Genomic DNA, 40,684 nt, shown 5'->3' on the forward strand with positions numbered 1-40,684 from the left:
ATCGACTGGCTCACCGGACACGGCGTGCCCTTCGAAGCGTCGCTGTGCCCCTACAAGACCTCCTACCCCAACGACAGCTACTACCTGTACCACTCGGGCAGCGAGGTCTCCGGCTACGGACGCGAAGTCGCCGAACCGTTCCAGCGCGGTCACCGCGTCAAGGGGCGCGGCACCTCCGGCAAGAAACTCACCGGCCCCCTGTCGGCCTCGGCCGCCGCGCACGGCGTGCGCGTGGAAACCCTCACCCGCGTCACCGGACTCGTCACCGACGACAACGGCGCGGTCATCGGCCTGGAATGCCTGTCGCTGCGCGACGCCCCCGGACGCGTGCGCGACCGCTTCGCCCGCATGGCGAAGATCGCCGCCAAACCCGGCATCTACTACCCGCCGCTGCGCCGGGCGCTACAGAAACGGCTCGACGCGCTGGAGCGCCGCTACGGCCGCACCCTGCGGGTCTTCGCCCGTCGCGGCGTCGTCCTCACCGCGGGCGGTTTCATCGCCAACCGCGACATGGTGCGCGAATACGGTCCGCAATACCGCGACGGACTGCCGCTGTCCTCCCCGGGCGACGACGGCAGCGGCATCAGGATGGCCGAGAGCGTCGGCGCGGTCACCGACCACATGGGCAACATCTCGGCCTGGCGGTTCCTGCTGCCGCCGAGCTCCTTCACCGGATGTGTCCTGGTCGACGCGCAGGGGCAGCGCGTCATCGATGAGACCCGCTACGGCGCGGCGGTCGGCCACGCGCTGGTCAACCACCACGGCGGCAAAGGCTGGGTCCTCGCCGACGCGCGCCTGATGAAAACCGCGCTCTCGCAGATCCACAAGCAGGGCGCGTGGTTCCAGCGCGGCCAGTTCGAGGCCATGCGGCGCACCGCCGTGCGCGGTCGCACCCTCGAGGAAGTCGCTGCCAAGGCGGGCGTCGACCCGGCCGGACTGCGCGCCACCGTCGAAGCCCACAACACCGCCATCGAGACCGGCGCCCCCGACCCGGTCGGCAAGCCCGCCGAATTCACCGAACCGGTCCGCGACGCCCCGTTCTGGCTGTTGGATGTGAGCATCAGACCCAGCGTCATCAACCCCTGCCCGATGCTCACCCTCGGCGGCGTCGTCGTGGACGAGCAGACCGGCGCGGTCGTCGACGAGCGCGGCGCGGCCATCCCCGGCCTGTTCGCCGCGGGCCGCACCGCCGTCGGGATCTGCTCCAACTCCTACGTCAGTGGCCTGTCGCTGTCGGACGCCGTCTTCTCCGGACGACGCGCGGGACTCAACGCCGCCGCCGAAGCGGGCCGAACCACCACCGCGCTCACCGACGCGCGATAACCCAGCGGAAGGAATCCCCAGCGTGCTGTCCGATGCGGTACGAACCGAACTCGCCGACGAACTCGCCCGCGCCGAACTCGACCGGGTCGCCGTCGACAAACTGGTCGACCGACACCCCGACATCGACGTGGTCGACGCCTACGAGATCCAACTCCTCAACATCCGCCGCCGGATCGCCGACGGCGCCACCGTCATCGGGCACAAGGTCGGCCTGTCGTCCAAGGCGATGCAGCAGATGATGGGCGTCGACGAACCCGACTACGGTCACCTGCTCGGCGACATGGAGGTCTTCGAGGAAGTCCCCGTCGACACCTCCCGCTACCTGCTGCCCCGCGTGGAAGTCGAGGTCGGATTCGTCCTCGGCGCCGACCTGCCCGGAGCGGACTGCACCGAAGCCGACGTGCTCGCCGCCACCGTCGCCTACGCGCCCGCCATCGAACTGATCGACTCCAGGATCAAGGACTGGAACATCGGTCTGTGCGACACCATCTCCGACAACGCCTCCTCCGCGGGGTGGGTGCTCGGCCGCGAACGCGTCGCACCCGCCGACATCGACATCAAGGGCATCGACGCCGTCCTGACCCGCAACGGCGAAGTCGTCGCCGAAGGGCGCAGCGACGCCGTCCTCGGCGACCCCGTCATCGCGGTGGCCTGGCTGGCCCGCAAGGTCGCTTCCTTCGGTGTGCGGTTGAAAGCGGGCGACATCGTGCTGCCCGGATCCTGCACCCGCGCCATCGACGCCCGACCGGGCGACAACTTCCACGCCGAGTTCGCCGGACTCGGTTCCGTCCGTCTGCAATTCACCTGAGCTCCAGCCATCCTCGAGGAGGCCCCACCGTGTCCAACGGGACCGTCACCGCCGCGATCGTCGGATCCGGCAACATCAGCACCGATCTGCTCTACAAACTGCTGCGCTCGGAAACCATCACGCCGCGCTGGATGATCGGCATCGATCCCCAGAGCGAAGGCTTGCGCCGCGCCCGCGACCTCGGACTGGAGACCTCGCACGAAGGCGTCGACTGGCTGCTCGCCCAGCCCGAACTGCCCGACCTGATCTTCGAGGCCACCTCCGCCTACGTCCACCGGGCCGCCGCACCCCGATACGCCGAGAAGGGCATCCGCTCGGTCGACCTCACCCCCGCCGCCGTCGGGCCCGCCGTCGTGCCGCCGGTCAACCTCGGCGACAACATCGACGCCGAGAACGTCAACATGATCACCTGCGGCGGACAGGCCACCATCCCGATCGTCGCCGCCGTCTCCCGCGTCGTGCCCGTCCCCTACGCCGAGATCGTCGCCTCGGTCGCCTCGGTGTCGGCCGGACCCGGAACCCGCGCCAACATCGACGAATTCACCAAGACCACCTCGCGCGGCGTGGAAACCATCGGCGGCGCCGAACGCGGCAAGGCGATCATCATCCTCAACCCCGCCGACCCGCCGATGATCATGCGCGACACCATCTTCTGCGCCATCCCCGAGGACGCCGACACCGACGCCATCGCCGAATCCGTGCACCGCATGGTCGCCGACATCCAGCAGTACGTGCCCGGCTACCGACTGCTCAACGACCCGCAGTTCGACCCGCCCTCGGTCATCTCCGGCGGCATGGCGAAGGTCTCGGTCTTCGTCGAGGTCGAAGGCGCGGGCGACTTCCTGCCGCCCTACGCGGGCAACCTCGACATCATGACCGCCGCCGCCACCAGGGTCGGCGAAGTCATGGCACAGCACATCGTCACCGCCCGGGTGTGAGGAGCGCCGACATGACCATCAGCACCGAATTCGACATCCGCGTCACCGACACCTCGCTGCGCGACGGATCCCACCACAAGCGCCACCAGTTCACCGGCGAGGACGTGCGCGATATCGTCGCCGCCCTCGACAACGCGGGCGTCCCCGTCATCGAGGTCACCCACGGCGACGGACTCGGCGGGTCCTCGTTCAACTACGGGTTCTCCAAGACCCCCGAACAGGAACTGGTCAAGATCGCGGCCGAGACCGCGAAACAGGCCAAGATCGCCGTACTCATGCTGCCCGGCGTCGGCGTCAAGGAAGACATCAAGATCTCCCAGGACAACGGCGCCTCGATCTGCCGCATCGCCACCCACTGCACCGAAGCCGACGTCTCCATCCAGCACTTCGGCCTCGCCCGCGAACTCGGGTTGGAAACCGTCGGCTTCCTGATGATGTCGCACACCCAACCGCCCGAAGCCCTCGCCAAGCAGGCCCGCATCATGGCCGACGCGGGCTGCCAGTGCGTCTACGTGGTCGACTCCGCGGGCGCGCTGGTCCTCGACGAGGTCTCCGACCGGGTTGCCGCCCTTGTGGCCGAACTCGGCGAAGACGCCCAGGTCGGCTTCCACGGCCACGAGAACCTCGACCTCGCCGTCGCCAACTCCGTCTACGCCGTGCGCGCGGGCGCCAAGCAGATCGACGGCAGCGCACGACGTTTCGGAGCGGGCGCGGGCAACACCCCCGTCGAAGCCTTCGTCGGCGTCTGCGACAAGATCGGCGTCAAGACCGGCATCGACTTCTTCGCCATCGCCGACGCCGCCGAAGACGTCGTGCGCCCCGTCATGCCCCAGGAATGCCTGCTGGACCGCCAAGCCCTCATGATGGGCTACGCGGGCGTCTACTCCAGCTTCCTCAAGCACGCCGAACGCCAAGCCGAACGCTACAACGTCTCCGCCGCCGAAATGCTCGTCCGCGCGGGCCGCCGCAAACTCGTCGGCGGCCAAGAAGACCAGCTCATCGACATCGCCCTCGAACTCCAACGAGAACAATCCGCCTGACCGAAGGGCCGCGCTCGCGCGGCCCTTCCCCGTCCCGGCTCAGTCGGCCGTCGGCTTGTCGGCGTGCCCGACCAAGCGGTCCCGCCCCATCTCGACCACCGCACAGGTCTCGAGCAGCATCTTCCTGGCCGTCATCAGGAATTGTCCTGGTATCGGTCGCGGTGGGGCGGGGGATGCGGTATTCCGTAGCTGTGAGGACGAACTGTGGGGGTGGTGAGGGGTGATCTGCCCGCACTGTGCGCAGAATGTGCTGCGCAGGGAGCGCACCGGGAGGCGGTGCGGGAAATGTCGTCAGGCGTTCGCGTTGGAGCCGAAGGAGACGGTGCTCGGGCTGCACGACATGCGGGTGCGCAGGTTGGCGGACAAGCTCGGGGGCGGTCGGGGGCTGCGGTACACGCTGCCGCAGTTGTATTACGCGGCGGCGCGGCGCAAGGTGCCGGATCTGCGGGTCCGGTTCCTGGGGCGACGGTTCCTGGTGTCGGTGCCGATCGCGGTGGTGACGTTCTTCACGGCGATCAGCGGTGTCATCCCGCCGGCGATCACGCTGGTGGTGGGCGCGGGCGCGTTGATCCTGGTGAATCTGGGGATGACGGCGATCAAGCCGTGGTTCCTGCGCACGTCGCCGGTCCGGTTGCCGGTGACCTACGACCGGTTCGTCCAGGACACGTTCAACCGTTGGATCTCGGTGTACGGCGCGCCGCCGCACGGGTCGGTGGCCGATTTCGTCACCCCGCCGCCGGTTCCGGAGTTCCCTCGGGTGGCGTTGCTGTGCGAGGACCGTTCGGTGTGGGCCTGTCTGGCGGCCAACGGCGCGGTGGAGAACTGGCAGATGGTGTTCGCGAATCGGGTGGATCGGTTGCCGCCCCGGGTTCCGGTGCTGATCCTGCACGACGCGAGTGTGGCGGGTCTGCTGTTCGCGGGTGCGGCGCTGGCCGCGTTGGGGCCGCGCGGGGTGCCGGTCGGTATCGCGCCGCGGTCGCTGCTGGGGAAGCCGAAAGCGTTGCGTTTGCGCGATGCTCAGCCGTCGAAGGCGGATCTGGACCGGGTGCGTCCGCTGGTGTCGCCGCAGGAGTTCGAGTGGCTGGCGCAGGGCTGGTTCTCGCCGGTTTCGGCGGTGCCGCCCGCGAAGTTGATCGCGGCGGTGGACGGTGCGCTGAACCGGGCGGAGGACGCCACCGATCCGGATCGGCGTGCCGCCCGGGCGATCGGCTTCCTGACCTGGCCGGCCGCGTGAGCGCGGGCGGGGGTGTTCGTGCGGCGGCCCGTGGGCGGTTCTCGGCTCGCCGGTCGGCGCGCCTTGGCGATAGGTTTGCCCGGTGGTCTCCAGGGTGAAGGCGCGGTTACTGGGCCGTGCGTTGCGCGTGGCGGCGGGGCGAGCGGCCGCGCCGGGCGATCTGCGTTTCACCGAGGGCCAGCTCTACTACGAACTGTGCCGCACGCTGACGCCGCTGCCGCGCGGTCTGCGGCCGGGGTTCACGGTGGCCGCGCCGGTGTCGTTCGCGGAGTTCCGTGCCGCGTTGGACGAGCACGGTCCGGTGCCGGGCCTGCTGCTCCCCGAACCCGCACGACCTCGGCCGGCGGGCGCGCACACGTCCGAACCGGACCTGTTCGACTACGGCCTGCCGCGTCTGCTGGTGTGCGAATCCGACGCGGTCGCGCAGATGTTGCGCGCCAACGGCATTCCGATGGAGTCGGCGTGTCCGGTGTTCGGCGCGGGTGAGCTCCCGCTGGACCCGCGCGTGGCGCGCATGCTCACACTGACCGAACGCCCGACGGTGTTCGTCCTGCACGACGCGACCCCGGCCGGGCTGGAGTTCCCGATGGCGCTGCCGGATCTGGCCGGCCTGCCCGACGGTGTGCGCGTCGCTCCGCTGGGGTTGCGGCCTCGGCAAGCGTTCGCGCTGCACCTGACCCATCGCGGCGGGCCGGGGTCGGAGCCGAGCGCGGACCTGGACCCCGCCGAGCGGGCGTGGTTGCGGCGCGGCCGGTTCGCCGAGGTCGAGGCGGTGCGTCCGGCGTCGCTGCTGCGCACCGTGCATCGACTCGTGCGCGAGGTCCGTCCGCGCGTCACCGTCCCGTTGCGCCACCTGCGCGCCGCGGGTTTCCTCACTTGGCCCAGCGCATGAAAGGGACCGACCATGTCGGTGCGACGGCAGATCACCTACACCGATGAGTTGCTCGCCGACGGCACGGTGCACCGCCGGTATTCCGACGGCCGCCAGGAGTGGCGCACCCGCGGCCCGAACGCGGTGTATTGGCGTGACAATCACGGAGACACGGGCACCGACGAACCGCTGGGCCGCAAACTCGTCAAGCGCACCTACGCCAACGGCGCGGTCCGTTACGCGCGGGAGTCCGGTTACGGCCGCACCCTGTGGGGCGACGGCACCCTCACCGTGAACCGTTCTTCCTTCGGCGGCCGGTTGGGCCTGTTGCTCGGTTCGGTGGCGGTGGGCGCGCTGGCGTGGAATCTGGTGATGCCGCCGGAGTCGTTGACCCCGCTGGAGGAGGAGGAACTGCGCAGGCAGGCGGAGGCCGCCGCGCAGTCGAGCGGTTCCTCCGACTACGGCTCGTGGGACGACTATTCCGACGACGACGGCGATTTCGGATAGGAGCGACGGTGGGGCGATGGTGCGCGGCGCTGACCGCCGACCCGGCCGCGACGGTCCGCGCGGTCGGGTTCGAGCCCGCGGCGGGGGCGCGCGGATTCGGCGCGGACGAGGTGTTCACCGCGGGGGAGTTGCGCGCGGTCGGGACGGTCACCCTGTTCGACGCCGACCGTCTGCGCGCGAGTCTCGGCGCGGATCTGCCGCCCGACTGTCGTGACGGCGACCTGCTCCTGCACGCCTACGCCCGGTTCGGCCTGGACGGAATCGCCAGGGCCGAAGGGATGTTCGCGTTGGCGATCGCCGAAGGGCCGGATCTGCTGCTGATCCGCGACCACGTCGGCGCCCGCACCTTGTTCTACGCGAAGTCGAGAAGCGAATGGCTGGTGTCGGATTCGCTGCGCCCGTTGACGCGCTGGCCCGCACTGCGGACCGGCCTGCACCTGCCCGCGGTGCGCGCGTTCCTCACCTTCGCCTACCTCCCGGGTCGGGAGACGCTGCTGCGCGGCGTCTTCGAAGCCCTGCCCGGCCGCTGCCTGCGCCTGCGTCCCGACGGCACCAGCGACGAGCGGGTGTTCTGGGAGCCGACCGAGATCGAGGACGACCGACCCGCCGCCGAACACGCCCTGGCCCTGCGCGCCCTGCTCGAGGAGGCGACGCGCAGGCGACTGCCCACGGGCGAACCGGTGGGGGTGCTGTTGTCCGGGGGGATCGATTCCAGCCTGGTCACCGCGCTGGCGGCGAAGAACCACGACCAGACGGTTTGCTCGTATTCGATCGCCTTCACCGGGACCACCCCGAACGAACTGGCCTACTCCGGTCTGGTCGCCGCGCACTGCCACACCGCGCACCGCGTGCTGACCGTGCCGGGGGAGACGGTGGCCGCCCGCCTCGCCGACACCGTCGCCCTGCTGGACTGTCCGGTCGGCGACCCGCTGACCGTGCCGAACCTGATGCTCGCCGAAGCCGCCGCCGCCGACGGGGTGCGCGCGGTGCTCAACGGCGAGGGCGGCGACCCGGTGTTCGGCGGCCCGAAGAACCTGCCGATGCTGATCTTCGAGTTGACCCGCACCGATCCGAGCCCCGCGGCCCGCGCCATGGCCTACCTGGACAGTTACCGCAAGTGCTATTCGGACCTTCCGGTCCTGCTGAGTCCCGACGTCCTCGCGGAACTGATCGATGCCCCGCCGCTCACCGACCAGGTCGCGCCCTACCTGGGCCCCGGTCACATGACGAGCCTGCTGAACCGTCTCCTGCACACCAACCTGCGCACCAAAGGCGCGCACCACATCCTCACCAAGGTCGAACGGTTGACCGCCGCCGCGGGCGTGCAGGGCCGGTCGCCGCTGTTCGACCGGGCGGTCATCGACCACGCCTTCCGTGTTCCGCCCCGGCAGAAACTCGCGGGCGCCACCGAGAAATGGATCCTCAAGGAGGCCGTGCGCGATCTGCTGCCCGCCACCATCGTCGACCGCCCCAAGAGCGGGATGCGGGTGCCGGTGCAGCAATGGCTGTCCGGTCCGCTGCGCGAACTCGGCCACGACCTGCTGCTCGGACGCTCCGCGCGGGCCCGCGGCCTGTTCCGCGAGGACACCCTGCGCGCGTGGATGCGCGGGGAGGGCGCGCTGCTGCCGCGGCAGGGCGGCAAGCTGTGGTTGGTGCTGTCGCTGGAGTTGTGGTTGCGCGCGTTCGAGGTGTGACCGCGGTGACGGCACGGAGAGGAGTCACCGCCGGATGAGCCGGATCAAACAGGTCGCCGACGACGAGAACGAGGTCCACCGGGTGGCCGACTTCGTCGACGCGGGCAGCAACGCCGTCACCCCGGTGGCCACCTTCCCTCCCGAGGTGGCGCTCGCGGTCGTGCAGGCGTTCGCGGGCATCGTGCGGACGGCGAAGTCCGCGCCCGCCGCCACCACACCCGACGCCGACGGGGTCGTGCGTTCGCAGACCTTCGAGGAAGGCGACGTCTACCTGATCGAGAAACCGTTCGACGGATTCTTCGCCGACCGCTACCTGATGGACTTCTACGACGTGACCGAACGCGGCATCTGCTCGCGCATGCACCTGCACACCGGACTGCGGTTCGTGCGGATGATGACCGGGCCCGACACCCGCATCCGCGTCGGGTCGCTGTCCCCGTTCGAGGTCACCCACGTCGCGGGCGTCACCCCGTTCACGCCCGAACAGTTCGTCGACGACCTGCCCGACACCCCGCCGGGCGTGCACCGCGTCCGGCACAACCTGATCGTGCCGCCGTGTTCGTTCGTGGACATGCAGATCCCGCGCGGGGTCAGTCACCAGTTCAACGCGATCGGGCCGCACGCGGTGATCGATTCGGTGCACCCGGAGGAATCCATCGAGGTGTTCCGCGAGCGTATGTCCGGGTTGCGGATGATGGCGCAGACGGTGTTCCTCGCCGACGAACTCGCGGACGCGTCGACCTGTGCGGAGTCGGTCGGCGAGGTGCGCTGAGGCGGATACGCCGCGGCGAGGGGGCTGGGGACGGTTGTGGACGAATCCGCACGTCAGCCCTCGGGGCGCGGCCTCAGGTGACTTGCGGCCGAACGGTGTTCGGGTAACAGGTCGTGGTTCAGGGGCAGACCGGGCGGTGTCCAGCCTCCTATACTCGAGATGCGCCCGGTCGGGCGAGACGAGCTCGCTCGGCGTTCCACGGACCACCCATCCGCGGTCGCCCACCCGCGCGGCGGCCCCCTCCCGGAGGGAGCGCAGCATGACCGATCCCGCGTCCGTCAAAGCCTGCCTGACCTGCCGTGACTATCCCCATCCCGTGCTGGCCGCCTTCCTGGCGCCCGAACCCCTGATCCGCGGCCACTGCATCCTGCACCTGCTCGAGCAGACCCCGTTGCGCGCCGGGCTCACCGTGCCGCGCCCCGACCTGATCACGCTGATCCAGGCGCACGCCGATCCCTCCGCGATCCACGTCGACTTCCACGCCCTGACCGCCCCCGCGCCCGACCCGGACCCCGCCCGCGAGATCCTGCACGATCACGCCATCACCAGCCCCGCGGGCCTCGACCTCGCCGACCCCGACGACATGGCCCGCCTGTCCCTGCTCCCCGAGCACCCCATCGGCCCCCGCCGCGTCGACGATTTCCAGGACGACGCCGTCCGCGAAGCCATGCTCGCCGTCTACACCCACTTCTCCATAGACAGCCGCATCCCCCTGCTCTACCACGGCTACGCCGACCCCACCACCGGCTGGTTCGCCCTCCCCACCGCCCCCGCCTAATCGCCTCTGGCCTGGTGCGATTGCCATCGACGATGAGAGTTGCCGTCAGAAATATAGCATCAACGCTATGGGATGGGGTATCGTCGAGCTCGAGCCAGAGGTGCGTGCATGGTTGGAAGAACTCGACACGGATGATTTCGCGAGGGCGGCGTTCTACATCGATCTGTTGGCGGCCGAAGGTCCGCTGCTGAGCGAGCCCTACACGCGTCAACTCGATGGCAAACTACGCGAACTGCGATTCCACCTCGACGGTCGATCGGTGCGGATCACGTACTGGATCGCGCCAGGTAGGCGGATCATCCTCATGACGGTATTCGTGAAGGCGCGGATGCGGGAGCGCGGCGAGATCGAGCGGGCGCGTGAGGCTATGCGGCGTTGCTTGCGGGAGCGGCACTCTGTGGAGGAGGACGGCGATGGGTGAACGGGACGAGTGGGCGGCGCTGCGGGAGCGGCGGTTGCGGGAGCCCGGAGCGCGGGAAGCCTATGACGCGGCGCGGCTGGCTTATGAGCTCGGGCGCACGATTCGCGCGATGCGCGAGGATCGCGGGTGGAGTCAGAGCACGCTGGCCGACGCGGCGGCAATGACCCAATCCGCGGTGGCGCGGTTCGAGGCGGGCGGCACGGTGCCGAGTCTCCCGGTCTTGGAAAGGCTGGCGGCCGCACTCGACGCCGAATTGGTGGTCGAGGTGCGGCCGCGCGTGGCGTGAACGGGGTTCAGAGCCAGGTGTCGAGGGTGGTGGTGGTGAGGAAGTGGTCGAGGTCGGCGCGCCAGGGGGCCGGGGTGGTCTTCTCCGGTTCGATGGCGGTGTACTGGCCTCGGTAGAACAACAGGGGCCTGCCGGAGTCGGTGGACTCCGACAGGGCCTGTACGCGGCCGATCACGATGTGGTGATCGCCGCCGTCGACGACGCTGTCCACTGTGCACTGGATCGTGGCCAGCGCGTCGTCCAGGAGCGGGAGCTCCAGGTCCGAAGTGCGCCAGGGGATTCCGGCGAACTTGTCGGGTTCGCGGGAGCCGAAGCGCGCGCAGGTGGGTTGCTGTTCCTCGGCGAGCACGTTGACGCAGAAACGCCCGGATGCCTCGATCGCCGCCCAGGACCGTGAGGTCTTGGCGGGGCAGAACAGCACCAGCGGCGGTTCCAGCGACAGCGCCGCGAACGATTGGCAGGCGAACCCGATGGGGGCCGCGTCGGCGTCGAAGGCGGTGATGACGGTGATGCCGGTGCAGAACTGTCCCAACACGTTACGGAACCGGCGGGGGTCGATCTCCGGTTCGGTGACGGATTCGGCGGCCCCGTCGGTCATTGCGGCCGCCCGCCGACGCTGAAGTCGTGACCCCACAGGCTGACGGCGGTGGATTCGCGCGCGATCCACGACTCGTCTTCGACTTCGAGTCCCTCGCACCCGAATTCGACGTCGAAGCCGCCGGGGGTCTTCATGTAGAACGAGAGCATCTTGTCGTTGACGTGCCTGCCGAGGGTGGCCGACATCGGTACTTTGCGCCGCAGCGCGCGGTCCAGGGCGAGGCCGACGTCGTCGGCGTTCTCGACTTCCATCATCAGGTGCACGATGCCGCTGGGGGTGGGCATCGGCAGGAACGCCAGCGAGTGGTGACGCGGGTTGCAGCCGAAGAACCGCAGCCAGGCGGGTTCGCCGTCGGCGGGGCGTCCGAGCATCTGCGGGGGCAGACGCATGGAGTCGCGCAGTCGGAAGCCGAGGACGTCGCGGTAGAAGGTGAGCGCGGCGGCGTCGTCGCTGGTGCTGAGCACGACGTGCCCGAGTCCTTGTTCCTCGGTGACGAACCGGTGCCCGTAGGGGGAGACCAGTCGCCGATGTTCCAGCGCCACACCGTGGAACGCCTCGAGGGTGTTGCCGGAGGGGTCCTCGAACCGGATCAACTCGACGACGCGCCGGTCCTGGAGTTCGGCCTTGGTACCTTCCTTGAAGGGCACGCCGGCGGCGTCGAGTCGGTCACGGATGTCCTGGAGTTCACCGGCGTTGGCGGTTTCCCAGCCGGAAACCAGCAGGCGGTCCGCTTCGCCCGGCACGATGACCAGTCGGGCGGGGAATTCGTCCATGCGCAGGTACAGCGAGTCGGGGTCGCCGCCTTTGCCTTCCACCATGCCGAGCACCTTGAGCGCGTAGTCGCGCCAGGCCGCCAGGTCGGTGGCCTGGATGCGCAGGTAGCCCAGCGATCGGATCCCCATCACCCCTCCTTGCGTCCACCGGACAGGAAGTCGGTGGCCAGCTTGTTGAACTCGTCGAATTTCTCGAGCTGCGCCCAGTGTCCGCAGCCGCCGAAGACGTGCAGTTGGACGCGCGGGATCATCTTGGTGGCGACGATCGCGCCGTCGAGCGGGTTGACCCGGTCCTCGCGTCCCCAGATGAGCAGTACGGGCTGGCGCAGTTTGTAGGCTTCGCGCCAGAGCATGCCCTTCTCGAAGTCGGCTCCGGAGAACGACTTTCCCATGGCGCGGGTGGCGGCCAGGGATTCGGGCTGACTGGCCGAGGCGAAGCGTTCCTCGATGAGTTCCTCGGTGATCAGTTTCTGGTCGAAGACCATGATCCGCAGGAACGCCTCGAGGTTGGCCCGGGTGGGTTCGTAGTTGAACTTGCCGAGGTTCTTGACGCCTTCGGTGGGGTCGGGCGCGAACACGTTGACGCTGAGTCCGCCCGGTCCCATGAGCACGAGTTTGCCCGCGCGGTCGGGGTAGTCCAGGGCGAAGCGCACCGCCGCGCCGCCGCCGAGCGAGTTGCCCAGCAGGTGTACGCGTCCGGTGATTTCGAGGTGGTCGAGCAGGTCGTTGAGCGCGGCGGCGCTGTGCACGAAGTACTGCGGATGCTCGACCGGTTTGTCCGAGAGCCCGAAGCCGGGCTGGTCGACGGCCAGGACGTGGAAGTCCTTCGCCAGCACCGGGATGTTGCGCGAGAAGTTGGACCAGGAGGACGCGCCGGGTCCGCCGCCGTGCAGCAGCACGATCGTCGGCCCGTTCCCGACGCCCGCCTCGTGGTAGTGCAGGCGCAGGTCGGGACGCACCTGGGCGTACCGGGAGGTGGATTCGTGGGTGATTTCCACGGTGGAGGTCACGGAATCTCCTCCTACACCATCGTGTCGGTGATCGGCAGGCCGAATTCGCCCGAGCCGAAGACCGTGTAGGCGCGTTCGGGATCGTTGGCGGCGTGCACCCGGCCCGCGTGCGCGTCACGCCAGAAGCGCTGCAGCGGTGTGCCGTTGGCCAGCGCGGTGGCGCCGGAGCTCTCGAAGAGCTTGTCGATGGAGGCGATGGCCCGCCCGGTGGCGCGGACCTGGTCGCGGCGGGCGCGCAGGCGCAACTCGAAGGGCACGTCCTCACCCGCGACGAGGTGGGCGTATTCCTCGGCGACGTTGCCCGAGAGCTGACGCCAGGCGGCGTCGATGTCGCTGGCGGCTTCGGCGATGCGGACCTTGGCGAACGGGTCGTCCTTGGCCTTCTCGCCCGCGTAGGCGGCGCGCACGCGCTTGCCCTGGTGTTCGACGTGCGCGGCGTAGGCGCCGTAGGCCATGCCGACGATCGGGGTGGAGATGGTCGTGGGATGGATGGTGCCCCAAGGCATTTTGTAGACCGGATCGGTGTTCTGTTCCAGACCGGGGGATTTCAGGTCGCTCATCGCACGGAAGCTGAGGAAGCGGTGCCGCGGGACGAACACGTTCTCGACCACGACGGTGTTGGAGCCGGTGCCGCGCAGGCCCACCACGTTCCACACGTCGTCGATGCGGTAGTCGCTGCGCGGGATGAGGAAGCTGCCGAAGTCGACCGGTTTGCCGTCCTTGATGACGGGGCCGCCGACGACGACCCAGTCGGCGTGGTCGGACCCGGACGACCAGGCCCACGAGCCGTTGACGGTGTAGCCGTCGCCGGTGACGACGCCCGCGCCCATGGGGGCGTAGGAGGAGGAGATGCGGACTTCGGTGTCCTCGCCCCAGACGTCTTCCTGGGCCTGCTGGTCGAACAGCGCCAGGTGCCAGTTGTGCACGCCGATGATGCCCGCGACCCATCCGGTGGAGCCGCAGGCGCTCGCGATGGTGCGGACGGTGTCGTAGAAGGTGACCGGGTCGGCCGCGTAGCCGCCCCACTGCTTGGGCTGGAGCAGTCGGAAGAAACCGGTCTCCTGGAGGGACTTCATCGTCTCGTCGGGGATGCGCCGCAGGTCCTCGGCCTCCTGCGCCTTCTCGCGCAGCGTCGGCAACAGCGCTTCGACCCGTTCGGTCACTTCTTGCGTCATCTCGGGACCTGCTCCTGCCTGGTCGGATTGGTAACCGGTACTCATTTGCCTCTGAGACTAGAACAGGTTCTTATCTGTGTCGAGAACAGGTGCCTATTGGGGGCGAAAGTCATGCTTTCGCTGGAAGTAGCCGGAATCGCTGGCGTCGAACGGGACATTTTTGTAACGTGTTCTAGTACAGAAGGAGGAGGATTCGCGATGGCGGTGACCCCACAGGGGAGCGGTGCGAAGGTCAGGGAGCTCGATGTGGGCTCCGCACCCACCCGGTATGCGCGGGGATGGCATTGCATCGGCCTGGCCAAGACGTTCCGGGACGGCAAGCCACACGCGGTGAACGTGTTCGGCACCAAACTCGTCGTCTGGGCCGACGGCGACGGTGAACTGCGGGTACTCGACGCCTACTGCCGCCACATGGGCGGCGATCTGAGCATGGGCGAGGTCAAGGGCGACGACATCGCCTGCCCCTTCCACGACTGGCGCTGGTCGGGGACGACCGGCAAATGCTCGGCGATCCCGTACGCGCGGCGCGTGCCGCCACTGGCCCGCACCCGCAAGTGGACCACGCTCGAACGCAACGGCCAGCTCTTCGTCTGGCACGACCACGAGGGCAACCCGCCGCCGCCGGAGGTGACCATCCCGCACATCGTCGGCCCCTACACCGACGCCGCGGGCAACGCCACCGAGCAACTCGACAGCGGCTGGACCGACTGGACGTGGAACTCGATGCTCATCGAGGGCGCCAACTGCCGCGAGATCATCGACAACGTGGTCGACATGGCGCACTTCTTCTACATCCACTTCGCGTTCCCCACGTACTTCAAGAACGTGTTCGAAGGTCATATCGCCACCCAGTTCCTCGAGACCAAGGGTCGGCCCGACATCGGCATGGCCTCCAAGTACTCCGGTGACACGCTGCTCAAGTCGGAGGCGTCCTACTTCGGGCCCTCCTACATGATCAACCCGCTGGTCAATGTCTACAGCGGTTACGAGGTCAAAAGCGTCCTGATCAACTGCCACTACCCGGTCAGCCAGGATTCCTTCGTGCTCCAGTGGGGCATCACCCTGGAGAAGCCGCAGGGTGTGGAAGGCGAGATGGCCGACAAGCTGGCGGCGAAGATGACCGACGGCATCAGTGTCGGCTTCCTGCAGGACGTCGAGATCTGGAAGCACAAGTCCAAGGTCGAGAACCCGCTGCTGTGCGAGGAGGACGGCCCGGTCTACCAGCTGCGTCGCTGGTACGACCAGTTCTACGTCGACGTAGCCGACGTCACCGAGAAGATGACCCAGCGCTTCGAGTTCGAGGTCGACACGACCAAGGCCAACGAGGCGTGGGAGGCCGAGGTCGCGGAGAACCTGCGCCGCAAGGCCGAGACCGAATCGGCCGCCGCGTCCGAAGCCGAGAAGCAAGCGGAGGCGAGTGTCTGATGGCCGCGACCTGGGCCAAGGCACCCGACTTCGCCGATCAGCCCGAACGGCTGGCCGCGGTGCGGGCCCAGACCGTCGTGGACCGGCAGCGCTACCTGGAGGAAGGGCTGACGCCGCTGCGGTGTCAGTCCTGCCACAGTCAGGTGCTGGTCCGCAAGGCCAGCTCGCACCAGACCTCGGTGCAGTGGACGGGCAATCCGGCCGACCACTGCCCGGTGTTCGCCGAACTCGCCTCGCGCGGCAACGCGCCCGGCAGGCCCGACACCTGCGCCCAGTTGGAGAAGACCATCAAATGGGCGGTCGACGAGGGCGTGCTGGAGATCGCCGAATGATCAGCTGAACGGCGTCTTCGGGCGCTCCTCGAGCGTGCCGTCGACGTAGATGTCGACCTTCTCGTTGTAGAAGCACGCCAGTCCGGCGACCTTCTGGCTCTCCGGCAGCGGCGTGCGGTAGATCCACACCAGATCGTGGTGGTCGGTCTCCCCGATGCGCACCGTCCAGTAGTCCGCCGTGCCCTTGTACGGGCAGCTCGTGTGCGTGTCGGAGGGGATCAGCAGGTCGGTGCGCACGTCGACCAGCGGCAGGTAGTAGCGCGGCGGCAGTCCGGTCTCGAACAGGATGTGCGGACTGTGCGAGTCCGCGACCGTCACCCCGTCGATCTCGACGCGGATGTGACGGGAACTGGCCAGGATGTCGACCCGCGAATACGGATTCCGCGGGTGCACGTAGACCGGTTCGTCCTCCTCGAACCACTCGCCCATCGCCTCCCAGTCGAGGCGGACCAGTCCGTTCAGTTCCGGAATCGGCGAATCCAGGTAGCGCAGCGCCGCGCCGTAGGCGGTGTGGCCGGGCACGACCACGTCGTAGCCGGTGGCCTCACCGCGGCTGGGGGAGTGGCGGGTGCTGCCGTTGGGTTCCAGTTCCGCCGTCACGTCGGCGGCGGGCAGATAGTAGGCGGGATAGTGCGGGTTCTCCCAGACCAGCACCGGCGCGGACGAATCCGCGACCTGGTGACCGGCCAGGTGGACCCGGACCCGCTTGCGACTCGTCTCCACCCTGACCCGACCGCGCTGCGCATCGCCCATACCGCCGACGGTACTCCGCGTGCGCGTCCCGGGGCCGCCCTCGACGCGGTCCCGGGATTTCGCGCTCAGTCGCCGACGGTGATCGCCCGCGCCTCGTCCACGCTGTGCGGGGCGGGTTCGTGCTCGTCGATGTGGGCAAGCGCCGCGCGTCCGGTGAACAGCACCAGCACCGCCGCCGCCGTGCACGCCGCGCCGACCCAGAACGGCAGGCCGATGTTGTGTTCACCGAGCTTGCCCGCCAAGTACGGGGCCGCCGCGCCGCCCGCGAACCGCACGAAGCTGTAGGCGGCCGAGGCGGTGGAGCGCTCGACCGGCGCCGAGATCATCACGGCCTCGGTGATCAGCGTGTTGTTCACACCCAGGAACAGGCCCGCCAGCACGGTGCCGACGATCAGCACCGGCTTGTGCTCGGCGAACATCGCCATCACGGCCAGGTCCAGCGCGAACAGACCCAGTGCCAGCGCCATCATCGGCAGGGTGCCGAAGCGCCGTTGCAGGTGCGGGGCGAAGAACACCGAGGCCACCGCGAGCAGGATGCCCCAGCCGCAGAAGATGAAGCCGATCGCGTAGGTGCCCATGTCCAGCGGGAACGGGGTGTAGGCGAGCAGGGTGAAGAAGCCGAAGTTGTAGAGCAGCGCGGTCAGGCTGACGGTGAGCAGGCTGCGGTGGCGCAGCGCGCGGAACGGCGCGGCCAGTGACGTGCGGTGGGTGGGTTTGGGCCCCTCCGGCAGCAACACCACCAGCGCGACCAGCGCGATCGCCATCAGCACCGACACGCCGAAGAACGGTCCGCGCCAACTGATGCCGCCCAGCACGCCGCCGACCAGCGGACCGGTCGCGATGCCGATGCCCAGCGCGGCCTCGTAGAGGATGATGGCGCGGGCGACGCCGCCGGTGGACGCGCCGACGATGGTGGCCAGCGCGGTCGCGATGAACAGCGCGTTGCCCAGCCCCCAGCCCGCGCGGAACCCGACGATCTGCGCGACGGTGTCGGACATCCCCGCCAGCGCGGCGAACACGATGATGATGGTCAGGCCCGTGAGCAGCGTCTTCTTCGCACCGAAACGGCTGGACACGACGCCGGTCACCAGCATGGCCACACCCGTCACCAGCATGTAACTGGTGAACAGCAGCGAGACCTGCGAGGGCGTCGCGTGCAGTTGTTCGCCGATCGGCTTCAGGATCGGGTCGACGAGACCGATGCCCATGAAAGCGATGACGCTGGCGAACGCGACCGCCCACACCGCTTTGGGCTGGTGCAGTATCGATGTCGTCGTCCCCGTCGTCCCTGTCGCCTCCGGGGCGGGCGCGGTTGTGGTCATGCGGTCACCTCTTACTCGCATCGTGTTCTACGTCCTGCTCCGGACGCGGTCCGGTGTTCTTCAGCGCGTCGAGCAGGTCACTCAGCTCCGATTCCATTCGGCGCAGACGTTCCGGTTCGATGTCGGTCAGCCGACTCGCCAGGATCTCGCCGTAGTGGCGGCGCGCGCGCCGGAGCCGATCACGGCCCGCCTCGGTGAGTTCGACCAGGACCGCCCGGGAATCCTCGGGGTCCTTGTGCCGCGAGGCGTATCCCTCCGCGACGAGTCGAGCGATCAGCGCCGTCGCCGCGGGCTGCGAACACCGGTCGATCCGGGCGAACTCGCTGATCCGCATCGACCCGTGCTCGTCCAGTTCCGACAGCGCCCGCAACACCGCCCGCGGCAGATCATCCCCACCGATGGTTCCGGCCAACCGGGTGAGCCTGCCCGCGGTGACCAACAGATCGACGACGCTGTCCGCTGTGGTCACCAGGGCACGCTGCACCCAGATATTATTACATAGGCTAACTATCTATGTCCATAGATGCCGTGACCAGCGAAAACACGAAGCCCCGACCATGCTGTAGATGGCCGGGGCTTCGCGTCGGTGGTCAGGCGGTGGGGGCCAACGGGCGGTGGGGGGTGCCGAACAATTGGGCGTCGCCGTGGGCTCGTTTGAAGAACAGGTGGGCGTCGTGTTCCCAGGTGATGGCGATGCCGCCGTGGAGTTGGACCATCTCGGAGACGACCGTGGTGAACGCCTCGGAGCAGTGCAGGCGGGCGGCCCAGACGTCCTCGGCGGCGGACGGACTGCCTTCGGCCACGGCCGCGGTGGCCGCGACGGAGGCCGATTCGGCGGATTCCACCAGCACGTACATGTCGGCCATGCGGTGTTTGAGGGCCTGGAAGCCGCCGATGGCGCGACCGAACTGCACCCGCGACTTGGTGTAGTCGACGGTGAGGTCCAGGCAGCGCCGGGCCGCGCCGATCTGTTCGGCCGCGACGGCCGCCCACGCGATCTCGCGCAGTCGCGCGGTGACGTCGGCGGGATCGCGGTCGCCGAGTCGACGGCCGGGCACGTCGCTGAAGCCGATCTCGGTGAGGCGGCGGGTCGGGTCGACGGTGACGACGGCGCGCCGGGAGATCCCCGCCGCGTTCGCGTCCACCTCGAACAGGCCGGTCTCGGTGACGACGACGAAGGTGTCGGCGGTGGAGGCGTCGAGGACGTAATGGGCGGTGCCGGTGAGCTTGTCGCCGTCGGCGTGGACGCCGGGGGTGTCCCAGCCGTCCGGCCCGGCCCAGCACACCGCCAGGGTGGCCGCTCCTTCGGCGACCGGCGGCAGCAGTCGTGCGGCGGCTTCGGTATCCCCGCTGAGCAGGACGGCCTGCACGCCGAGGACGGCCGAGCCGAGCATCGGCACACCGGCCAAGGTGCGGCCCAATTCCTCGACCACGAGCAAGGATTCGACCAGACCGGCCCCTACGCCGTCGTATTGCTCGGGCACCGCCAGCGCGGCGACGCCGATCTGCTCGCACAGCAGCGACCACAGCGCCGGGTCGTAGCCCGGTTCCGAACCCATCGCCGCCCGCACGGCCGCGCTGCCCGCGTGCTTGGTGAGCAGTGCCCGCACCGAGGCGATCAGGTCGCGGTGGTCTTCGTTCACGGGGGTCATGCCGTCCCCCGCAGGGAGTCCGCGATCCGGGCGCGGTGCAGGTCGGCGGTGCCCCACGCCGAACGCAGCGCGGTCACCTTGGTCAGCCACAGCGACAGGTCGTATTCGGCGGTGTAGCCGATCGCGCCGTGCACCTGGAGCGCGGCGCGCGCGGCGGCGTAGGCGGCGTCCCCCGCGGCGACCAGCGCGGCGGAGACGTCGCGGCCGCGGGTGCTCGCGCCGGTGGTCAGCGCCGCGCGGAACACCAACGGCTCGGCCAGATCCAGGCCGATCAGCACATCGGCGAGTTTCTGTTTCACGGCTTGGAATTCACCGATCGGGCGGCCGAACTGCTTGCGCTGCTTGGCGTATTCGGTGGTGGCGTGCAGCAGGGCGCGGCCCGCGCCGAGCAGTTGCGCGGACGCGGCCAGCGCGCCGATGTCGAAGGCCGTCGCCGCCGCGTCGGCTACCCCGTCGCCTTCGACCAGCACTTCGTCGGCGCTGACCTGGAACAACCGGCGGGCGGGGTCGACCGACCGCACCGGCCCGGTGCGACGCGCGGTGCACAGTTTGTCGCCGTCGACCAGCAGCACCACGTCGGCGGTGTCGGCGTCCAGGGCGACGGTTGGGCGGCCGGGTGCGGCGAAACCGAGGGTGCCCAGCGTCGCGCCTTCGCTGAAGCCGGGCAGCCAGCGCGCGGCGAGCGTGTCGTCGGGAAGTGCTTGCAGCAGTGCGGGAATCGCGGCCGCGGTCTCCACCACCGGACCCGGCGCGGCGGCGCGCCCGATCTCCTGGAAGGCGACGACCAGGTCGATCGACTCAGCACCGAGCCCGCCGTGCTTCTCCTCGACCGCGAGACCGAGCGCCCCGGATTCGGCGAGCCGACCGATCAACTCGCGACCGGGTCGCGGATCGCCGCCCGCCCACGCCCGCACCGCGGCGGGCGTGCGACCCGAATCGAGCGACTTGCGCAGGCTGGCGCCGAAATCGAGGTGTTCGGGGCTGAGCGCGAACCTCATCGGCTGCTCCCTCTCGGTAGACCGAGCAGCCGCTCGGCGATGATGTTGCGCTGGATCTCGTTGGTGCCCGCGTAGATCGGGCCGGACAGCGAGAACAGGTAGCCGTCGGTCCACGCCCCGGCCTGTTCGGCCGTCGGACCGAGGACCTCGAGCGCGGTCTCGTGCATGGCGATATCGAGTTCGGACCAGAACACCTTGGTGATCGAGGATTCCGCGCCGAGTTTGCCGCCCTCGTTCAGCCTGGTCACGGTGCCGAAGGTGTGCAGGCGGTAGGCTTCACTGCCGATCCAGGCGTCCACGACCGCGTCCCGCTGAGCGGTGTTGGCCGGGTCGCCGGATTCGCGCCACAGGTCGATCAGCCGACTCGCGGTCGCGCTGAACCGCCCCGGACTGCGCAGTGACAGGCCGCGCTCGTTGCTGGAAGTGCTCATCGCGACCCGCCAGCCCTCGCCGGGCTCGCCGATCACGTCCCGGTCGGGCACGAACACCTCGTCGAGGAAGATCTCGGCGAATCCCGGTTCCCCGTCGAGTTGCGGGATCGGCCGCACGGTGACGCCGTCCGCGGTGAGCGGGAACATCAGGTAGGTCAGTCCGCGATGACGTTCGGCGGTGGGATCACTGCGGAACAGCCCGAACGCCCAGTCCGCGAACGCGGCGCGCGAACTCCAGGTCTTCTGTCCGCTGAGCAGCCAACCGCCGGTGGTGCGGGTCGCGGTGGAGCGGCTGCCCGCCAGGTCGCTGCCCGCCTCGGGCTCGGACCACGCCTGCGCCCAGATGTCGTCGCCGCGCGCCATTCTCGGCATGATGCGGTCCAACTGTTCGGGGCTGCCGTGCTCGAAGAGGGTGGGCGCGAGCAGGAAGATGCCGTTCTGGCTGACCCGACCGGGCGCGCCCGCCGCGTAGTACTCCTGCTCGAAGAGCACCCATTCCAGCAGCGAGGCGTCGCGGCCACCGTATTCGCGCTGCCACGACACCACCGACAGTCGCGCGTCGGCGAGGGTGCGCTCCCAGTCGCGGTGCGCCTCGAAACCGGGTTTGGTGTCCATCGAGGGCAGCGGTGTCCGCGGTTTGTTGGCGGCCAGGAATTCCCGGACCTCCTCCTGGAATTCCCGGGTCGCCTGATCCAGTTCCAGATCCACTACGTCGTCCCGTTCTGCTGTGCCGTCGTCGCGGTCGATTTCATCGATTTCGCGTTCATCCCGCCCAGCGAATCCGCGCCCACCTCCGCGTTGTGCGCGTGCGCGAAATGGTGCAGGCCGAACACCGAATCCATGCCGGTGCGCATCCCCATCAGATCCTCGGCCTGGTTGACCGCTTTCTTGGTCAGCGCGAGACCGAACTGCGGCATCGCGGCGATCTTCTCGGCCAGTCCGAACACTTCGTCGGCGAGGTTCTCGCGCGGCACCACCCGGTTGACCATGCCCCATTCCTTGGCCTGCGCCGCACCGAAGCGGTCACCGGTGAACAGGAATTCCTTCGCGGCCCGCGGACCCATCACCCACGGGTGCGCGAAATACTCCACACCCGGAATGCCCATGCGCACGACCGGGTCGGAGAAGAACGCGTCCTCGGAGGCGACGATCAGATCGCAGACCCAGGCCAGCATCAGGCCGCCCGCGATGCACGCGCCCTGGACCATCGCGATCGTCGGCTTGGGGATCTCCCGCCAGCGCCGACACATCTGCAGGTAGACCTCGGTCTCCCGGGCGAAACGCTGGTCGCCGCCCTGGCGGTCGACGTGGTCCCACCACAGCGCCGCCTTGTTCTCGTAGCGGACGTGGTGGTCGCGGCCCGGCGTGCCGATATCGTGGCCCGCGCTGAAATGCTTTCCGTTGCCCGCCAGCACGATGACCTTGACTTCCGGATCCTCGACGGCCCGCACGAACGCGGCGTCCAGGGCGTAGGTCATCACCGAATTCTGGGCGTTGCGGTAATCCGGGCGGTTCAACGTCACCACGGCGATCGGCCCGCGCGTCTCGTAGGTGACGACGTCACCCTCGTCCGGGACGCCGTTCTCGTCCGACATCACTTCTCCTCACGTAATTCGCGCTTGAGCACTTTCCCCGCGGCGCTGTAGGGCAGGTTGTCGCGGAATTCGACGAAACGCGGCACCTTGAAATTGGCCAGTACGCCCTTGGCGTGCGCGATGACCTGGTCCTCGGTGATCGTCGCGCCCGGCTTGCGCACCACATACGCCTTGCCGACTTCGCCCATCCGCTCGTCGGGCACCCCGATGACCGCCGATTCGGCGACGCCGTCGAGGCGGGCGAGAGCTTGTTCGATCTCGGCCGGATAGACGTTGAAGCCGCCCGAGATGTACATGTCCTTGAGTCGGTCGGTGATCTTCAGGTAGCCGTCGGCGTCGACGCTGCCGATATCGCCGGTGTGCAGCCATCCGTCCGCGTCGATGGTCTCGGCGGTGGCCTCCGGGTCGTCTAGATAGCCGAGCATGACGTTGGGTCCGCGCAGCAGCACCTCACCGGAGTCGGCGATCTTCAACTCGAAGTCGGCGATCGGCCGTCCGCAGGTGGTGGCGACGGTCTCGGCGTCGTCCTCGGCCCGGCACATGGTGCCGAAGCCCGCGGCCTCGGACAGTCCGTAGGCGGTCACGACCACCTCGAACTTCAGATCCGACCGCATCCGCTCGACCATCACCACCGGCACGGTCGCCGCGCCCGTGGTGGCGACCCGCAGCGAGTTCAGGTCGTATTCGCCCCGGTCGGGATGGTCGAGGATGGTCAGGTAGATGGTGGGCGGGCCGGGTAACACCGTGATCCGCTGTTCGGCGACCAGGCGCATGGTCTGTGGCACGTCGAAGGTGACCTGCGGGACGATCGTGGCCCCGGTGACCAGGCAGGCCAGGATGCCCGCCTTGTAGCCGAAGTTGTGGAAGAACGGGCTGACGACCAGGTAGTTGTCCTCGGCGCGCAAGGTCGCGCAGTCCGCCCAGGCCCGCACCACCGACAGCGCCTGCCGGTGCGCGACGAGCGTGCCCTTGCTGCGCCCGGTGGTGCCGGAGGTGAACAGGATGTCGGAGAGGTCGTCGGGGTGAACGGCTTGCGCGCGGCGCTCGGCTTCCTCGGCGGTGACTGCCTTCGCCTCGGCGGCCAGTTGCGACCAATCCAGTACCGCGCCTTCCGAAGTCACCGACGTGCCCGCCTCCACGGGAATGACGACGATGGTGGGGATCGCGAGATCCGGTGCGGAGGAACGCAGTTCGGCGAGACGGTCGCGCCCGAGGAAGGCGCCCGTGATGAACAGGGCGGTCGCGCCGACCCGGTCCAGCACGTCGGCGGCCTCCTCGGCCACGTACCGCGTGTTCAACGGAACCAGCGCGGCTCCGACGTAATGGGCGGCCAGCGCGGCGGTGACCCAGTGGTGGGTGTTCGGCGCCCACATCGCGACCCGGTCGCCGTGCCCGACGCCGCGCGCGATCAGCGCCCGCGCCACCGTGCGCACCTCGTCGAGCAACTCCCGCCAGCTCAGCGTGGTGTCGCCGTCGACGACGGCGGGCGCGTCGCCGAATTCCGCCGCGGCGTCGTGCAGTGCCTTCGGTGTCGTCTGCGCTGGGGTCGTCACGGATGTCCTCACCGGTCGTTCTGTCGATCGCCTCGGAGGACGATCGGGCGACAATCTAACAAAGCAAGTGCTTGGTAGGTTATCCTACCGTCGTGGTTGCGATCCAGACCTCAGATTCCGACACCGCCGCCGCGGACGGGCGGTTTTCCGCCGAAGTACGCGAATGGTTGGCCGACAACCTGAACGGCGAGTTCCGCGACCTGCGCGGACTCGGCGGACCCGGCCGCGAACACGAAGCCTTCGAGGAACGCCTCGCCTGGGACCGGCGCCTCGCCGCCGCGGGCTGGACCTGCCTCGGCTGGCCCACCGAATACGGCGGACGCGCCGCCACCGTGCGCCAACAGGTGATCTTCCACGAGGAATACGCCAAAGCGAACGCCCCCGCGCGCGTCTCCCACGTCGGCGAAGAACTACTCGGCCCCACCGTGCTCGCCTTCGGCACCCAGGCCCAGAAGGACCGGTTCCTGCCCGGCATCCGCGACGTCAGCGAACTGTGGTGCCAGGGCTACTCCGAACCCGGCGCGGGCTCCGACCTCGCCGCCGTCAGCACCGCCGCCCACCTCGACGGCGACGAATGGTCGGTCAACGGCCAGAAGATCTGGACCTCACTGGCCCACGTCGCCGACTGGTGCTTCGTCGTCGCCCGCACCGAGAAGGGTTCGACCCGCCACAAGGGCCTGTCCTACCTGCTCGTTCCCATGAACCAGCCCGGCATCCAGGTGCGCCCGATCATCCAGCTCACCGGCACCTCCGAATTCAACGAGGTGTTCTTCGACGACGCCCGCACCGCCGCCGACCTCGTCGTCGGCGAACCCGGCGACGGTTGGCGCGTCGCCATGGGCACCCTCACCTTCGAACGCGGCGTGTCCACCCTCGGTCAGCAGATCCGCTTCGCCCGCGAACTAGCCGACATCGAAGCCCTCGCCCGTCGCAACGGCGCCGCCGACGACCCCCTCGTCGCCGACCGCATCGACCGCGCCTGGGTCGGATTGCGCGTCCTGCGCGCCCACGCCCTGCGCACTATGGAAGGCACCGGCGCCGACGACGGCGGCCAAGCCTCGGTCGCCAAACTGCTGTGGGCCAACTGGCATCGCGGCCTCGGCGAACTCGCCATGGCCGTCCTCGGCCCGGCGGGCCTGATCGCCGACGACGCCGACGACCTGAACGAATGGCAGCGGCTGTGGCTGTTCACCCGCGCCGACACGATCTACGGAGGTTCGAACGAAGTGCAGCGCAACATCATCTCCGAGCGGGTGCTCGGCCTTCCCCGCGAGGCCAGGCCGTGACCGGGCCGCTGTCCGTCGCGCCGCAACCCACCCCCGGCCACGGACTGCTCACCGGACGCGTCGCCGTCGTCACCGCCGCCGCGGGCACCGGCATCGGCTCGGCCACCGCGCGCCGCCTGCTCGCCGAAGGCGCCGACGTCGTCGTCTCCGACTGGCACGAACGCCGCCTCGCCGAAACCGAGATCGAACTCAAAGGCGAATTTCCGGACCGCCGTGTCACCGCCATCGCCTGCGACGTGCAGTCCACCGAACAGGTCGACGCCCTGATCCAGGGCGCGGCCGCCGCGCTCGGCCGCATCGACGTCATGGTCAACAACGCAGGTCTCGGCGGTGAGACCCCCGTCGTCGACATGACCGACGAACAATGGGACCGCGTCCTCGACATCACCCTCAACGGCACCTTCCGCTGCACCCGCGCCGTGCTGCGCTACTTCCGCGAAGCGGGCCACGGCGGCGTCGTCGTCAACAACGCCAGCGTCCTGGGCTGGCGCGCCCAACACGGCCAAGCCCACTACGCCGCCGCCAAAGCCGGCGTCATGGCCCTGACCCGATGCAGCGCCGTCGAAGCCGCCGACCTCGGCGTCCGCGTCAACGCCGTCGCCCCCAGCATCGCCCGCCACGCCTTCCTCGACAAGGTCAGTTCCAGCGATCTGCTCGACCGCCTCTCCGAACGCGAAGCCTTCGGCCGCGCCGCCGAACCCTGGGAAGTAGCCGCCACCATAGCCATGCTCGCCAGCGACTACACCACCTACCTCACCGGCGAAGTGGTCTCCATCAGCAGCCAACGCGCGTAGGTCCTTTCACCTGCGGGCGGACCCTCTCGTATCGCCGACGCGACGGGCCCGGTCGGGGCGGGGCCTATGATCGCGGGCGGTTCATCCGTCGCACAGATCGGGAGGCATCGTGACCGACTCGGGGCAGCTCATGCCGGACCTGCACGCTCGGTTGGCGCAGGAGTACGGCACCGTCGGGCGCTTCCTCTTCGACGCGGACTCGGGCGTGCTGACCGCGCTCTCCCGCGCGGGCACCGGACTCGCGCTGATCCTGAGTTCGGTCGGGGAAGGGGTCCGCATCGACCTCGGACTCGGCGTGTCCCTGGTCGTCCCGCACGACGGGGACGTCCTCGACACAGTCCGCACCCTCCTCGACTCGGGAATCCGCCTCGCGGTCCCGCCCCACCCCACCGACACCCCCGTCATCCGCTACACCCTCGATTCCCTGCACAACACGGACCCCGACACCGACTACATCGAATTCACCATCCCCGGTTGGTGATTCGGTGGTGAGGTGTCGCTTTCGGCGGGCGACACCTCACCGGGTCAGGCGAGGGGGCGTCCGACGTTCTGGGGGAACGCGCCCGGGGTGTTGCCGGGAGGGGTGTAGCGGGCGACGATGAAGCGGGTCGCCTGGGGGAGCAGGGTGCCTGCCGGGCAGTCGGCGACGGCGGCGGTGACCTGGGTGGTGGCTTTCCACACGACCTGGGTGAAGTGCGCGGTGCGGCGTGAGTAGCGCGGGGCTTCGTGGTCGTAGCGGGTGGCTTCGTTCATCCACGCGGTCAACGCTTCTCGGATGGTCGCGTCGGGATTCGTACTGACGTAGAGGTTTTCGCCGTAGCGGCCCGCCGCGTCGGAGGCGACGTACCGGCAGTTCTGGGCGTGGTGCAGGGCGGCGGGGTAGAGGTTGGCGGCCCAGGTGAGCGGCCGCGCGCCGTAGTCGGCGCGGGCGGTGTTGTGCTCGGTCAGGACCTGGTCGCTCCAGGTGTCGGCGTGCGCCGGGACGGTGGACAGGAGCGTCGCGGCGATGACGCCGGTGATCGCCGCGCAGGCTTTCTTCATCGAGTTCCTCTCGGGTCGTGTTCGCGACACTTCCCGTCGGGACCGCGGAGAAGCGTCCCGCAGGGCCCGGCGAACACGTGACTGAACGCCCGTGCGGCGAGGTAGACAGTACGCCGCCGTCACAGGGGGTCCCGCGCGGGTGTCCACAGTCGTCCCCACCGGCGCAAATGCCGCTGATCAGGGAAAAAGGGGGAGCGCTCGTCCCCGGGTTGTGCGATGCTGGGGATGAATCCGAATACCGCACTCCGTAAGGGGCGATGGCTATGGGCACGAATCGCCCACGCGCCCGCGAACAACTCGACGTCGAACTGATCCGCGAACTGGCACTGGCCCGGCGCAGGCGACACGGCCTCGCCCACGCGGCGTTGACGCTCGGTGCGGAACTGCTCAATCACGCGGCGGGCGAGGTCGTGGCGGTGCGGGCGGGGCAGATCCTGCGGCGGTGCGGCCTGGTCGAGGATTCCGATTCATCCACAGGCGACCGACCGGGGTTGTGGAGAACTCGGGATGCTCGGCGAACCGCCCTCACCGAAGGCGAGCGGCGTCGCCGCCGTCAGGCCGTCCTGATGCGGGAAGTGCGCTCCGACCTGTTGGAAGTGGTGCAACGCAGTCGCCGCTTCCGCTTCGACCGGACAGCCTTCGCCGAGGAGATCGCCGCCGGCCTGTGCGCGGCCACCGACAAACTCGTGGTCGGCGCGGATATGGACACCTACGACGCCTGGCAGCGCGGCATGGTCCTCGGCCTGACCGAGGAACCGTCGCCGCACGGCCCGCCCCGCGTGTTCGCGACGGTCGACGGCGGCCCCGACCGCGGCCCGGTCACCGTCGAATGGGACACCTGCGAACGCCGCCTCGCGATGGTCACCCGCATGGCGCGCGCCGGTGTCTCCCCGGTCGTGATCTGCGACCGCCTACTCGCCGACCTCTCCGTCTCCTCACCCCTCCGCTACTCCGCCCGCTGACATCTCGATACTTCGAAGTTTCCCAGCGCAGGCACGCTCAGTCGCCGGCATGAGATTTCGGTGAGCGCCCTGGGGGCGTGACTTCAGTTGTGCGAGTTGCGCTTGCGGAACCATGAATTGCCTGCGCCAGCTGAACTGCCACGTAGTTCGGAGCTGATTCCGGCACGACGTTTCCTTTGACAGTGTGGACAAAAGGCCGTACTCTTTAGAAATCTTGGAGTCGAAGAGGAGTTGGGATGAACCACGAGATCGAGGTGGACGATGAGGTCTATCAGGCACTCGTCGCCCTACGGCGTGGTTTCGAGCAGCCCAACGACGTACTTCGTCGCGTCCTGCTGGCCGAGCCGGCTGATAGGCCTACGACCGCCGCTCGCACTTCGAAGCTTGTTCGTTTCGGCAGGCTGAGACCGCTGATCGAGGCCGACCTGGTGAAAGTCGGCGACGAGCTACACCACGAGCGCGTGCGCAGAGGTGACTTCCTGGTCGCGACCGTGGCGCAGGGTGGTCAGATCCAGACCGAGAAGGGTCTCTATCGTGAGCCTTCGCCCGCGCTGAAGGATCTGGTCGGCTCGGATATCAACGGGTGGCACGGCTGGACCCACGTGAAATCCGGCAAGACCCTGCGTCAGCTACGTGGCCTCGCCGCACAGGCGTCGGACGAGTAGCGGGCGATTCTTCGAAAAAGAGAACCGACCGTCCCCCCCTGGTGCGGGAGTGGACGATCGGCCGTGTGCCGCCATCTTAGCAAAGGTGCGTTCATGAATACCTGTGGTTCGGTGTGTCCTCGAGCGCACGCGGGACGACCGTCGTGAGCTCGTACGCCAAACCGTTCAAGACCTTCGTCGAACAGGTGGATCTGTTGCGTTCGCGTGGCATGTCCATCCCCGACGAGGCGGTCGCGCTGCGCGCGCTGAGCGGAATCGGCTACTACCGACTGAGCGGGTATTTCTACATTTTCCGTGCTCGGACCACAGACCCCGCGACCGGGGAATCGCTCGTCGGTGACGACTTCGGGGGCGCGGATTTCGGCCGCGTGATCGCACTGTATGAGTTCGACCGACGGTTGCGACTGCACATCCTCGACGCCATCGAGCGCGTCGAGGTGGCGCTGCGGGTGCGACTGGGGTACACGCTCGGTGCCGGTCATCCGTTCGCGCATCTGGATCCCGCGGCGCTGGATCGAGGTTTCACCAGGTTCGACGAACAGAATCCGGTCGTGTCCGGCGCGCACTGGTTGCAGAGCACCCATGTGCAGTGGCTGGCGAACGTCGCACGGACCGAGGCGCGCTCGAAAGAGGAGTTCGTCAACCACTTCAAGACCAAATACGGTCTGCCGTTGCCGATCTGGGTTGTCACCGAACTGCTGTCCTTCGGTGATCTGGTGACGCTGCTCGCCGGTCTGAAGCCGCGGCACAAGAATCTCGTCGCCGCCGACCTGGGCGTTTTCGACGGCAACGGTGACGGCGCGGGCACGACATTGACCAATTGGATGACCAATCTGCGTCATCTGCGGAACTCGTGCGCGCATCACGGCCGCGTGTGGAACCGGAACATGGATGAGCAGATCGGTTCGCTCAGCACGTTTCCCGATCTGGCGCATGCGGGCACCGTGCGTTCTCGGTCCCGCGTCTATCCGTCCTTGGCGATCCTGGCCTATCTGACGAGTTGTCTGGACGTCGACTGCGTCTGGCGTACCGAGGCCGCCGATCTGATCGAGGACGGGTTGGCCGAGGTGGGGCAACTGCCCGATCGGATCGGCTGCCCGGACGGCTGGCGGGAGCAGGCGATCTGGTCGCCGAACTATCGGCCGCGAGCCGATCCCCTGCCTGCCGAGCATCGGCATATCTATCGTCAGCTGGAGTGTCTCGGCGCCTCCGAAGTCGGAGCGATCATCGATGCCAGCCCGACGGCGAGTAGGCGGTCCAGCGCCGTGCGGGCGGCACGGGATCGTGCGATGTTGCTCGGGCTGCTGGTGGGGACCGGTTACCGGTATCCGGCGTTCCAGTTGGATGTCGCGAACGGCCGTATCGATCCGGTGGCCGCGGAGGTGAACGTCCTGCTGGACGCGAAGTCGCGACCGTGGGACGCCGCCCGGTGGTGGGTCGATCCCAACCCTCTCCTGGGCGATGTCAGTCCTGCTGAACTGCTGCGCGACGGTCGGTTGTCGGTGGAGGCCGCTCGGGATGCCGCGTCGTCGGTCACGGTGGGCGGATAGCGCTCTGGCACCAAGCAAACGCTTGGTTGTATTATGGCGGGGTGACCGCACCGGACTCTCCGAAACAGACGCGCCGCGACGAGCTGCTGGCGCTGGCGGCCGAGTTGTTCGCCGAGCGGGGGTTGCGCGCGACCACGGTCCGCGACATCGCCGACGCGGCCGGAATATTATCCGGCAGCCTCTACCACCACTTCGATTCGAAGGAATCAATGGTGGACGAGATCCTGCGCGGATTCCTCGACGACCTGTTCGGGCGCTACCGCGAGATCGTCGCGGAGGGGTTGAGCGCGCGGGATACGTTGGAAGCGTTGGTGATCGCGTCCTACGGGTCGTTCGATCGGTTCCATTCGGCGGTGGCGATCTATCAGGCCGAGGCCAAGCGCCTGCGCGATTCGGAACGGTTCACCTATATCTCCGAGTACAACACCGAGTTCCGCGCGCTGTGGCACCGGGTGCTCAGCAACGGTGTCGCCGACGGAAGTTTCCGCCCGGAACTGGATGTCGAACTGGCCTACCGGTTCCTGCGCGACACCGTGTGGGTCGCGGTTCGGTGGTATCAGCCCGGCGGTGCGATCACCGTCGAGAACCTCGCCAAGCAATATCTGACCATCGTGCTGGACGGGCTGACCCTGCCCGCACCGCAGAGCTAGTCCGAAGAGGAGTCCCCATGTCCGCACCCTCCGCCCGTCGGCCCTACGCCCCGCTGCGCGACGCCTACGTCGTCGACGCGGTGCGCACGCCGGTCGGCAAGCGCAACGGCGCATTGGCCGCAACGCATCCGGCCGACCTCGGCGCGGCGGCGCTGCGCGGTCTGCTCGACCGCACCTCGATCGACCCGGCGAACGTCGATGACGTGATCGTCGGCTGCGTCGACAACGTCGGTCCGCAGGCGGGCAATATCGGCCGCACGATGTGGTTGACCGCCGGTTTCCCCGAGGAGGTCCCGGGCGTCACGGTGGACCGCCAGTGCGGATCCTCCCAGCAGGCCATCAATTTCGGCGCGCAGGCCATCATGAGCGGCACCGCCGAGGTGATCGTGGCCGGCGGTGTTCAGAACATGAGCCAGATCCCGATCTCGGCGGCGATGCTGGCGGGCAAGGAGTACGGGTTCGAGTCGCCGTTCGTGGGCGCGCAGGGCTGGGATCACCGCTACGGCACCGGTGAGGTGTCGCAGTTCCGCGGCGCGCAATTGATCGCGGAGAAGTGGGGAATCACCCGCGAGGACATGGAACGGTGGGCGCTGCGCAGCCACGACCGCGCCCGCGACGCCATCAAGAACGGCCGTTTCGACAACGAGATCGTGCCGGTCGGCGACTTCTGGATCGATCAGGGTCCGCGCGAGACCAGCCTGGAGAAGATGGCCTCGCTGCCCGCCCTGGCCGAGGGCAGCCCGCTGACCGCGGCGGTCGCCAGCCAGATCTCCGACGGCGCGAGCGCCACGCTGCTCGCCTCGGACTGGGCGGTCCAGGAATACGGGCTGACCCCGCGGGCACGCATCCACCACGTCAGCGCACGCGGAGCCGACCCGATCTTCATGCTCACCGCCCCCATCCCCGCCACCAAGTGGGCGCTGGAGAAGACCGGCCTGAGCATCGAGGACATCGATGTGGTGGAGATCAACGAGGCGTTCGCGCCGGTGGTGCTGGCCTGGTTGAAGGAGACCGGCGCCGACCCGGAGAAGGTGAACGTCAACGGCGGCGCGATCGCGCTGGGTCACCCGCTGGGCGCGACGGGCGCGAAACTGTTCGCCACCTTGCTGAACGAACTCGAGCGGGTGCGGGGTCGCTACGGTCTGCTGACCATCTGCGAGGGCGGCGGCACCGCGAACGTCACCATCATCGAACGTCTCGAGCGCTGAGAGTCGTCCGCGGCGGCGCGTTCGGGACGTCGCCGCGGATTTCTCACCGCAGCGCCGACAATGATCGGAACACCTGCGCCGTGGGCGAATTCGGCTCCGCGCAGTAGACGATCATGCGCTGATCGGTGTCGGAGACGTGCAGGACCTGGCATTCGAAATCCAGCGGACCCAGTTCGGGATGGTCGATGTGTTTGCGGTGCGCGCGCCGCACCCGCACGTCGTGGGCGGCCCACATCCGCGCGAATCGCGGTGCGGTGCCGAGCAGTTCGGTGACCAGCGAACGCAATGCCGGATGACCCGGGTAGCGGGCGTAGGCGGCGCGCAGGTCGGCGACCGTGGATTCCGCGAAACGCACCGTCGCCTCGTTGCCCCACGCGGGATCGTCGGCAGCGACCCGGAACACCCAGCGCACCATGTTGCGCTCGGAATCGGGCACCCGGCCGAGCTCGCCGAGGAACGGGACCGCCGACCGATTCCACGCCAGCACGTCGTAGGTGGCGTCGACGACGTAGGCGGGGGTGTCGGTCATCGCCCCCAGGATCGTCAGAATCGACTGCGGCACCGTGCGATCCGGTCCGGCGCTGGGCGGCGGCTGATGTCCGCCGATCCGCAACAGGTACTCGCGCTCGTCCGCGGTCAGCAGCAGCGCCCTGGCCAGCGCGTTCAGCACCTGCGCCGAAGGCCGCGGCCCCCGGCACTGCTCGATCCGCACGTAGTACTCCACCGAGATCCTGGCCAACTGCGCCACTTCCTGCCTGCGCAACCCGGGCGTGCGGCGCGGCCCGGCCTCCGGCAACCCCACATCCGCGGGCCGCAACCGAGCCCGCCGATCCCGCAGAAACCCCGCCAATTCACTCCGGTCGTCCACCGCCCCAGTCTCGCTCATCCCACCCGATCGAAGGTGGTACCGCCCATACCACCTTCGATCGGACCTGTCGCGGGGGCGCGAGCGTGCTGCTGGATGCGTGGGATTCTGATCGGGCGAGACCAATCGTCGGACTGGAGGTTCGCACGGCGATAGGTTCGGTCGAGATCGAAGTTGCGAAGCACGGGCCATCAAAAGTGGCGCATCCAAAATCGTCACCGAAGGGACGAACAGGGCGGGGTCAAATACTCCGGCTACGGCGCCGACGACGGGTGACGGGGGGCGCATCTTTGGAGAGAGCCTTGAGGCTGGTCCGGCCAGAAGAGCCGCTGAACTTGACCACGTAAGTCCTACCGTCGGCCTTCTTGGCAGGCTTCTTCAATCCGGAGGCAGCCTCGGTACCCTTCAGTGCCGGATAGCCATGCACTGCAATCGGGGTACCCGCGTTGGTCACCAGGGCGTCGATACCGAGGTCACGGCGAGAGGTCGCCTTCCAATCACGTGTCGCTTTCCTGTAGAGGTCGAGCACTGGCTCAATTGCTGAAGCGAGCTCGGTGAGCGCTGGAGCCAATGCTGCAACGAGCGCACCCTGCGCACGCGACACATCGCCCTCCTGCTGGTCGATCAGTTCGAGCAGGACGGTGAGCGCAGGCGACTCGTCATGGCCCACATCCTCGGCAGGATCGTCGGCCGCAATCTGCTTCTCGATTGCTTCACGCAGCCAGGCGCCAGTGGTCATTCCCCGCTGGGCAGCCAACGTGCGAGCCTGGTTGAGTACCCCGGTAGGCAACCGCACGCTGTAACCACTCATAGGTGATGTGTCGACCGGGTGTCCAGGAACGGAGTTGTTGATTTCGTCGACAACGCTGTGAGTCTCGTAGTACTCGCGAGCCGCGTCGATGCCGGAGTTGGTGCTCATAATCTCCGGCCTTTCGCCTATAGGCCTGTTGCTCGGTTCTGTCCATATCGCGCGCAGTGACGACATACCACCGGCCGTCGAAGGCTTCGGTCAATACGGTCATGATGTAGCGACCTGCGTAGGTCTGGCCGAACAGCAAGGTCGTGTCCTCACGTCCCTTGCTGAGTTGGTAAGGACGTGACCCCGCCTCCTCCACCTCGGACGGTGTGATGTTGTGCCGCGCTATGTGCGCCTCTGACTGGTCGTTCCAGTGGAACTCGGGCACAATCGAGCGTATCACGACGTAATACGACCCGCCCCTACCGTCGGTAAGCGACCTGTTTATCGACGGTAGGACGGGTACCGGCCCTTTCGAAGCTTGCTGCCCCTCCTCCGTCGTGGTACCGCGGATACCAGGTTCGCGTGGGCCTTCTCGGGGGTGGGGTGGCGCGGGAGGCTCGGGGTATGACGAGAATCGCGGTGGTCACCGGGGGCAACAAAGGGATCGGGTTCGAGACGGTGCGTGCGCTGGCGCGGGCTGGCATGACGGTGCTGCTCGGCGCCAGGGATGTCGAGCGGGGGACGGCAGCGGTGAAGGAACTGGCAGGGGAGGGGGACGTGCGGTTCCTGCGGCTCGATGTCACCGACGCCGATTCGGTGGCGCGGGCGGCGGGTGAGATCGAGTCCGAGTTCGGGCGATTGGACGTGCTGGTCAACAATGCCGGGATCACCGGGGGTATGGACGGGGACGGGAAGCCGTCTTCGACCTCGGTGGAGACGTTGCGTGAGGTGTTCGAGACCAATGTGTTCGGCGCGGTCGCGGTGACGAACGCGTTCCTGCCGTTGTTGCGGCGGTCGCCGTCGGCGCGGATCGTGAACGTCTCGAGCGAGGTCGGGAGTTTCGCGTTGATGATGGATCGCGAGGGGCCGATGTGGCCGATGGCGGCGATCTCCTATCCGGTGTCCAAGACCGCGATGACGATGGTGACCGCGCAATACGCCAAGGAGTTGTGGGAGACGCCGATCAAGGTCAACGCCGCCAATCCCGGCTACTGCGCGACCGATCTGAACGGCAACACCGGTTTCCGCACGGCCACACAGGGTTCCGAGCCGGTGGTGCACTTGGCGACGCTGCCCGACGACGGGCCGACCGGGATCCTGTGGGGCTATCGGTGGGGCGCGACGGACGGCGAGGAGTACGGCACGTTGGCCTGGTGACACCAAGCCCCCGCCGGGAAAGATCCGGGCGGGGGCTTGTTCCGGCTGTCGGTCAGGGCGCGGTGTTCGCCGATCCGCGCAGCGCCGCGAGCGCGTCGATCCGGGCGACGGCGTCGGTCACGATGCGGTCGATCAACTCGGCGCAACTGGGCACGTCGTCGATGATGCCGGTGACCTGTCCGGCGGCGAGCACGCCTGCCTTGGTGTTGCCCTCGACCAGTCCGGCGCGCAGCAGCATCGGGGTGTTGGCGGCCATCACCACCTGCGACCAGGTGAGGTCCTTCTGTTTGCGCATGGTCAGGCCGTCGCGGACGATGGTGGACCATTTCATGCCGGTCATGTTCTTGAACCGGGCGGCGTTGGCGATGGCGGCGCCGAGTCCGCGCCACCGACCGGAGTGTTCGAGTCGGTCGACCAGTTCGGTGTTGAGCACCCGGTGCGGCATGCCGTCGACCTTGAGCGAGACGACGGTGTCCTGGAGATGACGGGCGAGGTATTCCTGTTTGACCGCGTCGGGGACGGTGCTCTCCCGGGTCAGCAGGAAGCGGGTGCCCATGGCGACGCCCGCGGCCCCGTAGGACAGGGCGGCGGCCAGGCCGCGGCCGTCGAAGAAACCGCCTGCCGCGACGACGGGAATGTCGACGGCGTCCAGGACGGAGGGCAGCAGCAGCGTGGTGGCGACCGGGCCGGTGTGCCCGCCGCCTTCCCCGCCCTGCACGATGACCGCGTCCGCGCCCCACGACGCGACCTTGACGGCGTGCTTGGCCGCGCCGATGGACGGCACCACCACCACGCCCGCGTCCTTGAGCTTGGCGATCAGGTCTTTCTTGGGGGCCAGCGCGAACGAGGCGACGGCCACTTTCTCGCGGATCAGCAGGTCGATGCGTTCGCCCGCGTCGGTGGCGTCGGCGCGGATGTTGACGCCGAACGGTTTCGCGGTCTGCGCTTTGGTCTTCGCGATCGCCGCCTCGAGTTCGGCGTAGGTCATGGTGGCCGAGGCGAGGATGCCGAGTCCGCCCGCGTTCGAGGTGGCCGACACCAGCGAGGGGCCCGCCACCCAGCCCATTCCGGTCTGCACGACCGGATGGTCGATGCCGACCAGTTCGGTCAGCGGCGTGCGCAGGGTGGGCGTCATGCGGGGACCTCGGATTCCCGGGCCTTCTTGGGGTCGAGCACCTCGCGGATGAGCCGCAGTTCCTCGTCGGTGGGCAGTCGGGTCTCGCCCGCCTCGGCGAGTCCGGCGATCTCGAAGGAGGTGTTGGCCGCGACTTCCTCGGTGGTCACGCCGGGGTGCAGGCTGCGGGCGCGCATGGTGTGGTCGGGGCCCTCGAAGTCGAAGACGCCCAGGTTGGTCACCACGCGGTGCAGGTGGAAGAAGCGGAACGCCGGATTCTCGGGATCGACCTTGTCGTAACCGATTCCGCTGACGATGTCGACCTTGTCGACGAAGGTGCGCGCGGTGTGGCGCGAAACCCAGTAGCTGGTGGGGTGATTGGCGGTGTTGCCCGGTGCGCCGCGCACGCCGAACATCTGCCGCGTCGGCTGCTGCAACGGCCCGAACGCCGAGAGGTTCTGGTTGCCGAACCGGTCGATCTGGTTCGCGCCCATCACGACGTGCCGCCGCCCGGAGGCGACCACGTCGAAGACCCGGCGGAACGGAATCCAGCCTTCGATCGGGGACCGTCCGCCGAGCGGGGGAGTGTCGGCGAAGAACACCGCCTCACCGTCGGAGAGCAGTAGATCCGGTTCGGTGGTGAGTTTGGCCAGTCGCGCGCCGAGGGTGGTCATCGGCGACATCGGCGAGGCCATGATCTCGCCCGCGCCGCTGAAGATCTCGGCGCACGCGACCGCGCAGACCTCGGCGCGGGTGACGGTGTCGGTCATCGCTGGCTCTCCTCGGTGAAGGCGCGGACGGCGTCCTGGTAGTCCTGTTCGCTGCCCGAAAGATAGGTGTCGACGAACTGCTGCCAGGTCTCCGGGGACTTGGCGGCCTCGACGTAGTGGCGCTGGAACTTCTCGTCGCGGCGGTAGTCCTCGCCCGCGAGGGTGAAGTGCGCGCCGTTCGGGGCTTCCACGACGCCGTCGACCATCATCCGGTTGAGCAGCAACGACTGGAGCGGTACGGCTTTCACCAGTTCCTCGGTCTCGACCACGCGTTCCAGCGAGACGTAGCGGCGTTCGGCGGCCAGGCAGTACAGGTCATCGAAGTAGGGGTCGACGCCCTGGTAGGCGGCGTTGCCGTGCTTGTCGCCGATGTTGAGGTGGACCAGCGCGGCGTCGAGGTTCAACGCGGGCATGGCGGTGAGGGTTTCGGCGCGGCCGTCAGGGCCGGGGTACGGGGAGGTGACGGTCTTCAGTTCGCCTTCCCAGAAATCGACCACCGCGGAACCGATTCCGGCGCGGATCGGCAGGAACGGCAGGCGCGCGGCGGCGGCTTCCAGACCGCATTTGAGCATGCCCTCGTCCATCTCGCGCGCGATGAGCGCCCCCGTGGTGCGGGCCTTGGCGAACCAGGGGTCGTAGAACGGGGGCGAGTCCAGGGAGACGAAGCCGTAGTAGAGCTTGCGCACCTTGCCCGCCGAACACAGCAGGCCGACGTCGGGGCCGCCGTAGCTCACCACGGTCAGATCGGTGATCTCCGAGCGCAGGATGGCCCTGATCAGGGCCATCGGCTTGCGGCGCGAACCCCAGCCGCCGATGCCGATGGTCATCCCGCTGCGCAATTCGCCGACGACCTCGTCGAGCGACATCCGCTTGTCCCGCATGCTGTTTCCCCTACTTCCCGTTCTTGCGCGCGGCGAGATCGTCATCGAAGCGCGCGCGGATCTCGTCGGCGACACCGGCCAGATTGAGCTCGAAGGTGAAGCCCTGCTCGTATCGGTAGCTGCGGTGCACGTCCTGGACGTCGATGCCGTTGAGCGCCCGCTTGGCCGCGCGCAGCACCCGGCCGTCCTTGGCGGCGATGTTCGCGGCGACCTCGAGGGCGGCGGCGTCGAGGTCGGCGCGCGGGACCACCCGGTAGACCGAGCCGTGGTGATGCAACTGCTGGGCGGTGATGGTGCTCGCGGTGTAGAACAGCGCGCGCATCAGGTGCTGGGGGACCAGGCGGGCCAGGTGGGTGGCCGCGCCGAGCGCGCCGCGGTCGACCTCGGGCAGGCCGAAGGTGGCGTCGTCGGCGGCGATGACCACGTCGGCGTTGCCGACCAGGCCGATCCCGCCGCCCAGGCAGAAACCCTGCACGGCGGCGATGACCGGCACCGGGCAGTCGTAGACGGCGCCGAACGCCTCGAAGCAGCCGTGGTTGGCGTCGATGAGGGCCTGGTGGCCGGGCTTGCTCTGGATCTCCTTGATGTCGACGCCCGCGTTGAAGCCGCGGTTCTCGGCGCGCAGCACCACCACTCTGGTCTCGGGATCGCGACCCGCCGCGCGCACCGCGTCCGCGATGGCGAACCATCCGTCGGTCGGGATGGCGTTGACCGGCGGATAGTCGACGGTGACCACGGTGATGCCGGGTGAGTCGGTATGGCGGTTGATCCCCATCGAGTGTCCTTCGCGATGACGAGGCCGGCTATGGCAAAGCAAGCAGTTGCTTGGTAGGTTAGCACGGTGGCACTCGAAATCGATCTGGCCGGACGCGTAGTCCTCGTCACCGGCGGCGTGCGCGGCGTCGGCGCGGGCGTGAGCCGGGTATTCCTCGAAGCGGGAGCGACCGTGGTGGCCTGCGCGCGCCGCCCCGCCGACGCCCCCGTCACCGCGGGCGGTCGGGAGATCGAATACCTGCCCTGCGACGTGCGCGACCCCGATTCGGTCACCGAACTCATCGAAACCGTCAAGGCCCGGCACGGCCGCCTGGACCACCTGGTCAACAACGCCGGCGGCGCCCCGTACGCCGAGGCCGCCACCGCCAGTCGCAACTTCCACGCCAAGATCGTCGAACTCAACCTGCTCGCCCCGCTGCTGGTCTCCCAGGCCGCCTACGCGGTGATGAAGGATCAACCCGACGGCGGATCGATAGTCATGATCTCCAGCGTCAGCGGGGTACGCCCCTCGCCCGGCACCGCCGCCTACGGCGCGGCCAAAGCCGGAATGGACAGCCTCACCAGGACTCTCGCTGTCGAATGGGCGCCGCGAGTGCGGATCAACTCGCTCGTCGTCGGCATGGTCCGCACCGAACTCGCCGAACTGCACTACGGCGACAACGACGGCATCGACGCGGTCAGCACCACCATCCCGCTGGGCCGCATGGCCACCCCCGAGGACATCGGCCGGTGCGCGGTCTTCCTCAGCTCGCCGCTGGCCGCCTACGTCAGCGGCGCGACCCTGCTCGTGCACGGCGGCGGCGAACGCCCCGCCTTCCTCGACGCCGCGACCGCCGAACACGGCAACGGTCACGTCGCGCGCGAGAACGCCTGAGCACCAACCGGATACGAAAGAGGACAACAGGTATGGACGAGTTGATCTGCGCCGGGCGCACCGTGATCGTCACCGGTGCGGGTCGCGGCATCGGCCGCGCGCACGCGCTCGCCTTCGCCGCCGCGGGCGCGAAGGTCGTCGTCAACGACATCGGCTCGGCCCTGGACGGCGCCGCCACCACCGAGACCCCCGCCCAGCAGGTCGTCGCCGAGATCGAAGCCCTCGGCGGACAAGCCGTCGCCAACGGCGACGACGTCGCCGACTGGGAAGGCGGCCGCAACCTCGTCCGACAGGCCGTCGACACCTTCGGCGGGCTCGACGTGCTGGTCAACAATGCCGGCTTCGTCCGCGACCGGATGCTGGTCAACCTCGGCGAGGACGAATGGGACGCCGTCATCCGCGTCCACCTCAAAGGCCACTTCGTCACCATGCGGCACGCCGCCGAATACTGGCGCGGGGAGAGCAAAGCCGGACGACCGGTCGACGCGCGCGTCATCAACACCAGTTCCGGCGCGGGCTTGCAGGGCAGCGTTGGCCAGAGCAACTACGGCGCCGCCAAAGCGGGCATCGCGGGCCTGACCCTCACCGCCGCAGCCGAATTCGGTCGCTACGGGGTCACCGTGAACGCCATCGCCCCCTCCGCGCGCACCCGCATGACCGAGACCGTCTTCGCCGAGATGATGGCCGCACCGGGCGCGGACTCCTTCGACGCCATGGCGCCGGAGAACATCTCGCCGCTGGTCGTGTGGTTGGGCAGCCCGCAGTCCGTCGGCGTCACCGGACGCATGTTCGAGGTCGAAGGTGGCAAGGTCGCGCTCGCCGACGGATGGCGCCACGGGGTTGCT

The 40,684-nt window shown here is 68.6% G+C and carries 44 protein-coding genes (1 of these 44 only partly in view); 25 read left to right on the plus strand and 19 right to left on the minus strand.

The features are described from left to right. The 12 genes from ON30_RS02480 to ON30_RS02535 all read left to right on the plus strand — a co-directional run. On the plus strand, window positions 1-1,323 hold the 3' portion of the coding sequence (locus tag ON30_RS02480; RefSeq protein WP_040703802.1) for an FAD-binding protein. 303 nt of this gene lie to the left of the window's left edge; only the last 1,323 of its 1,626 coding nucleotides appear in the window; its start codon lies beyond the left edge, outside the window; the stop codon is at window positions 1,321-1,323. 22 nt (window positions 1,324-1,345) lie between these two features. Then, complete coding sequence (locus tag ON30_RS02485) at window positions 1,346-2,131, plus strand: 2-keto-4-pentenoate hydratase (protein ID WP_040703803.1); 786 nt, start codon at window positions 1,346-1,348, stop codon at window positions 2,129-2,131. 29 nt (window positions 2,132-2,160) lie between these two features. Then, on the plus strand, window positions 2,161-3,069 hold the full coding sequence (locus ON30_RS02490) for an acetaldehyde dehydrogenase (acetylating) (protein ID WP_040703804.1): 909 nt from the start codon (window positions 2,161-2,163) through the stop codon (window positions 3,067-3,069). A gap of 11 nt (window positions 3,070-3,080) precedes the next feature. Next, complete coding sequence (gene dmpG, locus ON30_RS02495) at window positions 3,081-4,109, plus strand: 4-hydroxy-2-oxovalerate aldolase (RefSeq protein ID WP_040703805.1); 1,029 nt, start codon at window positions 3,081-3,083, stop codon at window positions 4,107-4,109. Between the two features lie 304 nt (window positions 4,110-4,413). Beyond that, window positions 4,414-5,343, plus strand: coding sequence for a hypothetical protein (locus ON30_RS02500; RefSeq protein ID WP_040703806.1), 930 nt, complete (start codon window positions 4,414-4,416; stop codon window positions 5,341-5,343). Between the two features lie 82 nt (window positions 5,344-5,425). Continuing rightward, a complete protein-coding gene (locus ON30_RS02505) occupies window positions 5,426-6,235 on the plus strand; it encodes a hypothetical protein (RefSeq protein ID WP_245553908.1) in 810 nt (269 codons plus the stop codon). A gap of 12 nt (window positions 6,236-6,247) precedes the next feature. Then, complete coding sequence (locus ON30_RS02510) at window positions 6,248-6,721, plus strand: hypothetical protein (RefSeq protein WP_040703808.1); 474 nt, start codon at window positions 6,248-6,250, stop codon at window positions 6,719-6,721. 8 nt (window positions 6,722-6,729) lie between these two features. Continuing rightward, a complete protein-coding gene (locus tag ON30_RS02515) occupies window positions 6,730-8,415 on the plus strand; it encodes an asparagine synthetase B family protein (protein WP_040703810.1) in 1,686 nt (561 codons plus the stop codon). A 34-nt stretch (window positions 8,416-8,449) separates the two neighbouring features. Continuing rightward, window positions 8,450-9,187, plus strand: coding sequence for a hypothetical protein (locus ON30_RS02520; RefSeq protein WP_040703813.1), 738 nt, complete (start codon window positions 8,450-8,452; stop codon window positions 9,185-9,187). Between the two features lie 259 nt (window positions 9,188-9,446). After that, window positions 9,447-9,965, plus strand: a complete 519-nt coding sequence (locus ON30_RS02525) for a hypothetical protein (protein ID WP_040703814.1) — start codon at window positions 9,447-9,449, stop codon at window positions 9,963-9,965. Between the two features lie 67 nt (window positions 9,966-10,032). Further along, on the plus strand, window positions 10,033-10,386 hold the full coding sequence (locus ON30_RS02530; protein WP_040703815.1) for a type II toxin-antitoxin system RelE/ParE family toxin: 354 nt from the start codon (window positions 10,033-10,035) through the stop codon (window positions 10,384-10,386). Beyond that, entirely contained in the window at window positions 10,379-10,672 is a 294-nt protein-coding gene (locus tag ON30_RS02535; RefSeq protein ID WP_040703816.1) for a helix-turn-helix domain-containing protein, read from the plus strand. Before ON30_RS02530 ends, ON30_RS02535 begins: the two co-directional genes overlap by 8 nt. 7 nt (window positions 10,673-10,679) lie before the next feature. On the opposite strand, the gene hsaB is transcribed toward ON30_RS02535, so the two are convergent. The 4 genes from hsaB to hsaA are packed head-to-tail and all read right to left on the minus strand — an operon-like array spanning window position 10,680 to window position 14,228. Then, window positions 10,680-11,270 (minus strand): 3-hydroxy-9,10-secoandrosta-1,3,5(10)-triene-9,17-dione monooxygenase reductase subunit, encoded by a 591-nt coding sequence (gene hsaB, locus ON30_RS02540; protein ID WP_040703817.1) that lies wholly within the window; start codon window positions 11,268-11,270, stop codon window positions 10,680-10,682. Further along, complete coding sequence (gene hsaC / locus ON30_RS02545; RefSeq protein ID WP_040703819.1) at window positions 11,267-12,172, minus strand: iron-dependent extradiol dioxygenase HsaC; 906 nt, start codon at window positions 12,170-12,172, stop codon at window positions 11,267-11,269. Before hsaC ends, hsaB begins: the two co-directional genes overlap by 4 nt. Beyond that, on the minus strand, window positions 12,172-13,053 hold the full coding sequence (hsaD, locus tag ON30_RS02550) for a 4,5:9,10-diseco-3-hydroxy-5,9,17-trioxoandrosta-1(10),2-diene-4-oate hydrolase (RefSeq protein WP_040703821.1): 882 nt from the start codon (window positions 13,051-13,053) through the stop codon (window positions 12,172-12,174). Before hsaD ends, hsaC begins: the two co-directional genes overlap by 1 nt. 11 nt (window positions 13,054-13,064) lie before the next feature. Beyond that, window positions 13,065-14,228 (minus strand): 3-hydroxy-9,10-secoandrosta-1,3,5(10)-triene-9,17-dione monooxygenase oxygenase subunit, encoded by a 1,164-nt coding sequence (gene hsaA / locus ON30_RS02555; RefSeq protein ID WP_040703823.1) that lies wholly within the window; start codon window positions 14,226-14,228, stop codon window positions 13,065-13,067. 198 nt (window positions 14,229-14,426) lie between these two features. Between hsaA and ON30_RS02560 the strand changes: the two genes are divergently transcribed. Continuing rightward, window positions 14,427-15,653, plus strand: coding sequence for a 3-ketosteroid-9-alpha-monooxygenase, oxygenase component (locus tag ON30_RS02560; protein ID WP_040703825.1), 1,227 nt, complete (start codon window positions 14,427-14,429; stop codon window positions 15,651-15,653). Next, a complete protein-coding gene (locus tag ON30_RS02565) occupies window positions 15,653-15,985 on the plus strand; it encodes a hypothetical protein (protein WP_051028862.1) in 333 nt (110 codons plus the stop codon). The genes ON30_RS02560 and ON30_RS02565 overlap by 1 nt, the downstream gene beginning before the upstream one ends. Here the strand turns inward: ON30_RS02565 and ON30_RS02570 are convergent, their stop codons facing one another. The 8 genes from ON30_RS02570 to ON30_RS02605 all read right to left on the minus strand — a co-directional run bounded on the left by ON30_RS02570 (window position 15,986) and on the right by ON30_RS02605 (window position 24,289). After that, window positions 15,986-16,738: a DUF427 domain-containing protein gene (locus ON30_RS02570; protein WP_040703827.1), complete on the minus strand. Its 753-nt coding sequence runs from the start codon at window positions 16,736-16,738 to the stop codon at window positions 15,986-15,988. It abuts the gene before it with no gap. A 65-nt stretch (window positions 16,739-16,803) separates the two neighbouring features. Next, window positions 16,804-18,060: an MFS transporter gene (locus ON30_RS02575; protein WP_040703829.1), complete on the minus strand. Its 1,257-nt coding sequence runs from the start codon at window positions 18,058-18,060 to the stop codon at window positions 16,804-16,806. Between the two features lie 4 nt (window positions 18,061-18,064). Continuing rightward, complete coding sequence (locus ON30_RS02580; RefSeq protein ID WP_245553909.1) at window positions 18,065-18,529, minus strand: MarR family winged helix-turn-helix transcriptional regulator; 465 nt, start codon at window positions 18,527-18,529, stop codon at window positions 18,065-18,067. A 121-nt stretch (window positions 18,530-18,650) separates the two neighbouring features. Beyond that, window positions 18,651-19,712 carry an acyl-CoA dehydrogenase family protein gene (locus tag ON30_RS02585; RefSeq protein ID WP_040703832.1) on the minus strand — a complete coding sequence of 354 codons (1,062 nt, stop codon included), beginning with the start codon at window positions 19,710-19,712 and terminating at the stop codon, window positions 18,651-18,653. Further along, a complete protein-coding gene (locus tag ON30_RS02590) occupies window positions 19,709-20,710 on the minus strand; it encodes an acyl-CoA dehydrogenase family protein (RefSeq protein ID WP_040703833.1) in 1,002 nt (333 codons plus the stop codon). The genes ON30_RS02585 and ON30_RS02590 overlap by 4 nt, the downstream gene beginning before the upstream one ends. After that, complete coding sequence (locus ON30_RS02595) at window positions 20,707-21,849, minus strand: acyl-CoA dehydrogenase family protein (RefSeq protein ID WP_040703834.1); 1,143 nt, start codon at window positions 21,847-21,849, stop codon at window positions 20,707-20,709. Before ON30_RS02595 ends, ON30_RS02590 begins: the two co-directional genes overlap by 4 nt. Continuing rightward, window positions 21,849-22,736, minus strand: a complete 888-nt coding sequence (locus ON30_RS02600) for an enoyl-CoA hydratase (protein WP_040703836.1) — start codon at window positions 22,734-22,736, stop codon at window positions 21,849-21,851. Before ON30_RS02600 ends, ON30_RS02595 begins: the two co-directional genes overlap by 1 nt. After that, window positions 22,736-24,289, minus strand: a complete 1,554-nt coding sequence (locus ON30_RS02605; protein WP_040703837.1) for a FadD3 family acyl-CoA ligase — start codon at window positions 24,287-24,289, stop codon at window positions 22,736-22,738. Before ON30_RS02605 ends, ON30_RS02600 begins: the two co-directional genes overlap by 1 nt. Window positions 24,290-24,381: 92 nt before the next feature. Between ON30_RS02605 and ON30_RS02610 the strand changes: the two genes are divergently transcribed. The 3 genes from ON30_RS02610 to ON30_RS02620 all read left to right on the plus strand — a co-directional run bounded on the left by ON30_RS02610 (window position 24,382) and on the right by ON30_RS02620 (window position 26,850). Beyond that, complete coding sequence (locus tag ON30_RS02610) at window positions 24,382-25,575, plus strand: acyl-CoA dehydrogenase family protein (protein WP_040703839.1); 1,194 nt, start codon at window positions 24,382-24,384, stop codon at window positions 25,573-25,575. Beyond that, window positions 25,572-26,369 (plus strand): SDR family oxidoreductase, encoded by a 798-nt coding sequence (locus tag ON30_RS02615; protein WP_040703841.1) that lies wholly within the window; start codon window positions 25,572-25,574, stop codon window positions 26,367-26,369. Before ON30_RS02610 ends, ON30_RS02615 begins: the two co-directional genes overlap by 4 nt. A gap of 109 nt (window positions 26,370-26,478) precedes the next feature. Then, on the plus strand, window positions 26,479-26,850 hold the full coding sequence (locus tag ON30_RS02620; RefSeq protein ID WP_157183582.1) for a hypothetical protein: 372 nt from the start codon (window positions 26,479-26,481) through the stop codon (window positions 26,848-26,850). A gap of 44 nt (window positions 26,851-26,894) precedes the next feature. Here ON30_RS02620 and ON30_RS02625 read toward each other — a convergent pair whose 3' ends face one another. Further along, window positions 26,895-27,410 (minus strand): CAP domain-containing protein, encoded by a 516-nt coding sequence (locus ON30_RS02625; RefSeq protein WP_040703845.1) that lies wholly within the window; start codon window positions 27,408-27,410, stop codon window positions 26,895-26,897. 263 nt (window positions 27,411-27,673) lie between these two features. Here ON30_RS02625 and ON30_RS02630 point away from each other — a divergent pair, with 263 nt between their 5' ends. The 5 genes from ON30_RS02630 (at window position 27,674) to ON30_RS02650 (ending at window position 32,445) form a co-directional block, all read left to right on the plus strand. Beyond that, window positions 27,674-28,372, plus strand: a complete 699-nt coding sequence (locus tag ON30_RS02630; RefSeq protein WP_083911093.1) for a hypothetical protein — start codon at window positions 27,674-27,676, stop codon at window positions 28,370-28,372. A gap of 236 nt (window positions 28,373-28,608) precedes the next feature. Beyond that, window positions 28,609-29,037, plus strand: coding sequence for a restriction system modified-DNA reader domain-containing protein (locus ON30_RS02635; RefSeq protein WP_040703850.1), 429 nt, complete (start codon window positions 28,609-28,611; stop codon window positions 29,035-29,037). Between the two features lie 143 nt (window positions 29,038-29,180). Further along, entirely contained in the window at window positions 29,181-30,587 is a 1,407-nt protein-coding gene (locus ON30_RS35855; RefSeq protein ID WP_051028864.1) for an Abi family protein, read from the plus strand. Between the two features lie 41 nt (window positions 30,588-30,628). After that, the gene (locus ON30_RS02645; RefSeq protein ID WP_040703852.1) at window positions 30,629-31,237 is read left to right on the plus strand and encodes a TetR/AcrR family transcriptional regulator; all 609 of its coding nucleotides are present in this window, start codon (window positions 30,629-30,631) and stop codon (window positions 31,235-31,237) included. Between the two features lie 53 nt (window positions 31,238-31,290). After that, window positions 31,291-32,445 (plus strand): acetyl-CoA C-acetyltransferase, encoded by a 1,155-nt coding sequence (locus tag ON30_RS02650; protein ID WP_040703914.1) that lies wholly within the window; start codon window positions 31,291-31,293, stop codon window positions 32,443-32,445. A 43-nt stretch (window positions 32,446-32,488) separates the two neighbouring features. On the opposite strand, the gene ON30_RS02655 is transcribed toward ON30_RS02650, so the two are convergent. After that, window positions 32,489-33,331 carry an MmyB family transcriptional regulator gene (locus ON30_RS02655; protein WP_040703854.1) on the minus strand — a complete coding sequence of 281 codons (843 nt, stop codon included), beginning with the start codon at window positions 33,329-33,331 and terminating at the stop codon, window positions 32,489-32,491. A gap of 220 nt (window positions 33,332-33,551) precedes the next feature. After that, window positions 33,552-34,229 carry a YlcI/YnfO family protein gene (locus ON30_RS38735; protein ID WP_157183583.1) on the minus strand — a complete coding sequence of 226 codons (678 nt, stop codon included), beginning with the start codon at window positions 34,227-34,229 and terminating at the stop codon, window positions 33,552-33,554. A 444-nt stretch (window positions 34,230-34,673) separates the two neighbouring features. Between ON30_RS38735 and ON30_RS02660 the strand changes: the two genes are divergently transcribed. Further along, window positions 34,674-35,426, plus strand: coding sequence for an SDR family oxidoreductase (locus ON30_RS02660; protein ID WP_040703856.1), 753 nt, complete (start codon window positions 34,674-34,676; stop codon window positions 35,424-35,426). Window positions 35,427-35,478: 52 nt separating this feature from the next. Here the strand turns inward: ON30_RS02660 and ON30_RS02665 are convergent, their stop codons facing one another. From ON30_RS02665 to ON30_RS02680, 4 genes are read right to left on the minus strand one after another with little or no spacing between them, the layout of a single operon-like run. Next, window positions 35,479-36,561, minus strand: coding sequence for an NAD(P)H-dependent flavin oxidoreductase (locus ON30_RS02665; RefSeq protein ID WP_040703857.1), 1,083 nt, complete (start codon window positions 36,559-36,561; stop codon window positions 35,479-35,481). Further along, complete coding sequence (locus ON30_RS02670; protein WP_040703858.1) at window positions 36,558-37,310, minus strand: CoA-transferase subunit beta; 753 nt, start codon at window positions 37,308-37,310, stop codon at window positions 36,558-36,560. The genes ON30_RS02665 and ON30_RS02670 overlap by 4 nt, the downstream gene beginning before the upstream one ends. Further along, on the minus strand, window positions 37,307-38,191 hold the full coding sequence (locus ON30_RS02675; protein WP_218006225.1) for a CoA transferase subunit A: 885 nt from the start codon (window positions 38,189-38,191) through the stop codon (window positions 37,307-37,309). Before ON30_RS02675 ends, ON30_RS02670 begins: the two co-directional genes overlap by 4 nt. A 10-nt stretch (window positions 38,192-38,201) precedes the next feature. Beyond that, on the minus strand, window positions 38,202-38,966 hold the full coding sequence (locus ON30_RS02680; protein WP_040703859.1) for an enoyl-CoA hydratase family protein: 765 nt from the start codon (window positions 38,964-38,966) through the stop codon (window positions 38,202-38,204). Window positions 38,967-39,032: 66 nt separating this feature from the next. On the opposite strand from ON30_RS02680, the gene ON30_RS02685 reads away from it, so the two are divergent. Next, on the plus strand, window positions 39,033-39,839 hold the full coding sequence (locus ON30_RS02685) for an SDR family oxidoreductase (protein ID WP_040703860.1): 807 nt from the start codon (window positions 39,033-39,035) through the stop codon (window positions 39,837-39,839). A gap of 32 nt (window positions 39,840-39,871) precedes the next feature. Then, window positions 39,872-40,684 (plus strand): SDR family oxidoreductase (locus ON30_RS02690; protein WP_040703861.1); only part of this gene is annotated, 813 nt, incomplete at its 3' end.

The organism is Nocardia takedensis NBRC 100417 (genome assembly GCF_000308695.1).
Classification (GTDB): Bacteria; Actinomycetota; Actinomycetes; order Mycobacteriales; family Mycobacteriaceae; genus Nocardia; species Nocardia takedensis.

Coding starts and splice junctions, on each gene's coding strand:
- ON30_RS02660 (WP_040703856.1), top strand. CDS start 34,674: ATGACGAGAATCGCGGTGGTCACCGGGGGCAACAAAGGGATCGGGTTC.
- ON30_RS02680 (WP_040703859.1), bottom strand. CDS start 38,966: ATGGGGATCAACCGCCATACCGACTCACCCGGCATCACCGTGGTCACC.
- ON30_RS02570 (WP_040703827.1), bottom strand. CDS start 16,738: ATGGGCGATGCGCAGCGCGGTCGGGTCAGGGTGGAGACGAGTCGCAAG.
- ON30_RS02510 (WP_040703808.1), top strand. CDS start 6,248: ATGTCGGTGCGACGGCAGATCACCTACACCGATGAGTTGCTCGCCGAC.
- ON30_RS02590 (WP_040703833.1), bottom strand. CDS start 20,710: ATGAGGTTCGCGCTCAGCCCCGAACACCTCGATTTCGGCGCCAGCCTG.
- hsaC (WP_040703819.1), bottom strand. CDS start 12,172: ATGGGGATCCGATCGCTGGGCTACCTGCGCATCCAGGCCACCGACCTG.
- ON30_RS02670 (WP_040703858.1), bottom strand. CDS start 37,310: ATGACCGACACCGTCACCCGCGCCGAGGTCTGCGCGGTCGCGTGCGCC.
- ON30_RS38735 (WP_157183583.1), bottom strand. CDS start 34,229: ATGAGCACCAACTCCGGCATCGACGCGGCTCGCGAGTACTACGAGACT.
- ON30_RS02635 (WP_040703850.1), top strand. CDS start 28,609: ATGAACCACGAGATCGAGGTGGACGATGAGGTCTATCAGGCACTCGTC.
- dmpG (WP_040703805.1), top strand. CDS start 3,081: ATGACCATCAGCACCGAATTCGACATCCGCGTCACCGACACCTCGCTG.
- ON30_RS02655 (WP_040703854.1), bottom strand. CDS start 33,331: ATGAGCGAGACTGGGGCGGTGGACGACCGGAGTGAATTGGCGGGGTTT.
- ON30_RS02530 (WP_040703815.1), top strand. CDS start 10,033: ATGGGATGGGGTATCGTCGAGCTCGAGCCAGAGGTGCGTGCATGGTTG.
- ON30_RS02665 (WP_040703857.1), bottom strand. CDS start 36,561: ATGACGCCCACCCTGCGCACGCCGCTGACCGAACTGGTCGGCATCGAC.
- ON30_RS02630 (WP_083911093.1), top strand. CDS start 27,674: ATGGGCACGAATCGCCCACGCGCCCGCGAACAACTCGACGTCGAACTG.
- ON30_RS02575 (WP_040703829.1), bottom strand. CDS start 18,060: ATGACCACAACCGCGCCCGCCCCGGAGGCGACAGGGACGACGGGGACG.
- hsaA (WP_040703823.1), bottom strand. CDS start 14,228: ATGACGCAAGAAGTGACCGAACGGGTCGAAGCGCTGTTGCCGACGCTG.
- ON30_RS02525 (WP_040703814.1), top strand. CDS start 9,447: ATGACCGATCCCGCGTCCGTCAAAGCCTGCCTGACCTGCCGTGACTAT.
- ON30_RS02600 (WP_040703836.1), bottom strand. CDS start 22,736: ATGTCGGACGAGAACGGCGTCCCGGACGAGGGTGACGTCGTCACCTAC.
- hsaB (WP_040703817.1), bottom strand. CDS start 11,270: ATGACCGACGGGGCCGCCGAATCCGTCACCGAACCGGAGATCGACCCC.
- ON30_RS02585 (WP_040703832.1), bottom strand. CDS start 19,712: ATGACCCCCGTGAACGAAGACCACCGCGACCTGATCGCCTCGGTGCGG.
- ON30_RS02520 (WP_040703813.1), top strand. CDS start 8,450: ATGAGCCGGATCAAACAGGTCGCCGACGACGAGAACGAGGTCCACCGG.
- ON30_RS02535 (WP_040703816.1), top strand. CDS start 10,379: ATGGGTGAACGGGACGAGTGGGCGGCGCTGCGGGAGCGGCGGTTGCGG.
- ON30_RS02560 (WP_040703825.1), top strand. CDS start 14,427: ATGGCGGTGACCCCACAGGGGAGCGGTGCGAAGGTCAGGGAGCTCGAT.
- ON30_RS02675 (WP_218006225.1), bottom strand. CDS start 38,191: ATGCGGGACAAGCGGATGTCGCTCGACGAGGTCGTCGGCGAATTGCGC.
- ON30_RS02565 (WP_051028862.1), top strand. CDS start 15,653: ATGGCCGCGACCTGGGCCAAGGCACCCGACTTCGCCGATCAGCCCGAA.
- ON30_RS02625 (WP_040703845.1), bottom strand. CDS start 27,410: ATGAAGAAAGCCTGCGCGGCGATCACCGGCGTCATCGCCGCGACGCTC.